The sequence below is a fragment of the Pseudomonas sp. SLBN-26 genome, from assembly GCF_006715895.1.
In the GTDB taxonomy this organism is placed as follows: Bacteria; Pseudomonadota; Gammaproteobacteria; order Pseudomonadales; family Pseudomonadaceae; genus Metapseudomonas; species Metapseudomonas otitidis.
Window position 1 is genome coordinate 4,670,383 of record NZ_VFOB01000001.1, and the last position, 55,453, is coordinate 4,725,835.

General features: G+C 68.5%; 51 protein-coding genes and 2 tRNA genes (1 of these 53 cut by a window edge). 15 read left to right on the top strand and 38 right to left on the bottom strand.

Annotated features, from left to right (window positions below; genetic code table 11):
• Nucleotides 1–187 carry the final stretch of a cyclase family protein gene (locus FBY21_RS21635; protein WP_142013574.1) on the top strand. It extends 620 nt beyond the left edge of the window, so 187 of the gene's 807 nt are visible here — the last part of the coding sequence; its start codon lies beyond the left edge, outside the window; its stop codon occupies nt 185–187.
• 25 nt (nt 188–212) lie between these two features.
• Here FBY21_RS21635 and FBY21_RS21640 read toward each other — a convergent pair whose 3' ends face one another.
• The gene (locus FBY21_RS21640; RefSeq protein ID WP_044405501.1) at nt 213–1,112 is read right to left on the bottom strand and encodes a LysR family transcriptional regulator; all 900 of its coding nucleotides are present in this window, start codon (nt 1,110–1,112) and stop codon (nt 213–215) included.
• 111 nt (nt 1,113–1,223) lie between these two features.
• Between FBY21_RS21640 and FBY21_RS21645 the strand changes: the two genes are divergently transcribed.
• The 5 genes from FBY21_RS21645 (at nt 1,224) to sstT (ending at nt 7,451) form a co-directional block, all read left to right on the top strand.
• The gene (locus FBY21_RS21645) at nt 1,224–2,462 is read left to right on the top strand and encodes a 3-hydroxyacyl-CoA dehydrogenase (RefSeq protein WP_142013577.1); all 1,239 of its coding nucleotides are present in this window, start codon (nt 1,224–1,226) and stop codon (nt 2,460–2,462) included.
• 1 nt (nt 2,463) lies between these two features.
• The gene (locus FBY21_RS21650) at nt 2,464–4,254 is read left to right on the top strand and encodes an acyl-CoA dehydrogenase C-terminal domain-containing protein (protein WP_142013579.1); all 1,791 of its coding nucleotides are present in this window, start codon (nt 2,464–2,466) and stop codon (nt 4,252–4,254) included.
• A 32-nt stretch (nt 4,255–4,286) separates the two neighbouring features.
• Nucleotides 4,287–5,450, top strand: coding sequence for an iron-containing alcohol dehydrogenase (locus tag FBY21_RS21655; RefSeq protein ID WP_142013581.1), 1,164 nt, complete (start codon nt 4,287–4,289; stop codon nt 5,448–5,450).
• Between the two features lie 11 nt (nt 5,451–5,461).
• Nucleotides 5,462–5,899: an acyl-CoA thioesterase gene (locus tag FBY21_RS21660; RefSeq protein WP_142013584.1), complete on the top strand. Its 438-nt coding sequence runs from the start codon at nt 5,462–5,464 to the stop codon at nt 5,897–5,899.
• A 304-nt stretch (nt 5,900–6,203) separates the two neighbouring features.
• Complete coding sequence (sstT, locus tag FBY21_RS21665) at nt 6,204–7,451, top strand: serine/threonine transporter SstT (RefSeq protein WP_142013586.1); 1,248 nt, start codon at nt 6,204–6,206, stop codon at nt 7,449–7,451.
• Between the two features lie 20 nt (nt 7,452–7,471).
• Here the strand turns inward: sstT and FBY21_RS21670 are convergent, their stop codons facing one another.
• The gene (locus tag FBY21_RS21670; RefSeq protein WP_142013588.1) at nt 7,472–8,341 is read right to left on the bottom strand and encodes a substrate-binding periplasmic protein; all 870 of its coding nucleotides are present in this window, start codon (nt 8,339–8,341) and stop codon (nt 7,472–7,474) included.
• Nucleotides 8,342–8,622: 281 nt separating this feature from the next.
• Between FBY21_RS21670 and FBY21_RS21675 the strand changes: the two genes are divergently transcribed.
• The gene (locus tag FBY21_RS21675) at nt 8,623–9,162 is read left to right on the top strand and encodes a DUF2087 domain-containing protein (protein WP_044405327.1); all 540 of its coding nucleotides are present in this window, start codon (nt 8,623–8,625) and stop codon (nt 9,160–9,162) included.
• Here the strand turns inward: FBY21_RS21675 and FBY21_RS21680 are convergent.
• The 6 genes from FBY21_RS21680 to yrfG all read right to left on the bottom strand — a co-directional run bounded on the left by FBY21_RS21680 (nt 9,159) and on the right by yrfG (nt 15,348).
• Nucleotides 9,159–9,803, bottom strand: a complete 645-nt coding sequence (locus tag FBY21_RS21680; RefSeq protein WP_243899162.1) for a nucleotidyltransferase family protein — start codon at nt 9,801–9,803, stop codon at nt 9,159–9,161. The genes FBY21_RS21675 and FBY21_RS21680 overlap by 4 nt on opposite strands.
• Nucleotides 9,800–10,255, bottom strand: coding sequence for a glycine zipper domain-containing protein (locus tag FBY21_RS21685; protein WP_044405328.1), 456 nt, complete (start codon nt 10,253–10,255; stop codon nt 9,800–9,802). The genes FBY21_RS21680 and FBY21_RS21685 overlap by 4 nt, the downstream gene beginning before the upstream one ends.
• A gap of 235 nt (nt 10,256–10,490) precedes the next feature.
• Nucleotides 10,491–12,812, bottom strand: coding sequence for an FdhF/YdeP family oxidoreductase (locus FBY21_RS21690; RefSeq protein WP_074972276.1), 2,322 nt, complete (start codon nt 12,810–12,812; stop codon nt 10,491–10,493).
• Entirely contained in the window at nt 12,809–13,657 is an 849-nt protein-coding gene (fdhD, locus tag FBY21_RS21695) for a formate dehydrogenase accessory sulfurtransferase FdhD (protein WP_142013590.1), read from the bottom strand. Before fdhD ends, FBY21_RS21690 begins: the two co-directional genes overlap by 4 nt.
• 129 nt (nt 13,658–13,786) lie before the next feature.
• Nucleotides 13,787–14,674, bottom strand: coding sequence for a LysR family transcriptional regulator (locus tag FBY21_RS21700; protein ID WP_074972273.1), 888 nt, complete (start codon nt 14,672–14,674; stop codon nt 13,787–13,789).
• 11 nt (nt 14,675–14,685) lie between these two features.
• A complete protein-coding gene (gene yrfG / locus FBY21_RS21705) occupies nt 14,686–15,348 on the bottom strand; it encodes a GMP/IMP nucleotidase (RefSeq protein WP_142013592.1) in 663 nt (220 codons plus the stop codon).
• Nucleotides 15,349–15,478: 130 nt separating this feature from the next.
• On the opposite strand from yrfG, the gene nudE reads away from it, so the two are divergent.
• Together nudE and cysQ are read left to right on the top strand one after the other, a co-directional pair.
• A complete protein-coding gene (gene nudE, locus FBY21_RS21710) occupies nt 15,479–16,045 on the top strand; it encodes an ADP compounds hydrolase NudE (protein WP_044405337.1) in 567 nt (188 codons plus the stop codon).
• Nucleotides 16,042–16,863, top strand: coding sequence for a 3'(2'),5'-bisphosphate nucleotidase CysQ (gene cysQ / locus FBY21_RS21715; protein ID WP_142013594.1), 822 nt, complete (start codon nt 16,042–16,044; stop codon nt 16,861–16,863). The genes nudE and cysQ overlap by 4 nt, the downstream gene beginning before the upstream one ends.
• A 73-nt stretch (nt 16,864–16,936) precedes the next feature.
• On the opposite strand, the gene FBY21_RS21720 is transcribed toward cysQ, so the two are convergent.
• From FBY21_RS21720 to arcD, 5 genes are all read right to left on the bottom strand, one after another.
• Complete coding sequence (locus tag FBY21_RS21720) at nt 16,937–18,841, bottom strand: beta-ketoacyl synthase (RefSeq protein WP_142013596.1); 1,905 nt, start codon at nt 18,839–18,841, stop codon at nt 16,937–16,939.
• A 253-nt stretch (nt 18,842–19,094) separates the two neighbouring features.
• On the bottom strand, nt 19,095–20,021 hold the full coding sequence (gene arcC, locus FBY21_RS21725; RefSeq protein WP_142013598.1) for a carbamate kinase: 927 nt from the start codon (nt 20,019–20,021) through the stop codon (nt 19,095–19,097).
• Nucleotides 20,022–20,125: 104 nt separating this feature from the next.
• Nucleotides 20,126–21,136, bottom strand: a complete 1,011-nt coding sequence (locus FBY21_RS21730; protein WP_074972264.1) for an ornithine carbamoyltransferase — start codon at nt 21,134–21,136, stop codon at nt 20,126–20,128.
• A 101-nt stretch (nt 21,137–21,237) separates the two neighbouring features.
• Nucleotides 21,238–22,488 carry an arginine deiminase gene (arcA, locus tag FBY21_RS21735; protein ID WP_044405347.1) on the bottom strand — a complete coding sequence of 417 codons (1,251 nt, stop codon included), beginning with the start codon at nt 22,486–22,488 and terminating at the stop codon, nt 21,238–21,240.
• 18 nt (nt 22,489–22,506) lie between these two features.
• A complete protein-coding gene (arcD, locus tag FBY21_RS21740; protein ID WP_107330345.1) occupies nt 22,507–23,934 on the bottom strand; it encodes an arginine-ornithine antiporter in 1,428 nt (475 codons plus the stop codon).
• A gap of 376 nt (nt 23,935–24,310) precedes the next feature.
• Between arcD and FBY21_RS21745 the strand changes: the two genes are divergently transcribed.
• The gene (locus FBY21_RS21745; protein WP_160158617.1) at nt 24,311–24,676 is read left to right on the top strand and encodes a DUF5064 family protein; all 366 of its coding nucleotides are present in this window, start codon (nt 24,311–24,313) and stop codon (nt 24,674–24,676) included.
• Nucleotides 24,677–24,946: 270 nt separating this feature from the next.
• Here FBY21_RS21745 and dctD read toward each other — a convergent pair whose 3' ends face one another.
• From dctD to FBY21_RS21810, 13 genes are all read right to left on the bottom strand, one after another.
• A complete protein-coding gene (dctD, locus tag FBY21_RS21750; RefSeq protein ID WP_044405351.1) occupies nt 24,947–26,323 on the bottom strand; it encodes a two-component system response regulator DctD in 1,377 nt (458 codons plus the stop codon).
• Entirely contained in the window at nt 26,320–28,134 is a 1,815-nt protein-coding gene (locus tag FBY21_RS21755) for an ATP-binding protein (protein ID WP_142013603.1), read from the bottom strand. The genes dctD and FBY21_RS21755 overlap by 4 nt, the downstream gene beginning before the upstream one ends.
• Before the next feature lie 47 nt (nt 28,135–28,181).
• Nucleotides 28,182–29,048, bottom strand: coding sequence for a dTDP-4-dehydrorhamnose reductase (gene rfbD / locus FBY21_RS21760; RefSeq protein ID WP_142013605.1), 867 nt, complete (start codon nt 29,046–29,048; stop codon nt 28,182–28,184).
• Nucleotides 29,045–29,590: a dTDP-4-dehydrorhamnose 3,5-epimerase gene (rfbC, locus tag FBY21_RS21765; protein ID WP_142013608.1), complete on the bottom strand. Its 546-nt coding sequence runs from the start codon at nt 29,588–29,590 to the stop codon at nt 29,045–29,047. The genes rfbD and rfbC overlap by 4 nt, the downstream gene beginning before the upstream one ends.
• Nucleotides 29,587–30,459, bottom strand: a complete 873-nt coding sequence (rfbA, locus tag FBY21_RS21770) for a glucose-1-phosphate thymidylyltransferase RfbA (RefSeq protein ID WP_142013610.1) — start codon at nt 30,457–30,459, stop codon at nt 29,587–29,589. The genes rfbC and rfbA overlap by 4 nt, the downstream gene beginning before the upstream one ends.
• Nucleotides 30,456–31,520, bottom strand: a complete 1,065-nt coding sequence (gene rfbB, locus FBY21_RS21775; RefSeq protein WP_142013613.1) for a dTDP-glucose 4,6-dehydratase — start codon at nt 31,518–31,520, stop codon at nt 30,456–30,458. The genes rfbA and rfbB overlap by 4 nt, the downstream gene beginning before the upstream one ends.
• A 157-nt stretch (nt 31,521–31,677) precedes the next feature.
• Nucleotides 31,678–31,753 (bottom strand) — tRNA-Thr (locus tag FBY21_RS21780).
• 234 nt (nt 31,754–31,987) lie between these two features.
• Nucleotides 31,988–33,247 carry a methyltransferase gene (locus FBY21_RS21785; RefSeq protein WP_142013615.1) on the bottom strand — a complete coding sequence of 420 codons (1,260 nt, stop codon included), beginning with the start codon at nt 33,245–33,247 and terminating at the stop codon, nt 31,988–31,990.
• Nucleotides 33,248–33,317: 70 nt separating this feature from the next.
• Nucleotides 33,318–34,007 carry an ABC transporter permease gene (locus tag FBY21_RS21790; protein ID WP_074973882.1) on the bottom strand — a complete coding sequence of 230 codons (690 nt, stop codon included), beginning with the start codon at nt 34,005–34,007 and terminating at the stop codon, nt 33,318–33,320.
• Nucleotides 34,004–34,699, bottom strand: a complete 696-nt coding sequence (locus tag FBY21_RS21795) for an ABC transporter permease (RefSeq protein ID WP_142013618.1) — start codon at nt 34,697–34,699, stop codon at nt 34,004–34,006. The genes FBY21_RS21790 and FBY21_RS21795 overlap by 4 nt, the downstream gene beginning before the upstream one ends.
• A gap of 56 nt (nt 34,700–34,755) precedes the next feature.
• Entirely contained in the window at nt 34,756–35,508 is a 753-nt protein-coding gene (locus FBY21_RS21800) for an ABC transporter substrate-binding protein (RefSeq protein WP_044405369.1), read from the bottom strand.
• Nucleotides 35,509–35,526: 18 nt separating this feature from the next.
• Nucleotides 35,527–36,300 (bottom strand): ABC transporter ATP-binding protein, encoded by a 774-nt coding sequence (locus FBY21_RS21805; protein WP_044405371.1) that lies wholly within the window; start codon nt 36,298–36,300, stop codon nt 35,527–35,529.
• Between the two features lie 238 nt (nt 36,301–36,538).
• Nucleotides 36,539–36,946, bottom strand: coding sequence for a response regulator (locus tag FBY21_RS21810; protein ID WP_236213520.1), 408 nt, complete (start codon nt 36,944–36,946; stop codon nt 36,539–36,541).
• 341 nt (nt 36,947–37,287) lie between these two features.
• On the opposite strand from FBY21_RS21810, the gene FBY21_RS21815 reads away from it, so the two are divergent.
• Genes FBY21_RS21815 through FBY21_RS21830 form a run of 4 tightly spaced genes read left to right on the top strand, consistent with a single transcriptional unit; the run spans nt 37,288 to nt 43,353 of the window.
• A complete protein-coding gene (locus FBY21_RS21815) occupies nt 37,288–40,779 on the top strand; it encodes a response regulator (RefSeq protein WP_142013627.1) in 3,492 nt (1,163 codons plus the stop codon).
• Nucleotides 40,780–41,598 (top strand): CheR family methyltransferase, encoded by an 819-nt coding sequence (locus FBY21_RS21820; protein ID WP_044405374.1) that lies wholly within the window; start codon nt 40,780–40,782, stop codon nt 41,596–41,598.
• On the top strand, nt 41,595–42,179 hold the full coding sequence (locus tag FBY21_RS21825; protein WP_074973876.1) for a chemotaxis protein CheB: 585 nt from the start codon (nt 41,595–41,597) through the stop codon (nt 42,177–42,179). Before FBY21_RS21820 ends, FBY21_RS21825 begins: the two co-directional genes overlap by 4 nt.
• Nucleotides 42,169–43,353 carry a hybrid sensor histidine kinase/response regulator gene (locus FBY21_RS21830; RefSeq protein WP_142013629.1) on the top strand — a complete coding sequence of 395 codons (1,185 nt, stop codon included), beginning with the start codon at nt 42,169–42,171 and terminating at the stop codon, nt 43,351–43,353. Before FBY21_RS21825 ends, FBY21_RS21830 begins: the two co-directional genes overlap by 11 nt.
• Before the next feature lie 6 nt (nt 43,354–43,359).
• Here FBY21_RS21830 and FBY21_RS21835 read toward each other — a convergent pair whose 3' ends face one another.
• From FBY21_RS21835 to FBY21_RS21885, 11 genes are all read right to left on the bottom strand, one after another.
• The gene (locus tag FBY21_RS21835; RefSeq protein ID WP_142013631.1) at nt 43,360–44,739 is read right to left on the bottom strand and encodes an ATP-binding protein; all 1,380 of its coding nucleotides are present in this window, start codon (nt 44,737–44,739) and stop codon (nt 43,360–43,362) included.
• A complete protein-coding gene (locus tag FBY21_RS21840) occupies nt 44,736–45,398 on the bottom strand; it encodes a response regulator (protein WP_044405381.1) in 663 nt (220 codons plus the stop codon). The genes FBY21_RS21835 and FBY21_RS21840 overlap by 4 nt, the downstream gene beginning before the upstream one ends.
• A gap of 2 nt (nt 45,399–45,400) precedes the next feature.
• A complete protein-coding gene (locus tag FBY21_RS21845; protein WP_044405383.1) occupies nt 45,401–46,042 on the bottom strand; it encodes a tetratricopeptide repeat protein in 642 nt (213 codons plus the stop codon).
• On the bottom strand, nt 46,039–46,845 hold the full coding sequence (locus FBY21_RS21850) for an SDR family oxidoreductase (protein WP_044405385.1): 807 nt from the start codon (nt 46,843–46,845) through the stop codon (nt 46,039–46,041). The genes FBY21_RS21845 and FBY21_RS21850 overlap by 4 nt, the downstream gene beginning before the upstream one ends.
• Nucleotides 46,832–47,518 carry a TenA family transcriptional regulator gene (locus FBY21_RS21855; RefSeq protein WP_142013634.1) on the bottom strand — a complete coding sequence of 229 codons (687 nt, stop codon included), beginning with the start codon at nt 47,516–47,518 and terminating at the stop codon, nt 46,832–46,834. Before FBY21_RS21855 ends, FBY21_RS21850 begins: the two co-directional genes overlap by 14 nt.
• 11 nt (nt 47,519–47,529) lie before the next feature.
• Nucleotides 47,530–48,996, bottom strand: coding sequence for an AMP-binding protein (locus FBY21_RS21860; RefSeq protein WP_142013636.1), 1,467 nt, complete (start codon nt 48,994–48,996; stop codon nt 47,530–47,532).
• Nucleotides 48,986–49,660 carry a thermostable hemolysin gene (locus tag FBY21_RS21865; protein WP_107330320.1) on the bottom strand — a complete coding sequence of 225 codons (675 nt, stop codon included), beginning with the start codon at nt 49,658–49,660 and terminating at the stop codon, nt 48,986–48,988. The genes FBY21_RS21860 and FBY21_RS21865 overlap by 11 nt, the downstream gene beginning before the upstream one ends.
• Before the next feature lie 204 nt (nt 49,661–49,864).
• Nucleotides 49,865–49,940: transfer RNA gene (locus tag FBY21_RS21870), tRNA-Phe, on the bottom strand.
• A 77-nt stretch (nt 49,941–50,017) separates the two neighbouring features.
• Entirely contained in the window at nt 50,018–50,290 is a 273-nt protein-coding gene (locus tag FBY21_RS21875) for an oxidative damage protection protein (protein ID WP_044405395.1), read from the bottom strand.
• Nucleotides 50,287–51,354 (bottom strand): A/G-specific adenine glycosylase, encoded by a 1,068-nt coding sequence (mutY, locus tag FBY21_RS21880; protein WP_142013638.1) that lies wholly within the window; start codon nt 51,352–51,354, stop codon nt 50,287–50,289. Before mutY ends, FBY21_RS21875 begins: the two co-directional genes overlap by 4 nt.
• Nucleotides 51,351–53,561, bottom strand: coding sequence for an AsmA family protein (locus tag FBY21_RS21885; protein ID WP_142013640.1), 2,211 nt, complete (start codon nt 53,559–53,561; stop codon nt 51,351–51,353). The genes mutY and FBY21_RS21885 overlap by 4 nt, the downstream gene beginning before the upstream one ends.
• Before the next feature lie 195 nt (nt 53,562–53,756).
• On the opposite strand from FBY21_RS21885, the gene FBY21_RS21890 reads away from it, so the two are divergent.
• Nucleotides 53,757–54,971 carry a sterol desaturase family protein gene (locus FBY21_RS21890; protein WP_142013642.1) on the top strand — a complete coding sequence of 405 codons (1,215 nt, stop codon included), beginning with the start codon at nt 53,757–53,759 and terminating at the stop codon, nt 54,969–54,971.
• Here the strand turns inward: FBY21_RS21890 and FBY21_RS21895 are convergent.
• Nucleotides 54,968–55,369: an acetyl-CoA sensor PanZ family protein gene (locus FBY21_RS21895; RefSeq protein WP_074973856.1), complete on the bottom strand. Its 402-nt coding sequence runs from the start codon at nt 55,367–55,369 to the stop codon at nt 54,968–54,970. The genes FBY21_RS21890 and FBY21_RS21895 overlap by 4 nt on opposite strands.
• Between the last annotated feature and the right edge of the window lie 84 nt (nt 55,370–55,453).

The window sequence follows — 55,453 nt, forward strand, 5'->3', positions numbered from 1 at the left end:
GGGCATCGCCACCAGCAAGGACGACTACTCCCTGGAGTCCTACATCCTCGGCAAGGACCACTACCAGATCGAGCTGCTCGCCAACCTCGACCAGGTGCCCGAGGCCGGCGCCCTGGCCGTGGTCAGCTTCCCGAAGATAGCCCGTGGCACCGGCTTCCCCGCCCGGGTCTTCGCCATCCTGCCCTGACCCGTCCACCACCCGGCCCGGCCGCTCAGGCCTGGCCGACCCCCATCAACTGCTCCACCAGCCAGCCCAGCGCCGCGTCGGAGTCGCGCTGGGCCAGGCTCACCAGGTCCAGGTGGAACGGCCCCAGGGCGAAGGGCAGGGGGTGCACCGCGAGCGGCAGCAACCGCGCGAAGTGCGCCGCCAGCCGCGCCGGCAGCACCACCGTGAGGTCGGTGCCGGCCACGATGTGGGCCGCCTGCAGGTAGTTCGGCGTGGTGTAGACGATGTCCCGCGCCAGGCCCTGTTCCCCCAGCCACTGGTCCACCATGCCTTTGGTCTGGCCCCCATGCACCCACAGGTGGCGTAGCCTCAGGAAGGTCGCCAGGTCCGGCGCCTGTTGCAGCTGCGGGTGATCGCGGCGGGCCACGAGGCGCAGGCTCTCGCTCATCCAGCGCCGCGCCCGGAAGCGTGCCGGAATGCGCTCGAAGCGCCCCAGCACCAGGTCCAGCTCGCCCTGGTCCAGTGCCTCGGCCGGCAGGCTCGGGGTCAGGTGGCGGATGGCGATGCGCAGTCCTGGCGCCTCCAGGGCCAGTTGTTGCAGCAGCCGGGGCATGGCGATCAGCTCCACGTAGTCGGTCACCGCGATGGTGAAGCGCTGCTGGCTGCGCGCCGGGTCGAAGCCCTCGCCGGTCACCAGGCTCTGCTCGATCTGGCGCAGCGCCGCGCGGATCGGCATCTCCAGCGCCAGGGCCCGTGCCGTGGGCTGCATGCCACGGCCCACGCGGGTCAGCAGCGGGTCGCCGAGCAGTTCCCGCAGGCGGTTCAGGGCATTGCTCACCGCCGGCTGGCTCAGCGCCAGGCGTTCCGCCGCGCGTGACACGCTGCGTTCGCGCAGCAGGGCATCGAGCACCCGCAGCAGGTTCAGGTCGAAGTTGGAAATATTCACGACGGGAATGCGGCCTATCACAAGACTAAATTTCAAAAATAGTACCGGCTTCCTTACTGTGTTCCACGGCTTTCACGCTCCCCACCCCCAGAACAACAAGAGGACGAGGCAATGACCCGCACCCCCTACGACATCCAGCACGCCGCCGTGATCGGCGCCGGCACCATGGGCCGCGGCATCGTCATGAGCCTGGCCAGCACCGGCATTCCCGTGCGCTGGCTGGACAGCAACCCGCAGATGCTCGAACAGGGACTGGGCGTGGTGGCCGACACCTACGCCCACAACGTGCGCCAGGGCCGCATCGACGAAGCCGAGGCCGCCGCCCGCCGCGCGCGCATCCAGCCGGTGCAGGGCTACGCCGACCTGGCCGAGGTGGACCTGGTGATCGAAGCGGTCTACGAGAACCTCGACCTCAAGCAGCAGATCTTCCGCGAGCTGGACGCTCGGCTGAAGCCCTCGGCCATCCTCGCCAGCAACACCTCGGCACTGGACATCGACGCCATCGCCGCCGTCACCGCCCGCCCCGAGCAGGTCCTCGGCCTGCACTTCTTCAGCCCGGCCCACATCATGAAGCTGCTGGAGATCGTGCGCGGCGCCAGGACCGCCCAGCCGGTGCTGGACGCGGCCCTGGACCTGGGCAAGCGCATGGGCAAGGTCAGCGTCGTCGCCGGTAACTGCGACGGCTTCATCGGCAACCGCATGCTCCACACCTACGTCCGCGAGGCGCGGATGATGCTGCTGGAAGGTGCCTACCCGCATCAGGTGGACGCCGCCCTGCAGGCCTTCGGCTTCGCCATGGGCCCGTTCCGCATGTACGACGTGGTCGGCATCGACCTCGAATGGCGCGCCCGCGAGCTGTCCGGCAAGGGCCAGGACGACCCGGCGGTGCAGGTGGACAACCGCCTCTGCGCCCTTGGCCGCTTCGGCCAGAAGTCACGCATGGGCTACTACCGCTACGCCGAAGGCAGCCGCCAGGCCGAGCACGACCCGGAAGTGGACGCCCTGGTGCTGGCCGTCTCCGAGCAGCTCGGCTTCCAGCGCCGGGCCATCGGCCAGGAGGAAATCCTCGAGCGCTGCCTGCTGGCCTTGGTCAACGAAGGCGCGAAGATCCTCGAAGAGGGCATCGCTGCCTCCAGTGCCGACATCGACACCGTCTACCTCAACGGCTACGGCTTCCCCGCCGACAAGGGCGGCCCCATGAGCTGGGCCGACGGCCAAGGCCTGGAGGCCCTGCGCGAGCGCCTGGAATACCTCGCCGGACGCCACGGCCTGCACTGGCAACCCGCCGCCCTGATCCAGCGCCTGGCCGCCGAAGGCCGGGGCTTCGCCGACTACCGCCTGGAGGCCTGAGATGAGCTACACCGCCCCCCTGCGCGACATGCGCTTCGTGCTCCATGAACTGTTCGACGCCGCCGGCCACTGCGAACGGCTGGGCAATGGCCTGGACCGCGAGCTGATCGACGGCGTGCTGGAAGAAGGCGCGCGCTACACCGGCGAAGTCATCGCCCCGCTCAACCGTGCCAGCGACGAAGAGGGCGTGACCCTCGAAGGCGGCGCCGTCACCACCCCCACGGGCTTCCGCGAGGCCTACCAGCAGTACTGCGACAACGGCTGGGCCAGCATGACCGGCCCGGTGGAGCACGGCGGCCAGGGCTTCCCGCAGCTGGTGGCCGCCAGCTTCCACGAGATGCTGATGGCCGCCAGCCTGTCCTTCCGCGTCTATTCCGGCCTTACCGAAGGCGCCGTGCTGGCGCTGCACACACACGGCAGCGAGGCCCTCAAGCGCGACTACCTGGGCAAGATGGTCAGCGGCGTGTGGACCGGCACCATGTGCCTCACCGAGCCCCAGGCCGGCACCGACCTGGCCCTGCTGCGCACCCGCGCCGAGCCCCGGGCCGACGGCAGCTACGCGGTCAGCGGCAGCAAGATCTTCATCAGCGGCGGCGAGCAGGACTTCTCCGAGAACATCGTCCACCTGGTGCTGGCGCGCCTGCCCGATGCCCCCGCCGGGGTGAAGGGCATCTCGCTGCTGCTGGTGCCCAAGTTCATCGCCAACCCCGACGGTACGCCGGGGGCGCGCAACGCCCTGTCCTGCGGGGCCATCGAGCACAAGATGGGCATCAAGGGCGCCGCCACCTGCGTGATGAACTTCGACGGCGCCACCGGCTGGCTGGTGGGCGAGGCCAACCAGGGCCTGGCCTGCATGTTCACCATGATGAACGACGCCCGTTTCCAGGTCGGCCTGCAGGGCCTGGGCATCGCCGAACGTGCCTTCCAGGGCGCGCTGGCCTATGCCCGCGAGCGCCTGCAATCCCGCGCGCTGACCGGCCCGGCCGAGCCGGGCAAGGCGGCTGACCCGATCATCGTGCACCCCGACGTGCGGCGCATGCTTCTGACCCAGAAGACCCTCACCGAAGGCAGCCGCATGCTGGCCGCCTACTGCGCGCGCCAGCTGGACCTGGAACACGCCGTCCCGGACGCCGACGTGCGCCGCGCCGCCAGCCGTCGGGCCGCGCTGCTGATCCCCATCGTCAAGGCCTTCCTCACCGACATGGGCCAGGAGGTCGCCAGCCTCGGCGTGCAGGTCTACGGCGGCCACGGCTACATCCGCGAGTGGGGCATGGAGCAGCTGATGCGCGACAGCCGCATCACCCAGATCTACGAAGGCACCAACGGCATCCAGGCCCTCGACCTGATCCGCCGCAAGCTGATGGGCGACGGCGGCGCCGAACTGTTCGCACTGGTGGACGAACTCACCGCCCAGGCCGACGCCCTGCTGGGCGATGCCGAGCTGGCCGAAGCGGCGGGCGCCGTGCTGGCGCGCCTGCACGAATGGCGCGACCTCACCGCCACGGTGCTCGACCGCGCCCGGCACGACCCCCAGGAGATCGGCGCCTGCTCGGTGGACTACCTTCAGTACGCTGCCTACGTGCTGCTCGCCGCGCTCTGGCTGCAGGCCGCCGGCCGTGCCCGCCAGGCCCTGGCCGACGGCATCGGCGAAGCCGACTTCTACCAGGCCAAGCTGCACAGCGCGCGCTTCTACCTGCGCCGCGTGCTGCCACGGGCCAGCGGCCACCGCGAGGCGCTGCTCGGCGGCGCCGACTGCCTGATGGCGTTGCCGGAGGCGCACTTCGCCTTCTGAGCCCGGGCCACACAACAACAAGAGGACGCCCCATGCAGCCCTTCAGCTTTGCCACCACCGCGCAGATCCTCTGCGAATCCGGCTCCGCCACCCGCCTCGCCGAGCTGTGCCGCGAACGCGAGGCCCGGCGCGTACTGGTCGTCACCGACCCGGGCATCACTCGCCTGGGCATGCTCGACCCGATCCTCCCGGGCTTCGCCGCCGCCGGCCTGGCGGTGGAGGTGTTCGACCAGGTGCAGGCGGACCCGCCGGAGGCGGTGGTGCTGCAGGCGGTGGACCAGGCGCAGGCCTTGCGCGCCGAGCTGGTGATCGGCTTCGGTGGCGGCAGCTCCATGGACGTGGCCAAGCTGGTGGCGCTGCTGGCCCACCCGGCGTGCGGGCAGGCGCTCCAGGACATCTATGGCGTCGGCAACGCCCGGGGCCGGCGCCTGCCGCTGATCCAGGTGCCGACCACCGCCGGCACCGGCTCGGAAGTCACCCCCATCGCCATCGTCACCACCGGCGAGACCACCAAGCTGGGCGTGGTGTCGCCGCTGCTGCTGCCCGACCTGGCGCTGCTGGACGCCGACCTCGCCCTCGGCCTGCCCGCTGCCGTCACCGCCGCCACCGGCATCGACGCTATGGTCCACGCCATCGAGGCCTACACCAGCCGCCACAAGAAGAACCCGCTGTCCGACCTGCTCGCCCGCGAGGCCCTGCGCCTGCTCTGCGCCCACCTCGACGAGGCGGTGCACAACGGCCGCAACCGCGAAGCGCGCCAGGCCATGCTGCTGGGCGCCTGCCTGGCCGGGCAGGCCTTCGCCAATGCCCCGGTGGCGGCGGTGCACGCCCTGGCCTATCCCCTGGGCGGGCACTACCACATCCCCCACGGGCTCTCGAATGCGCTGGTGCTGCCCCACGTACTGGGCTTCAACGCCGAGGTGGCCGCGCCGCTCTATGCCGAACTGGCGCCGCTGGTGCTGGGCCGCAAGCTGCAGCCGGGCAACGTGCTGCACCTCACCGAGCAACTCATCGTCGAGCTGGCCGACTGCAGCGAGCGCAGCGGCCTGCCCACGCGCCTGCGCGATGCCGGCGTGGCCGAGGCGATGCTGCCGCAGCTGGCGAAGGACGCCATGTTGCAACAGCGCCTGCTGGTGAATAATCCGCGCGATGTCAGCGAGCGCGATGCGCTGGCGATCTACCAAGCCGCCTATTGAGACGACGCGTCATGAACCAGCCCCAGCACCTGCGCAGCGACTACCGCCACTTCCAGCCGATCACCACCCGCTGGCACGACAACGACGTGTATGGCCACGTGAACAACGTCGTCTACTACGGCTTCTTCGACACGGCGGTGAACACCTACCTGATCGAAGTGGGCGGGCTGGACATCCACGACGGCGACGTCGTCGGCTTCGTGGTCAGCTCTGCCTGCGACTACTTCGCCTCCATCGCCTTCCCCGAGCGCATCGAGGTGGGCCTGCGGGTCGGCAAGCTGGGCAACAGCTCGGTGCAGTACGAACTGGCCATCTTCAAGGTCGGCGAAGACGACGCCTGCGCCGCCGGCCGCTTCGTCCACGTCTTCGTCGACCGCGCCAGCAACCGCCCGGTGCCGATCCCCGAGCGCCTGCGCGCGGCCCTGGCGGAGCTGGTGGTGGCGGGCTGATCGTGGTGCCGGCAGGCCCCTTCCCGGGCTGAAGCCCGGGCTACGGCTCTTGCCTTTGCCGGCGGGTTTTTCACCAGATCGACCCTAAACAGCCGGAATGGCGACATCCTGCGGGGTGCGCCGACCGGTCGCTCTACCCTAAAGCGCCGCAAGCACGCAGAATGCGCAGCCAAATCCGCTGCGCTTCCAGACTGCAGGGCGACAAGACCCTGCGGCCCGTGGGATTTTTTCCCGTGAAGGCCGGGGGAGCGCAGGGGGGTCCATTGGTACGGTCGCTGCGGCGGCCCCTGTCTGTGAACCTGCCATGTCCCAAGCCAACCGCTCCATCCTCCAGCGCCTGAAGGGCACCAGCCTGGTCACGCGCATCCTCGTCGGGCTGGTGGCCGGCGTTCTCCTGGCGGTGCTCAAGCCCGAGGCGGCTGCGGCCGTCGGCCTGCTCGGCACCCTGTTCGTCACCGCCCTGAAGGCCGTTGCGCCGGTGCTGGTGTTCGTCCTGGTGATCGCCGCCATCGGCAACCACAAGCCCGGTGAGCGCACCCATATCCGCCCGATCCTGTTCCTCTACCTGATCGGCACCTTCTCCGCCGCCGTGGTGGCGGTGCTGGCCTCCAGCCTGTTCCCCTCGACCCTGCACCTGAGCGCCGCCGCCAATGAGCTGGCTCCGCCCGGGAACATCTCCGAGGTGCTGCTGAGCCTGCTCTCCAGCGCGGTGGCCAACCCGGTCAAGGCACTGATGGAGGCCAACTTCATCGGCATCCTGGTCTGGGCCGTCGGCCTGGGCATCGCCATCCGCCAGGGCAGCGAGACCACCCGCGCGGTGTTCAGCGACCTGTCCCATGGCGTGTCGCTGATCGTTCGCGTGGTGATCGCCTTCGCTCCGCTGGGCATCTTCGGCCTGGTGGCCTCGACCCTGGCGACCAACGGCCTGAAGGTGCTGGCGGACTACGCCCACCTGCTGGCAGTGCTGATCGGCTGCATGCTGTTCGTGGCCTTCGTGGTGAACCCGCTGATCGTCTACTGGAAGATCCGCCGCAACCCCTTCCCGCTGGTGCTGACCTGCCTGCGCGAGAGCGGCATCACCGCCTTCTTCACCCGCAGCTCGGCGGCCAACATCCCGGTGAACCTGCAGCTGTCGGAGAAGCTCGGCCTGCACGAAGACACCTATTCGGTATCGATCCCCCTGGGCGCGACCATCAACATGGCCGGCGCGGCCATCACCATCACCGTGCTGACCCTGGCGGCGGTGAAGACCCTGGGCATCGCCGTGGACATCCCCACCGCCATCCTGCTCAGCGTGGTGGCCTCCGTCTGCGCCTGCGGCGCCTCGGGCGTGGCCGGTGGTTCGCTGCTGCTGATCCCGCTGGCGTGCAGCCTGTTCGGCATCCCCAGCGAAGTGGCGATGCAGGTGGTGGCCGTGGGCTTCATCATCGGCATCCTGCAGGACGCCGCCGAGACTGCGCTGAACTCCTCCACCGACGTGCTGTTCACCGCCGCGGCCTGCATGGCCAAGGGTGACGTGCGCGATCCGGCCCAGGTCGGCAACGCCGGCTGATCCCCTCCGGCACGCTCGCCTCAGGGCGTGCCGTCTTTCCCGTCCGCCGTCGGCGGGTCCAGCCAGAGGCTGGCATCCGTCGCCGGCAGGCCGCTGTCCAGTTCGATGATCCGCCGCTCGCCGAGCCGTGCCAGGTCACCCAGGTGTCCGTAATGGCGCAGGAACAGCGCACGGAAGCTGCCGTCCTCACGCACCTGTTCGAAGCCCTCGGCAAAGCGCCGGGCCAGCTCGGCATCGTTCCGGTTGAAGGCAAAGTACACCGGCATGGCGTAGCGCAGGGCCAGGTGCGGCTCGACCATCAGGTCCGGGTGCCCCTGCACCTCCATCCAGGCCTCGCTCAGGGCGCGGTGGAAGTAGTCGAAGCGGCGCTGTTCCAGCATAGGCAGCAGGTTGCCGGGGTTGGCCATGCCCAGCACCGGCAGGTGGTTGCGCTCGAAGATCGGGAAGTCGCTCCACTGGCTGCCGAAGCCGCCGATGCGCTGGCGCAGGCCTTCCACGTCCTGGACCTGGGCGAAGTCGGCCTGGCGGTCGCGGCGGATGATCAGCACCCGGTAGCCGAGCATGCCGGCGTGCATGTCCATCGGCAGCATGTCCAGGGTGGCCAGGCGCTCGGCGTTGGGCGGTACGTAGGCGAGGTCCACCTGGCCTTCGCGCAGCAGCGCCAGGCAGCGGTCCTGGGACGGATCGGGGCGCTCGTCCCCGGGGGCGATGCGGGCGGCACCGTAGCGGTCGGCGGTGCGCGCGAGGATCAGGTTGGCCAGCTCGATGCGGTAGGCGTAGTTCGCCCCGTGGTATTGGCAGACGCGCAGCAGGCGTTCCGCTCGGGCGGGCAGGGCAGGCAGCAGCAACAGGCAGCACAGCAGGATCAGGGTGTGGCGGACAGGACCCATGACGGTTCCACGGCAGTCGGCGAACAGGCACCAGCACAATAAGGGTGCAAGATTACAGGCTTCCCGGCGTTTCACCCAAACGGGGTTGAGCCACTCGTCACCCAGCGCTATGCTCGCCCGCGGTCGGCAGTTCACCCAGGCGTCACCGGTGCCCATTCGGGCAGCTAAACCTGCCACGAGCCTCAGGCTCATTCTCGACCGACACTCGTCCTGTGCCGCGTCGGAAGCCGGTGACCCCCGACATCCTCCTGCGAGGACTTGGCACACACGAGGAACGCATTGTGTCCAAGACGCTCATTCCCTTCTCCACCCCCGACCTGTCCGCCCTGGCCCGATCGCTGGTCCGCCAGCTTGGCGAGCGCGAGGGGCCGCCCAGCCATGTGGACATGCTCAACCTGCTGGCCCGTGCCCGTGGCTTTCGCAGTTACCAGGCCCTGCGCGCGAGCCAGGCCGCCGAGCGCCAACTGGCCGAACCCGCCCGCGCCGAGGCGGTGGACTACGTGCTGGTGCGCCGGTTGCTGCGCTATTTCGACGAGCAGGGCCGCCTGCGTAGCTGGCCGGGCAAGCACAGCCACCGGCGACCCTGCCTGTGGGCGGTCTGGATGGCCTTGCCGCCGCGCACGCGGATGAGCGAGCGCGAGGTGGACGCTCATATCCGCACTGCCGCGAGCCTGGGCGATCACGTGCTGCTGAGGCGCGAACTGGTGGATGCGGGCTGGCTGGTGCGGACCCCCGACGGGCGCGAGTACCGCCGTGTCGAGCAGCGGCCGGACGCCGTGGCGATGGCCCTGCGGGCGCAGCTGGGCCGGCGTACCGGCTAGGGCGACGGGTTGCCGTTCCTGGGGTCGGCGTGCCATGCGCCGGCCCTTGGCAGGTCTTCTACCTGCAACCGTGGCCACTGGCGCAGCCAGCCTTTTGCCTGCACGCGCTCGGCGAAGGTGTGCGGGTGGCGATGCCGCAGGTTGGGAGTCAACCGCAATGCAAGCAGGCCGGTCTGGACGAAGGGCGTGGCGATCTCGATGCCGCCGCCGGAGCGCAGGCGCACGCCGATGGCGGTTTCCACTTCGGGCCAGCGGGCCATGGCGTCGCAGCTGTCGCGGTAGGGGGCGTCGCCGTTGCGCAGGTGCATGCGTGCCTGGTTCTTCACCGACCAGCGCAGGTGCCCGGCCTGCTGGCGCAGGTGCGCCTCGATGCGAGCGTCGGCTTCGGCGTCGGGCTGGTCGGGGTCGAAGTGGATCAGGTCGATGTCGTTGAGTGGGGTGGGATGGCGGTAGCCGTGCAACTGGTCCCAGGCGAGGTTGCGGACGAAGCCGGCAGCCAGCCAGGCGTCCTTCAGGCCGAGGCTGGCCAGGCAGCGCAGGGCCAGCAGGCGCTGGGCGTCGGCCCGTATCCAGCGCTGCAGGTGCAGGTAGGGGCCGGCCCGGGTCAGGGCCGGCGGTTGCGGTCGATCATCCGCGGTCAATGGTGGTGCCTGTGCTTGCGCGGGCCCCAGCCACGGCCGGGGTGGTGGCGCTCGCCGCGATGGCGGCCGTCGCGCCAGCCTTCGTCCTGGCGGCTTTCATTGCCCATGTAGTTGCCCAGCGCGCCGCCGGCACCACCGCCTGCCGCGGCCCCCACCACCGAGCCGGTGTCGCCGCCGACCTGGCGGCCGAGCACGTTGCCGCCGGCAGCGCCCAGGGCGCCCCCGATGGCGGCTTCGGTACGGTTGCGGCGGTCAGCCCCCACCACGCTGCCGGCCGCGCCGCCGACGCCGGCGCCAATGGCCGAGCCGGTGTTGCCACCGATGGACTGGCCGACGACCGAGCCCAGTGCCCCGCCCAGTGCACCCCCGACGCCCGCCTCCAGGGTGCCGCCGGCGAAGGCGCCGCCACTGGCGAGGCAGAGGGAGAGGAGAAGGACCGAGGATTGCTTCATGGAGGTGACGCCTCTGTAGGGAACGTGGGGCGATATGTGCCACGGCGAAGCGGCATGCGGAAGCCCTTGCCGACGAGTTGCGCGGCTTTTTTCACATTCCCTAAGTATTTGTTTTTGTGGGAGAACTTGCGGTGTCTGGGGCTGTCTGAGGCTTATTCCGACATGCCGTTTCCGGTGCCGTCCATGCTGGCACCGCGACAGCGCCGCCGGGGTTTCCGGCGACGCCGTCGGCGCCTCACAGGATGCGGTTGCCTTCCCGGCTCGGTTGCAGGCGGATGGCCACGAACTTGGAGGTGGGGGTGTGGCTGCCCACGCCGTGGCTGTCCAGCGGCACCAGCGGGTTGGTCTCCGGGTAGTAGGCGGCGGCCTGCCCGGCGGGAATGTCGAAGGCCAGCAGGGTGAAGCCTTCCACCTTGCGCTCCACGCCGTCGTCCCACAGCGACACCATGTCCACTTTCTGCCCCGGCTGGTAACCCAGGCGGTCGATGTCGGCTGCGTTGGCGAACACCACGTGGCGCTGGCCGCGCACGCCCCGGTAGCGGTCGTCGAGGCCGTAGATGGTGGTGTTGTACTGGTCGTGGGAACGCAGGGTCTGGAGGATCAGGTCCGGCTGCTGGCCGGTGGCGCGCACGCGCTCGTGCAGCAGGGTGGCCGGCAGGGCATGGGCCTTGAAGTTGGCCTTGCCGGTGGCGGTCTTCCAGGTGCGGTCCGCCGCGGAGTTGCCGAGGTGGAAGCCGCCCGGGTTCTTCACCCGCTGGTTGAAGTCGTGGAAGCCGGGGATGGTTTCGGCGATCAGGTCGCGGATGCGGTCGTAGTTGGCCACTAGCGCGTCCCACTCCACCGGGTGGTCGCCCAGGGTGGCCTTGGCGATGCCGGCGACGATGGACGGCTCCGAGCGCATCTGCTTCGACAGCGGAGCCAGCTGGCCGTAGGAGGCGTGGATCATGCTGAAGGAGTCCTCCACCGTCACCGCCTGCGGGCCGTGGGCCTGCTCGTCGATGTCGGTGCGGCCCAGGCACGGCAGGATCAGCGCGTCGCGGCCGGTGGTGAGGTGGCTGCGGTTGAGCTTGGTGCTGATCTGCACGGTGAGGTCGCAGTTCATCAGCGCCTGGTGGGTGCGCGGGCTGTCGGGGGTGGCCTGGGCGAAGTTGCCGCCGAGGCCGATGAAGACCTTGGCGCGGCCTTCGAGCATGGCGTTGATGGCTTCTACCGTGTTGTGGCCGTTCTCCCGCGGGACCTTGAAGCGGAAGCGCTGCTCGATGGCGTCCAGCAGGGCCACCGGCGGACGGTCGTTGATGCCCATGGTGCGGTCGCCCTGCACGTTGCTGTGGCCGCGCACCGGGCACAGGCCGGCGCCGGGGCGGCCGATGTTGCCGCGCAGCAGTTGCAGGTTGACCAGTTCCTGCAGGGTCGGCACCGAGTGGTGGTGCTGGGTGAGGCCCATGGCCCAGCAGACGATGACGCGGTCGGCGCGGCGGTACATCAGCGCCGCCTGCTCGATCTCGGCCTTGGCGAGGCCGGACTGCGCCTCGATGTGGGCCCAGTCGGTGGCGTCCAGCTCGGCCAGGTAGGCGTCGAGGCCGTCGGTGTGCTCGGCGATGAAGGCGTGGTCGAACACCGCCGGCTCGCCCTTGGCCTGGGCTTCGCGCTCCCACTGCAGGAGGAACTTGGCGATGCCGCGGATGGCGGCCATGTCGCCGCCCAGGGCCGGGCGGAAGAAGGCGGTGTTCAGCGGGGCGGAGCCGTTGGTGAGCATCTCCAGGGCGTGCTGGGGATGCTGGAAGCGTTCCAGGCCGCGTTCCTTGAGCGGGTTGAAGCAGACCACCTGGGCACCACGCTTCACCGCTTCGCGCAGCGGTTCGAGCATGCGCGGGTGGTTGGTGCCGGGGTTCTGGCCGAACACGAAGATGGCGTCGGCATGCTCGAAGTCACCGAAGGTCACGGTGCCCTTGCCGATGCCGACGCTCTGGCCGAGGGCGACGCCGCTGGCCTCGTGGCACATGTTCGAGCAGTCGGGGAAATTGTTGGTGCCGTAGGCGCGGACGAACAGCTGGTAGAGGAACGCCGCTTCGTTGCTGGCCCGGCCGGAGGTGTAGAACTCGGCCTGGTTCGGGTCGGGCAGGCGCTTGAGGTGGCTGGCGACGAGGGCGAAGGCGGCGTCCCAGTCGATGGGCACGTAGTGGTCGCTGTCGCGGTCGTAGCGCATCGGCTCGGTGAGGCGGCCCTGGTATTCGAGCCAGTAGTCGCTCTGCTCGCGCAGCTGGCTGACGCTGTAGCGGGCGAAGAAGGCGCGGTCCACGCGGCGCTTGGTGGCTTCCCAGTTCACGGCCTTGGCGCCGTTCTCGCAGAACTTCACGCGGCCGTCTTCGGGTGAGTCGCCCCAGGCGCAGCCGGGGCAGTCGAAGCCGCCGTTCTGGTTGGTCTTGAGCAGGGCGCGCAGGTTCTTGAACGGCTGTTTGCTGTCCAGCCAGAAGCGCGTGACGCTCTTCAGCGCGCCCCAGCCGGCGGCGGCGCCACGGTAGGGTTTGTAGCGGGGTTGCACGGGTTGCAGGCTCATTGCGGGGTGTCGTTCTCGTGGCGCGGCGCCGGGCTGTAGACCCGGGGTGCGCTGTGGTGGGGCAGGTGGATGAGGTTGAGGCGGTGGCGGCGGGCCCATTGCACGGTCAGTGCGGTGGGCGCGGACAGGCTGACCAGGGTGGACAGCCCGGCACGCACGGCCTTGTGGATCAGTTCCAGGCTGCAGCGGCTGGTGACCACGGCGAAGCCGGCACGTGGGTCCTGCCCGCTTTGCAGCAGGGCGCCGATCAGCTTGTCGAGGGCGTTGTGGCGGCCGATGTCTTCACGGCAGAGGGCCAGGGTGCCGTTGCTGTCGACGAACAGGGCGGCGTGCAGGGCGCCGCTGCGCCGTGCCAGGTCCTGCTGGTCGGCGATGCGCTGGCGCAGGTCGGCGAGGTGTTCCAGGGGCGGTAGCGGGCTGCGGGCGAGCACGTCGAGGTTGGGCAGCGCCTGCTCCAGGGCCTCGACGCCGCACAGGCCGCAGCCGGTGTTGCCGGCCAGTTGGCGGCGCTGGTCCTTGAGGGCCCAGAAGGCGCGGCTGGCGATCTCCACCTCGGCGCGCAGGGCTTCGCCGGCACCGCTGACCTGGATGTCGTAGAGGTCGTCGAGGCTGCCGATGATGCCGGCGCTGAGGCTGAAGCCGACGATGAAGTCCTCGATGTTGCGCGGCGAGACCATCATCACGGCGTGGCTGATGCCGTTGTAGGCGATGGCCAGGGCACTTTCCTCGGCCAGGGCGGCCTCGCCGGGCTGCGCGCTGCCACCCAGTTCGACGTACTGGTAATCGGTGGGCGGTGGCGGTGGCTCGACGGCGCTGAACGGACGGCGGGAGGCGCGACGGGGCATGGCGGGGTCTCCCCTGCGGCGGATTGACTCAGGCAGCCTAGGCCGGTCGGGGGGCGCCGTCTAATCGCTTTGCCCGATGCCGTGATCGATATCGTCTATCGGTCAGGTTTGCGCACCTCTGGCTCGGGCTCAGGCGCTTGCCAGAAGGTCCCGGGCTTCGCTGAAACAGGTGTCGGCGAGGGTGGAACGGGGCAGTCCACGGCGCTGGATGAGCCCGAACGGGGCAAGGGTATTGGCTTGCTCGATGGGTGTCAGCGCCAGGTGCTCGGCGAGGGCGTCGAGGCCGCTGGCCAACGGCATGATGGCGCAGCACAGGCCGGCGCTGACGGCCTGCAGCAGCTGGTGCACGGCGTCCGTCTCCAGGCGCGGGCGGGGCGTCAGGCCCCGGCTGCGGAAGCCGTGGTCGATGGATTGGCGGAAATGCATGCTGCCGGAGAGCAGGCCCAGGGGCAGGGTGGCCAGCTGTTCCCAGGTCAGGGCGGCGTCGCTGAAGGGGAAGTGGCGACGGTCGTGCAGCAGGCCCATGCGGGTGTCGGCGATCTCCAGGTACTCGAAGTGCTCGCGGTCGAGGCGGTCCAGGTAGCACAGGCCGAGGTCGAGCTGGTTGCTCGCCAGGCGTTCGAGGATCTGCTCGGAGCTGAGGGCGAAGAGCTGGAAGCGCAGGTTGGGGTGACGTTCGGCGAAGGCGCGGATCAGCCCCATGGGGTCGTAGCCGGCCAGGGGCACCAGCCCCAGGCGCAGGGTGCCGACCAGTTGCCCGCGGCAGGCGGCGGCCTCGGCCTGCAGGCCGTCGTGGGCGGCGAGCAGGGTGCGGGCCCAGGCGAGCACGCGCTGGCCGGCCTCGGTGAAGCCTTCGAAGCGCTGGCCACGCTGGACCAGCTCCAGGCCCAGCTCCTCCTCCAGCTTGCGCAGGCGCATGGACAGGGTCGGCTGGGTGATGTGGCAGCGCGCGGCGGCCTGGCCGAAGTGGCGCGTCTCATCCAGCGCGACGAGGAACTTGAGCTGCTTGATGTCCATGCCAGCGGTCCTCAGAGGCCGGTGCAGAGCTGGCGGTAGTCGTCCACCGCGTCGAATTCCTCGGTGTCCTTGTCGGCGCCCTGGCTGTCGGGGCGGCGCACGGCCAGCAGGTGGGCGACGCCATGGGCGCCGGCGGCGCGCAGGATCGGCAGGCTGTCGTCGATGAACAGCGCGCGGGCCGGGTCGAACGGGCAGTCGGCCTGCAGGGCCTGCCAGAACTGTGGGTCTTCCTTGGGGTAGCCGTAGTCGTGGGAGCTGATCATGCGGTCGAACCAGGGCGCCAGCTCGACCCGCTCCATCTTCAGCGAGAGGGAGTCGCGGTGGGCGTTGGTGATCAGCATCACGCGCTTGCCGGTGCGGCGCAGGGTGGCGAGGAACAGGTCGGCGTCCGGGCGCAGGGCGATCAGGTGCGCCACTTCGCGCTTGAGGTCGCGGATCGACAGGCCCAGCTCGCGGCTCCAGAAGTCGGTGCAGTACCAGTTCAGCTGCCCGGCGTGCTGGCGGAACAGCGGCACCAGCTCGGCGTCCGCCAGTGCGCGGCTGATGCCGTGGTGCTCGGCGTAGCGCTGGGGCAGGTAGTCGAGCCAGAAGTGGTTGTCGAAGTGCAGGTCGAGCAGCGTGCCGTCCATGTCCAGCAGCACGGTGTCGATGGCGGGCCAGTTGAGGGTGGGCATGGGTGTCCGGGCTGGGTCGAGGGTGGTGGCCGTGGGTGCGCCCTGCACGGTCGTCAGGGTGCAATCTCCGACACGGACAATCGGAAAAGCCGGGGTATGATAACCCGCCGGTCCCAACCAGGAGTTCGTCATGCGTCAGAAGCCCACCGTGCTGGCCCGCGAGATCGTTGCCAGCAGCCGCCTGTTCAGCGTCGAGGAGCTCCAGTTGCGCTTCGCCAACGGCGTGGAACGCACCTATGAACGCCTGGTGGGCAAGGGCTCCGGCTATGGCGCGGTGATGGTGGTGGCGCTGCCCGATCCGGAGCACGTGCTGTTGGTGGAGGAGTACTGCGCCGGCACCGACGACTACCAGCTGTCCCTGCCCAAGGGCCTGGTGGAGCCCGGCGAGGACGTGCTGGAAGCCGCCAACCGCGAGCTGAAGGAAGAGGCGGGCTTCGGCGCCCGCCGCCTGGAACTGCTCACCGAGCTGTCGCTGTCCCCCGGTTACATGAGCCAGAAGATCCAGGTGGTGCTGGCCCGCGACCTCTACGAGGAGCGCCTGCCGGGCGACGAGCCCGAGCCGCTGCGGGTGGAGCAGGCCAGCCTGCACGACCTCATCACCCTCAACGAACACCCGCAATTCAGCGAGGGGCGCGCCCTGGCGGCGCTGTACCTTGCCCGAGACCTGTTGACCCGCCGTGGAGAATTCCCTGCATGAGCCACCCTTTGCTGCCCGCTGTCCTCGATCTGGTGGACCGCGCCGGTCACGCCATCCTGCCGTTCTGGCGTGCCGAACTGGCCGTTGAGGAAAAGGCCGATGCCTCCCCCGTCACCGCCGCCGACCTGGCCGCCCACCGCGTGCTGGTGGAGGGTCTGACGGCGCTGGCGCCGGATATCCCGGTGCTCTCTGAAGAAGCAGCCGACATCCCCCTGGAAACCCGCGCGGGGTGGCAGCGCTGGTGGCTGGTGGACCCGCTGGACGGCACCAAGGAGTTCATCGCCGGGTCCGATGAATTCACCGTCAACGTCGCGCTGATCGAAGAGGGTCGCGTGGTGTTCGGCGTGGTCGGCATCCCGGCCAGCGGCCGTCGCTACTACGGTGGCGCCGGCTTGGGGGCCTGGCAGCAGGATGTCGGCGGTGTGGCCCATGCCATCCGCGTGCGCCCGCAGCCGGCCGAGGCTTTCACCCTGGTGGCCAGCAAGCGCCACTCAAGCCCGGCCCAGGAGCGCCTGCTGGCGGGGCTCGGCGAGCGTTTCGGCGAACTCTCGCTGGCCAACATCGGCAGCTCCCTGAAATTCTGCCTGCTGGCCGAGGGGGCGGCGGATTGCTACCCGCGCCTGGCGCCGACGTCCCAGTGGGACACGGCAGCGGCCCAGGGCGTGCTGGAGGGGGCCGGTGGCGAGGTGCTGGACCTGGCGGGTGCGCCGCTGGGCTACGGGGCGCGGGAATCCTTCCTCAATCCCTCCTTCCTGGCCCTGCCGGCGCAGGCCGCATGGCGCGGCGAACTGCTGGCGCTGGCCCGCGAGCTGGCGTGAGCCGGCTCCCTGAACCGGGTGGGCCGGGTGGTGTTCCGCCAAAGCCCACCAGGCTCAGTTCAGTCAGTCAGGATCAATCGAGCATGTCGCTGAAGCGTTCGTCGCGGGCGTAGAGCAGCGGGCGGGCGAAGCCGGGGACCTTCACGCCGTCTGTGGAGACTTCCAGCTCGCGGTCGTCGATCAGGTCGTTGCCGAAGTTGTAGATGATGTCCAGCTCGCCCATCAGGGCGCGGGCGTCGTAGTCGCGGGCGGCGGCGCGGGTGGCCTCGCGCTTGTCCAGGTAGGCGGCGAAGGCGTCGGCGCCGTGGCGCTTGTGCAGCATGCGCTCGGCCAGGCGCGGGCTGATCACCACGCCGGTGGCGTTGTTGCCGCCGAAGCCCTTGGAGTTGATGAAGCAGATGTCCAGGTTAGCCCGGTCGCGCTGGTCGGCCAGGGGGATGGCCAGGCGCTGCTGGTGGACGTCGTCGGCGACCCGGTCGATGGTCTTGATGCCCGGCAGGATGCCGTAGCGGAAGGTGCCGAGGGCGGAGATCAGCTGGTCGCCGCTGGCGGCGGCGAGGGAGTGGCCGACGAAGGCCTTCACGGCGGTCAGCGGCCAGTTGTCGATGCCGAAGGCGCCGGCCACGCGGTCCAGCAGCTCGGATTCGGTGACACGGTTGGCCGGGGTGCTGGAGCCGTGGGCGTGGACGAAGCTGCGCTGGCGCACGGCGTCGCTGCCGAACAGCTGGGTGGCGCTGGCCACGGCCTTGGCCAGGGTCAGGTAGTTGCCCGGGCCGGGGGCGGAAATGGACTTCTTGAAGCCGTCGGCGTTGATGAACACGTCGGTAACGGCGCCGTGGATGTCGGCGCCCAGCTGCAGGGCCAGCTCGTCATCCATCAGCACCACGTACTGGCTGGACTCGGCCAGGGTGAAGCCGCAGTTCTCGCCGAACGGACGGCTGGCGCGGCGGAAGTCCACGTCGTCGCGGCCGCCGACCTGGCGCAGGCCGTCTTCGGTGGCCAGGGCGCCCATGGCGCCGTAGCCGTCGATGCATTCCTGGTTGATCGGTGCTTCGGCGTTGCCCACCAGGGCGACGCGGGCGCGGCCGCTGGTGATCTGCTCGATGGCCTTCTGCAGGTTGTAGAGGAAGGTGGCGCAGGCGCCGGTGACGCTGCCGGTGGTGCCGACGCTGCCCAGCACGTAGGCGTTGATGAAGTCGGCGGGCATGGTGTTCAGGCCCAGGGGCAACTGCTTGGCGGTGACGCGGCCGCCCTTGAGGCGCGACTGCATGAGGCCGCCGAAGCCGTTCTCGTCGAGCTGGCTCATGATGCTGCCGGAGAACACGGCGATCTCGTCAGGCTGCACCTGGTCGACGATCTGCTGCCAGGGCAGGCCGATGGAGCGGATGGCGTCGGTGGCGGCCACCACCGACAGCTGCAGGCCGCGGGGGTGGAAGCGGGAGTTGTACAGCTCGCCGGGCTCGAAGCCGCTGGGCAGCTGGCCGGCGGATTTCACCGGCAGCGCGCGGAAGCTCTCGACCTTGAAGTCGCTGGTGCCGCCGAGGGTGACGCGCACCTCGCCGCTGTCCAGGATTTCCACGCTCCAGCTGGCCGGCAGGGGCTCGGGCAGCTGCTTGCGCGAGGTGATGAAGGTGATGCGGGCGCCGTCCTCGGGGGTCACGCCGATGCTTTTCTGCCAGGGCGCGGCGTCCACGTCGAGGAAGCTCTTCTCGATGCGGCGCACCAGGGTGGAGGCCAGCACGCGCTCGCCGTAGCGGGCTTCGATGGCGGGCAGGTCCAGGGGCTTGCCGTCGGCGTCCAGGTACTGGCCGTCGACCACGGTCACCAGCTTGGTCATCACGGCGAGGCCGGCCAGGGTTTCCTGGCGGGTGGCGGCATCGAGGCTCTCGATCACGGTGCGGCGGAATCCGTGGTGGAAGGAACTGCGTCCTGCCGCGTTGTAGCCGCCAAAACCAACGATGACCGGAAGTCGGGACATGACTGGAACACTCCTCAAATGACCATGGCGTGGCAGGGCCCGGTGACGACGCGGTGAAGACGGGCCAAGGAGACCGCAGGAGCGGCTGGCCAGGGGTGCGAGGTCGGGGCCCGGTCACGGACCGGGTGGCAGCTCGTACGAACCGAATGCCATACCTGACGCGGCCTATGACCGTCGAGTCACTTGGAGAGCGGCCGGTGCTGCCGGCCAGGAAGGCGCCCGGCGGCCCGCGAGGGCGCGCCGGGCCTGGGCTTCAGCGGAAGCTGAGGCCGGGGGTGGCGGTGCTGACGCGGGTGCCGGCCTGGCCCCGAGCGATGGCTTCGATGTCCTTCAGGGCACCGATCACCGCAGGACGGCCGGTCTCGCGGGCGAACTCGCAGGCGGCCTGGACCTTGGGCCCCATGGAGCCGGCGGCGAAACCGAGGCGCTCCAGTTCGTCGGGGTGGGCCTGGGCAATGGCCTTCTGGGTGGGCTTGCCCCAGTCGACGTAGGCGGCGTCCACGTCGGTGGCGATCACCAGCAGGTCGCTCTCCAGCTGGCGGGCCAGCAGGGCGGAGCAGAGGTCCTTGTCGATGACTGCCTCGACGCCCTTGAGCTTGCCGTTCTCGTACATCGTGGGGATGCCGCCGCCGCCGGCGCAGATGACCACCGAGCCTTTCTCCAGCAGCCACTTGATCGGGCGGATCTCGAAGATCTGCTTGGGCCTGGGGCTGGCGACCACGCGGCGGAACTTGTCGCCGTCAGGAGCGATGGCCCAGCCTTTCTCGGCGGCCAGGCGCTCGGCGTCCTCGCGGGGGTAGACCGGGCCGATGGGTTTGCTGGGGTGCTGGAAGGCGGGGTCGGCCGGGTCCACTTCCACCTGGGTGAGCAGGGTGGCGAAGGGCACTTCGACCGGGAGCAGGTTGCCCAGCTCCTGTTCGATCATGTAGCCGATCATGCCTTCGGTCTCGGCCCCGAGCACGTCCAGCGGGTAGGGGTTGGCGGCGTCGTAGGCGGCGCCCTGGAGGGCCAGCAGGCCCACTTGCGGGCCGTTGCCGTGGGCGATCACCAACTCGTTGCCGGGGGCGACCTTGGCGATCTGCTCGCAGGCGACGCGGACGTTGTCCCGCTGGTTGTCGGCGGTCATGGCTTCGCCTCGGCGCAGCAGGGCGTTGCCGCCCAACGCGATGACGATTCGCATGGTGGTTCTCCTAGTGCAGTGAGAGGGGCGGTTGGCCGCCGCCTCTCGGGATCACTGAGGGTCCTGAGCACCATGGGGCTGGATAGCCCCGTGGCGAACTGGAATCAGATGTCGGCGAGGGTCGAGACCAGAATCGCCTTGATGGTGTGCATGCGGTTTTCCGCCTGCTCGAAGGCGATGTTGTAGGGGGACTCGAAGACGTCCTCGGTGACTTCGATGCCGTTCTTCAGGTTCGGGTACTGCTCGGCGATCTGCTTGCCGACCTTGGTCTCGCTGTTGTGGAAGGCCGGCAGGCAGTGCATGAACTTGGCCCGGGGGTTACCGGTGGCCTTCATGATGTCCATGTTCACCTGGTAGGGCAGCAGCTCCTTGATGCGCTCGCCCCAGGCTTCCACCGGCTCGCCCATGGAGACCCACACGTCGGTGTGGACGAAGTCCACGCCCTTCACCGCTTCCTTCGGGTCTTCGGTGAGGGTGATGCGGGCGCCGCTTTCCTCGGCGAACTTCTTGCACGCGGCGACGTGTTCATCGCTGGGCCAGAGGGCCTTCGGTGCGGCGATGCGTACGTCCATGCCGAGCTTGGCGCCGATCAGCAGCAGGGAGTTGCCCATGTTGTTGCGGGCGTCGCCCAGGTAGGCGTAGCTGATGTCGTGCAGAGGCTTGTCGCTGTGCTCGCGCATGGTCAGCACGTCGGCGAGCATCTGGGTCGGGTGGTACTCGTCGGTGAGGCCGTTGAACACCGGCACGCCGGCGTAGGTGGCCAGTTCTTCGACGATGTCCTGGTGGAAGCCGCGGTACTCGATGGCGTCGTACATGCGGCCGAGCACCCGGGCGGTGTCCTTCATGCTCTCCTTGTGGCCGATCTGCGAGGAGTTGGGGTCGATGTAGGTGACGTTGGCGCCCTGGTCATAGGCGGCGACCTCGAAGGCGCAGCGGGTGCGGGTGGAGGTCTTCTCGAAGATCAGCGCGATGTTCTTGCGCTTGAGGTGCTGCTGCTCGGTGCCGGTGTACTTGGCGCGCTTGAGGTCGCGGGAGAGGTCCAGCAAGTAGCGCAGCTCGCGGGTGCTGTGGTGCATCAGGCTCAGCAGGTTGCGGTTGTGCATGTTGAAGGCCATGGTCGTTCTCCTTGTGGGCAGGTCGGAAGAAGGGCCCCGCCTGTACTGCTCGTGGCGTCGGCGGGGCGGAGGCGGCCGTGGGTGACGGCCGCCGCCTGGTCTCAGTAGTCGATCGGGTCGCGCAGGATCGGGCAGGTCATGCAGTGGCCACCGCCGCGGCCGCGGCCGAGTTCGCTGGCACTGATGGTGACCACCTCGACACCCGCCTTGCGCAGCTGGGTGTTGGTGTAGGTGTTGCGGTCGTAGCCGATGACCACGCCGGGCTCCAGGCAGACCACGTTGTTGCCGTCGTCCCATTGCTCGCGCTCGGCCTCGAAGCTGTCACCGCCGGTTTGCACCACGCGCAGTTGCTTGAGGCCGAGGGACTCGGCGACCACGTCGACGAAGTGCTTCTCTTCGCGGCGGATGTCGATGCCGTAGGGGCGGCTCTCGTCCGGACGCAGGATGAAGGGCACGATCTCGCGCACCACTTCCGGGAAGATGGTCACCAGGTCGCGGTCGCAGAAGGTGAACACGGTGTCCAGGTGCATGGCAGCGCGGGACTTGGGCAGGCCGGCGACGATGATCTTCTGCGCCGCGCCCTTGCTGAACAGCGACTGTGCCAGTTGGCCGATGGCCTGGCGCGAGGTGCGCTCGCCCATGCCGATGAGCACCACGCCGTTGCCGATGGGCATCACGTCGCCGCCTTCGAGGGTGGCCATGCCGTGGTCCTTGTCCGGGTCGCCGTACCAGACTTCGAAGTCGGCGCCGGTGAACTGCGGGTGGAACTTGTAGATGGCGGTGGTCAGCAGTGTTTCCTGGCGTCGCGCCGGCCAGTACATGGGGTTGAGCGTGACGCCGCCGTAGATCCAGCAGGTGGTGTCGCGGGTGAACTGGGTGTTGGGCAGCGGCGGCAGGATGAAGCTGGAGTGGCCCAGGTAGTCGCGGTACATCTTGATCGCGCTGACCCCTTCGCTGTCCGGCAGGTCGGAGCCGGCGACGCCGCCGATCAGGTATTCGGCGAGCTTGCGCGGCTCCTGCTCTTCGAGCCAGGCGCGCACTTCGTTGACCAGGCCGACGCCGACCTGGTCGGGGGTGATCTTGCGGTCGAGGATCCACTTCAGGGCCTCGGGGTTCTGCACGATGTCGGTGAGCAGGTTGTGCATCTCCAGCACCTCGATGCCGCGCTCGCGCATCTTGGTGACGAAGTCGAAGTGGTCGCGTTTGGCCTGGTTGACCCAGATGACATCGTCGAACAGCAGTTCGTCGCAGTTGTTCGGGGTCAGCCGCATGTGGGCAAGGCCCGGGGAGCAAACCATCACTTTATGCAGTTTGCCGGCTTCGGAGTGGACGCCGAGTTTGACGTTGGACATGGCAGGTCTCCTTGCGGATCAGAGGGTCAGGAAGCCGTCGTAGAGGCCATAGGCCGCTACCAGCGCGCCGATGACGACGGCGGCGAAGATCAGCTTCTCGACAGGGGTGAATACCGGTTGGCCGAGTTCATGCTTGGCCTTGGCGAAGAGGATGGCGCCGGGGGCGTAGAGCAGCGCCGAGAGCAGCAGGTACTTCACGCCGCCGGCGTACAGCAGCCAGGTGGCGTAGACCAGGGCGAGGCCGGCGATGGCCAGGTCCTTGCCGCGCTCGCTGGCGTCCTGCTCGTAGGTCTCGCCCCGCAGCGGCAGCAGCACGGCGTAGGCGGCGGACCAGAAGTACGGCACCAGGATCATCGAGGTGGCCAGGTAGATCAGTGACAGGTAGGTGCTGTTGTTGAACAGCGTGACGATGAGGAACAGCTGCACCATGGCGTTGGTCAGCCAGAGCGCGTTGGCGGGAACGTGGTTGGCGTTCTCGCGACGCAGGAACTCCGGCATGGTGTGGTCCTTCGCGGCGGCGAAGAGGATCTCCGCACACAGCAGCACCCAGGACAGCAACGCCCCCACCAGCGAGACCACCAGGCCGACGCTGATCAGCACCGCGCCCCAGTGCCCCACCACGTGCTCCAGCACGGCCGCCATGGAGGGGTTCTTCAGCTGGGCCAGTTCCGGCTGGGTCATGATGCCGAGGGACAGCACGTTCACCAGCACCAGCAACAGCAGCACGATGACGAAGCCGAGGATGGTGGCCTTGCCGACGTCGCTGCGCTTCTCGGCGCGGGCGGAGAAGATGCTCGCGCCTTCGATGCCGATGAACACCCAGACGGTGACCAGCATCATGTTGCGCACCTGGTTCATCACGCTGCCCAACTCGGGGTTCTTGGTGCCCCAGATGTCAGCGGTGAAGATGTCCAGCTTGAAGGCGAACAGGCAGATGAGGATGAACAGGAACAGCGGCACCACCTTGGCGATGGTGGTCACGAGGTTGATGAAGGCCGCTTCCCGGATGCCGCGCAGCACCAGGAAATGCACCGCCCAGAGCACCACCGAGGCGCCGACGATGGCTGCGGGCGTGTTGCCCTCGCCGAAGATCGGGAAGAAGTAGCCGAGGGTGCCGAACAGCAGGACGAAGTAGCCGACGTTGCCCAGCCAGGCGCTGATCCAGTAGCCCCAGGCCGAGGAGAAGCCCATGTAGTCGCCGAAGCCGGCCTTGGCGTAGGCGTAGACGCCGCCGTCGAGGTCGGGCTTGCGGTTGGCCAGGGTCTGGAAGACGAACGCCAGGGTCAGCATGCCGACGGCGGTGATCGCCCAGCCGATGAGGATCGCGCCGGCATCTGCACTGGCTGCCATGTTCTGGGGCAGGGAGAAGATCCCGCCGCCGATCATGGAACCGACCACCAGGGCGACGAGCGCGCCAAGTCGGAGTTTGTGCGTGGAGTCTGACATCTTGCACCTCCATTCGAGTAGGAACTGTGCTTAGTTGGCTCTTCCTTTCATGGAAGAGTGATGACGTGGGTCAATAGCCAGCTAACGATGTGCGAGGAACAATTTCCGACAGAAAACCTGAACAGCTCGACAGCTTTCCATGAAGGACTGCGAGCCGCGATTGGCGGGGCTTTTGGCCTTCCCTGGAGCAGCGTCCGGTTCAAGCTAGACGGTTTTCATTTCAATTCAAGTTGAGGGGATTGGTGATGGCGCGGGTGAGCGGTTTCGCCTTGCTGCCGAAGGGAATGACGCTACGAGGCGGTAATTGCGTTCCGCTATAAGCAGGCCCAGGGACAGGGCATCCCCCCCGACTTCTCGACATCGGTGGAGGTGAATGATGTTCCGCCCCGGACACCTGGATATCCGCAGCGAGGCGCTGGGCGCGTTCCCGGCCTATCGCTTCGACCTGGACTACGCACTGCGTCAGGACGACGACGGCCCCTATGTGCACTTCGACCTGGTCGGCGAGGTCAGTGGCCAGCCCTTCCAGGATCGCTTCCGCCTGCACCGCGACGTTGCCTACAACTTCCTCCACCGCACCTGCCGCTGCCTGCGACGGCACGGCCTGGCACCGGGCGCGCTCGAACCCCTGGCCCATCACCGGGACTACGTGCGGGTGTTCGATGACCTGCGCGCGCAGCTCCACGCGGCACCGGGGACGCCGGTGGACCTGGAGCGATTCCTGCGGGAGCGGGAGGAGTGACGAAGAGCCCGGCGGATGGCCGGGCTCTTCACCGGTGACGGCAGGCGTGTGGCCCGGCGCCTGGCTGCAGGGCAGCCGATCGAGGGAGTGACCCGCTGGCGGCTTGTGGCCGTTGCGGGCGGGCGCCGGCCGGTGGCGGGTGCCCAGGCCCGGCGCGTGCCGGGCACGTGCGACTGAGCAAGGGCTGTGCCAGGCCCATTCCATGGCTGAAACCCTTGCCCGGCGTGCCCTGTGGCTGCAGAGCGCGTGTGGCGCTGGGCGGTTTTCCGCCTAGCCTTCGCCGTCGTCGTTCGGATTTCCGCCGATGAAGGCCAGGTTGTGCTTGCGCAGCTTGTCCGAGAGGGTCTTGCGCGGCAGACCGAGGGCTTCCGCCAGGCTGCGCATGGAGCTGTGGGGGTTGGCCAGCTCGGCCTGGATCAGGGCCTTCTCGAAGGCTTCCACCTGTTCGCTGAGGCCGCCTCCGCTGAGGGGCACCTCCGGCGCGCTGTTGTCCAGCGCCAGGTCCAGGCCCAGGGCGAAGCGTTCCGCGGCGTTCTGCAGTTCGCGCACGTTGCCCGGCCAGTTGTGGGCCAGCAGGGTGGCGCGCTGGCCGGCGTCCAGCGGGCGCGGCTGGCCGCCGTGTCGGGCCGAGGCGGCTTCGGCGAAGTGGCGGAACAGCAGGAGGATGTCTTCGCCCCGCTCGCGCAGCGGCGGGATGCGCAGGCTGGCGACGTTGAGGCGGTAGTAGAGGTCGGCGCGGAAGCGGCCCTGGTCGGCGGCCTGGCGCAGGTCTTCCTTGGTGGCGGCGATGATGCGGATGTCCAGCGGGATCAGCTGGTTGGCCCCGAGGCGCTCCACCACCCGCTCCTGCAGCAGGCGCAGCAGCTTGACCTGGACATCGGGGCTCATGCTCTCGATCTCGTCGAGGAACAGCGTGCCACCGTTGGCGTACTCGAACTTGCCGATGCGGCGCTTGGTGGCGCCGGTGAAGGCGCCCTGCTCGTGGCCGAACAGCTCGCTTTCCACCACCGATTCGGCCAGGGCGCCGGCGTTGATGGCGACGAAGGGGCCGTCGCGCCGGCTCGACAGGTCGTGCAGGGCGCGGGCGACCACCTCCTTGCCGGCCCCGGTCTCGCCGAGGATCAGCACGTCGGCCTGGGTGGCGGCGAGGGCGCCGACCTGGTCGCGCAGGCGCTGGCTGGCGGCGGACTGGCCGATGATGCGGGCGCTGAGCTGCTGCCGGTCGGAGAGGGCCAGGCGCAGGCTGCGGTTCTCCAGCACCAGGCGGCGCAGGTCGAGGGCGCGGCGCACGCTGTCCAGCAGGTCGTCGCTGGCGAAGGGCTTCTCCAGGAAGTCGTAGGCACCGGCGCGCATGGCCTGCACGGCCAGGGGCACGTCGCCGTGGCCGGTGATCAGCAGCACCGGCAACTGCGGGTCGCGGGCGTGCAGCTGGCGCAGCAACTCCAGGCCGTCGATGCCGGGCATGCGGATGTCGCTGACCACCACGCCGGGCCAGTCGGGATCGAGGGCGTCGGCGACGCCCTTGGCATCCCCCAGGCTGGCGACCTTGAGGCCGGCCAGGTCGAGGGTCTGGCTGAGGGCCTGGCGCAGGTGCGGGTCGTCGTCGATCAGCAGGACCTGGACGGTGGGGTCGAGGGGTACGGTCATGAGGCGATGTCCTCGGGCGACAGGGGGTTGGCGCCGGGTACGGCGGTGCGCAGGCGCAGGATCAGCAGGGCACCCCCTTCGGGGTGGTTGTCGAACAGCAGTTCGCCACCCAGGGCGCGCATGAGGCTGTCGCAGATGGCCAGGCCGAGCCCCAGGCCCTGGGCGCTGGTCTTGGTGGTGAAGAAGGGTTCACGGGCCCGTTGCAGGGCCTCGGCGCTGAAGCCGGGGCCGTTGTCCCGCAGGTGCAGTTCGACGATGCCGGGTTCGGGGGCGGCGGTGCTGATCCAGATGCGCCGTGGCTGGGGCTTTTCGCCCAGGGCGTCTAGGGCGTTGGCCAGGAGGTTGCCCAGCACCTGGCGCAGGCGGGTTTCGCCGGCCTGTACCCAGAGCTGGGCCTCGGGCAGGTCGCGGACCAGTTCCACGTCCATGGCGCGGCGGCGCTTGGCCAGCAGGGCGAGGGCGTCGTCCACCGCCGGCTGCAGGGCGACGCTCTCGGGGGCGTGGCGGTCGCGCCGGGCAAAGGCGCGCAGGTGGGCGATGATCGAGGCCATGCGCCCGGTCAGTTCGCTGATCAGGTTGAGGTTGGCGCGGGCGTCGTCGTGGCGCTGGTGGTCGAGCAGCACCACGGCGTTGTCGGCGTAGCTGCGGATGGCCGCCAGGGGCTGGTTGAGCTCGTGGCTGATGCTGGCGGACATGGTGCCGAGGGCGGAGAGCTTGCCGGACTGCACCAGTTCGTCCTGGGCGCGCACCAGTTCCTGCTGGGCCTGCTCGCGTTCGAGCACTTCGTCCTTGAGGCGGTTGTTCAGGGCCTCCAGGTCGCGGGTGCGCTCCTGCACGCGGGCTTCCAGCTCCTGGCGGGCGCGGGCGTCGAGGGCGATGCGGTCGAGGTAGTGCCGGCGGCGCTGCATCATCAGGCCGATGAGCAGCAGCAGGGCGAGCAGGGTGGCGGCGACGATGGCGTCGGTGGTGCGCACCTGGCGGTCGATCAGCAGGCGCGGGGCGAGGATGCTGACGGTCCAGCCGGTTTCCTGCAGTTCGCGGCTCTGGGTGATCCAGTCCTGGCTGCGCAGGCGCAGGGGCTCTGGCACCTGGGTCGGGTAGGGCTGGTTGGCGGCGATGGCGGCGCGCTCGGCGGCGTCCAGCTCGCGGGTGGCGTGGAAGCGCCACTGGGGGCGGGAGGTGATGATGGCGACGCCGTTGCCGTCGGTGACCATCAGTTGCTCGGGTGTGTTGCCCCAGAGGGTTTCGGCGTCGTCCAGGTCGACCTTGACCACCAGGATGCCGATCACCCGGCCCTGCTCCTGCACCGGGCTGGCGTAGAAGTAGCCGCGCTTGCCGGAGGTGGTGCCCAGGCCGAAGAAGCGCCCCTGGCGGCCCTGCAGGGCTTCGCGGAAGTAGGGGCGGAAGGAGAAGTCGCGGCCGACGAAGCTGTCGGCCTTGTCCCAGTTGGAGGAGCTGAGGGTGCGGCCTTCTGGGTTCATCAGGTAGATGACGTCGGCCCCGGTTTCCTCGCGCACCTCACTCAGCAGGCGATTGGCGGCGTCCAGGCGGGCCTTGTCCTGGGGGGCGGCCAATTGTTCGCGCAGGGCCGGGAGGTCGGCGAGGATCGGCGGCAGCACCTCGAAGCGGCGCAGGGTGCCCAGCAGGTTGGCGACATAGAGGTCGAGGGTCTGCCGGTTCTGCTCGGCCAGGGTGCGGTTGTAGTAGCGGTCGGCCAGGTGGTGCGCGGGCCAGAGCAGGGGCGCGAGCACCAGCGCCAGCAGCACGAGGCTGCGCCAGCGGGGTCGGTAGGGGAGGGTGTTCGCGGTCATGGTGTCAGGATGCGCCCGGGGTGGGGCGCATTATGACACCGGCGGGCTCAGCGAGGGTGGCGCAGGCACGCCTCCAGCCCCTGGCGCCAGTCGGGCAGGGCGACGTCCCAGTCGCGCCGCAGCTTGCTGCCGTCCAGCCGCGAGTTGAGCGGCCGTTGGGCGGGCGTCGGGTAGGCGCTGCTGGGGATGGGCTCCAGGCGGGCGCAGGGCTTGCCTTGGGCCTTGAGCGTCTCGGCGATGGCGCTGGCGAAGCCGAACCAGGAGGTCTCGCCGCCGGCCGTGAAGTGGTAGGTGCCCCAGGCCTGGCGGCCTTGTTGCCAGCGCTGGATCAGGGCGGCGGTGGCGATGGCGATGTCGCCGGCCCAGGTGGGTGCGCCGACCTGGTCGTCCACCACGTTCAGCTGTTCGCGCTCCTGCAGCAGGCGCTGCATGGTGAGCAGGAAGTTGCGCCCGTGCAGGGAGTAGACCCAGCTGGTGCGCAGGATCAGGTGTGCACCGCCCACCGCGCGGATCGCCTCTTCCCCGGCCAGCTTGCTACGGCCGTAGACGCCCAGCGGGTTGGGTTGGTCGTCCTCGGTATAGGGCGCAGTCTTGCGGCCATCAAAGACGTAGTCGGTGGAGTAGTGGATCAGCGGCGCGCCCAGGGCAGCGGCCTCTTCGGCCAGCACGCCGGGGGCAGTGGCATTGAGGGCGAAGGCGGCCTCGGGCTCGCTCTCGGCCTGGTCCACGGCGGTGTGGGCGGCGGCGTTGATGATCAGGTCCGGGCGCTCGGCGCGGACCCGCTGGCGGATGGCCTCGCTGTCGGCAAGATCGAGACGGTCGCGGCCCAGGATCAGCAGTTCGCCCTGGCCGGCGAGGGCCAGCGCCAGTTCACGGGAGACCTGGCCGCTGTGGCCGGTGACGAGGATCTTCACGGGAACACCTCGGCGTCTTCCAGGCGCACGCCGGCCTGGTCCTTGGCGGAGAGCTGGGGGGCTTCGCCCAGTTGCCAGTCGATGGCGAGCGTCGGGTCGTCCCAGCGGATGCAGCGTTCATGGGCCGGGGCGTAGTAGTCGGTGGTCTTGTAGAGGAACTCGGCGAACTCGCTGAGCACCACGAAGCCGTGGGCGAAACCTTCCGGAACCCAGAGCTGGCGCTTGTTCTCGGCGGACAGGTGAACGCCGACCCAGCGACCGAAGGTGGGCGAGCTGCGGCGGATGTCGACGGCGACGTCGAGCACCTCACCAGCGGTGACGCGCACCAACTTGCCCTGGGGTTGCTGCAGCTGATAGTGCAGGCCGCGCAGCACGCCCCTTTGCGAGCGGGAGTGGTTGTCCTGGACGAAGTCCCGCTTGAGGCCGGTGGCCTCTTCGAAGGTGCGGGCGTTGAAACTCTCCATGAAGAAGCCGCGCTCGTCGCCGAAGACGCGGGGTTCGAGGATCAGTACGTCCGGCAGGTCGGTCTTGATGACGTTCATGCCTGTTCTCCCGCCAGCTTGAAGAGGTACTGGCCGTAGCCGGTCTTGCCGAAGGCCTTGGCCCGCTCCAGCAGCAGCGTCTTGTCGATCCAGCCGTTCTGGTAGGCGATCTCTTCCAGGCAGGCCACCTTGAGTCCCTGGCGGTGCTCGATGGTCTGTACGTACTGGGCGGCTTCCAGCAGGCTGTCGTGGGTGCCGGTGTCCAGCCAGGCGAAGCCGCGGCCGAGTTTTTCCACCCGCAGATCACCGCGTGCGAGGTAGGCATTGTTGACGTCGGTGATCTCCAGCTCACCACGCGGCGAGGGCTTCACGGCCTTGGCGATCCGGATCACGTCGTTGTCGTAGAAGTACAGCCCGGTAACGGCATAGCTGGACTTGGGCTTGGCGGGCTTCTCCTCGATGGAAAGGGCCTGGCCTTGCGCATCGAACTCGATGACGCCGAAGCGCTCCGGGTCATTGACCCAATAGCCGAAAACGGTCGCGCCCTTGTCACCACTGGCCGCGCGCTTGAGCTTCTCGGTGAAGTGCTGGCCGTGGAAGATGTTGTCGCCGAGGATCAGGCACACCGAGTCGTCACCGATGAAGTCTTCGCCGATCAGGAAGGCCTGGGCCAGGCCATCCGGCGAGGGCTGTTCGGCGTAGTCGAGGCTGACGCCGAAGGCGCTGCCATCGCCCAGCAGGTTGCGGTACTGCGGCAGGTCCTGGGGGGTGGAAATGATCAGGATCTCGCGGATGCCGGCGAGCATCAGCACCGAGAGGGGGTAGTAGATCATCGGCTTGTCGTAGATCGGCAGCAGCTGCTTGGACACGCCGAGGGTGATGGGGTGCAGGCGGGTGCCGGAGCCCCCCGCGAGGATGATGCCTTTCATGCGTGGGCTCCCAGCCGTTCGCGTTGATAGCTGCCGTCCTGTACGTGGCGGCACCATTCCAGATTGTCGAGGTACCACTGCACGGTCTTGCGCAGGCCGCTGTGGAAGGTCTCCTGGGGTTTCCAGCCCAGTTCCCGCTCGATCTTGCCGGCGTCGATGGCGTAGCGCAGGTCGTGGCCCGGGCGGTCCTTGACGTGGGTGATCAGGTCCTCGAAACGGGCGATGCCGGCGGGCTTGGCCGGGGCCAGCTCTTCCAGCAGGGTGCAGATGCCGCGCACCACCTCGATGTTCTTCTGCTCGTTGTGACCGCCGATGTTGTAGGTCTCGCCCACCTGGCCACGGGTCACCACCTCCACCAGGGCGCGGGCGTGATCCTCGACGAACAGCCAGTCGCGCACTTGCAGACCATCGCCGTAGACCGGCAGCGGCTTGCCTTCGAGGGCGTTGAGGATCATCAGCGGAATCAGCTTCTCGGGGAAGTGATAGGGGCCGTAGTTGTTCGAGCAGTTGGTGAGCAGCACCGGCAGGCCATAGGTGCGGTGCCAGGCACGGACCAGGTGGTCGGACGCGGCCTTGCTCGCGGAGTAGGGCGAGCTGGGGGCGTAGGGCGTGGTCTCGGTGAACAGGTCGTCCACACCATGCAGGTCGCCATACACCTCGTCGGTGGAAATGTGGTGGAAGCGGAAGGCTGCCTTGCGCTCGGCGTCCAGGGACGACCAGTAGGCGCGGGTGCTTTCCAGCAGGGCATAGGTGCCGACGATGTTGGTCTGGATGAAGGCCGCCGGGCCATCGATGGAGCGGTCCACATGGGACTCGGCGGCCAGGTGCATGATGGCGTCCGGTTGGAACTGGGCCAGTGCACGGCTTACTGCTTCGCTGTCGGCGATATCGGCCTTGAGGAAGCGGTAACGGGGATGGCCTTCGATGCTGGCCAGCGATTCCAGGTTGCCGGCGTAGGTCAGCTTGTCGAGGTTGAGGACCTCATGGTCCGTCTCGTTCAGCAGGTGTCGGACGAGGGCCGAACCGATGAAACCGGCTCCGCCGGTGATAAGGATGCGCATGTTGTGGACCTGTTGTGACGTGGGGTATGAGCCGCGAACGGCCTATGGTCGTGGATTGTGCAGGGCCTTCCAAGTCCTTTGGTGGGCGAAGCCGGATGTCCGGGGAAGTGCGCTGGCCGGATAGCAAAAAGCCCCGCAATAGCGGGGCTTTAAAAGATGGTGCCGGCACCAGGAATCGAACCCGGGACCTACTGATTACAAGTCAGTTGCTCTACCTGCTGAGCTATACCGGCGAGGGGCGCCATTATAGCGATTGGCTGGGCCGAGTAAACCTCCCTCGGAGGGAGGGCGTGATGTCGGCCGATGCTTATGCACAAAAGGCATGAAGCTGGGACGATCGTGCAGCAAGCCTGTGACGCTGTTCATGGAAATGCCGCAAGTGGCTGTTTCACAGGCGCTTTGCCGACCTGGCCAGAAAATGACCGACTCGACCAACGTGGCGGCTTGAAGGCGTTCCGGGGTGTTGCTCAGAAAGCATCAACAGAGTTATCCACAGGTTCTGTGGGCAACTTTTCGCGTTCGGCCAAGAGCATCAGATTGCGCGGCGTCAGGTGGTGGGCGCAGAAGGGACCGGCCTTGACCCGGTAGCCCTGCTCCTCCAGGTACAGCGCCCGATCCAGCAGCAGCCAGCATTCCAGGGGACGCCGGTAGAGGGCCCGCAGCAGCTCCAGGTTGCGTACCTGGGCCAGGCGTTGCCAGCCGAGGGCTTCCAGCGCTGCCCAATCCGGTTCGGTGGTGATGGTGAGCACGCGAAGGGCTGCCAGGTCATGGCAGTACCGGTCGAACGGCTTGTCCAGCCAGGCGACCGGCAAGGAGGGCGTGGTCAGGTAGGTGTCGCTGCCGCGCAGTTGCCGCTGCAGGTGGTCGAAGGCCAGGCGGCGGGCCATGGAGCGGTCGCGCTGGCGACGGACGCGCGCGCCTGCGGTGACGGTCTCGCTCTGCACCAAGCGCAGGTCACGGCGGCCCAGGTGGAGTGTGCTGGCCTGCGCGGCGGCGGAGAGTGGGGTGTAGGCCTCGTTGGCGATGCGGTTGTAGCAGCAGGGGGCAATGGCGAGCTGTTGGCAGCCGGCCTGGCTGGCCAGCTGCATGAGGCGCACGTGCAGGTCGCCGCAGGCATGCAGGGCGACGGTGGTGTGTTCCGGGGCCAGGCAATGGCCCGTGTCGGGTGCCAGCACGTCCTGCTGGCGGTGGAGGGCCTTGATCGGTACGCGATCACTCAGGCGTTGCCCGTCCTCCACCAGCTGTGGGTCCAGTTCCAGGGCTGTGAGCTCGCCGTGGCGCCAGGCCAGAGCGCGGCCGAGGTGGCCCTTGCCGGCGCACCAGTCCAGCCAGTGCCGGGGTTGGCTCTGGAAGGCGAGGTGATCGGCGAAGGCGCGGATCTGCTGCCACTTGCGCCCGGGTACATCCAGCTCCAGTTTGGCCGGCCATTCGCCGTTGCCCAGGCTGTCCAGCGGCGGCAGTGTGGTCAGGGCGCGGGCTGTGGCGGCCAGTTCGGCGAAGGGCGCCGGTGCGTCGGGCAGGACCAGCTCACCATGGGTGGCTTCGGCCTGCTCCAGTGTCCGGCTGCGCAGCCAGGCCGCGAGTTCGGGAAGCTCGGATTCCCAGAGCAGGACAGGCTCGGTGAAGGGCTCGGATTGCCAGAAGCGCTGCCCGTCGACGAGGAAACGGTCGAGCGCCTGGAAGCGTTCCAGCAGTTCGGCGCCCTGGAGCGGAGCGGGATGAGGCATCTGGGAGGACGTGGGGTGATGTCGGGGAGCCGGAGTATACGCCGCTCCCGGGTGGGAGCGGCGCTCAGGGTCAGCGGCCCTGGCAGGCGTCGACCCGCAGCCATTTCTCCAACAGGCGGAAGGCGCGGACCAGTACGAAAGCGATCACCAGGTAGAAGACCCCGGCGGCGAAGAAGATCTCCACCGGCAGGTAGGTGCGGGCGATGATGGTGCGTGCCATGCCGGTCAGCTCCAGCAGGGTCACCGTGCTCGCCAGGGCACTGGCCTTGAGCATCAGGATCACTTCGTTGCTGTAGGCCGGCAGGCCGATGCGCGCCGCGCGCGGCAGGATGATGTGCACCAGCGTCTTGGCCTGGGACATGCCCAGTGCCCGTGCCGCCTCGATCTCGCCCGGCGGGATGGCCTGGATGGCCCCGCGGATGATCTCGGCGATGTAGGCGGCGGTGTGCAGGGTCATGGTGATGACCGCACACCAGAACGGGCTGCGCAGGTACGGCCACAGGTCGCTGTGGCGCACCGCCTCGAACTGGGCCAGGCCGTAGTAGATCAGGAACAGCTGGACCAGCAGCGGCGTGCCGCGGAAGAAGAAGATGTAGCCGTAGGGCAGGGCACGCACGTACCAGTGGCGGGAGGCGCGGGCGATGCCCATGGGCAGCGCCAGGATAAGCCCGGCGACCACGGCGATGGCCACCAGCTCCAGGGTCAGCAGCGCCCCGTCGAACAGGCGCGGCAGGTACTTGATGATCACGTCCCAGTTCATGCCGCGCTCCTCTTGAAGCCGCGTCCGGCGCGTTTTTCCAGCCAGTGCATGCCGATCATGGCGAGGACGGTCAGGCCCAGGTAGATGAAGGCCGCCACCAGGTAGAAGGTGAAGGGCTCCTTGCTGGCGGTCACGGCGATCTGCGAGCGGCGCATGATTTCCTCGAGGCCGATCACCGAGACCAGCGCGGTGTCCTTCATCAGGATCATGAACAGGTTGCCCAGGCCCGGCAGGGCGATGCGCCACATCTGCGGCAGGATCAGGCGCCAGAGGATGCGCCCGTTGGACAGGCCCAGTGCCAGGCCGGCCTCACGGTGCCCCTTGGGGATCGCCAGGATGGCGCCGCGGAACACCTCGGTGGCGTAGGCGCCGAAGCACAGGCCGAGGGCGATGGTACCGGCGGCGAAGGCCGACAGCTCCAGACCGGGCACGCCGATCGTCTCGCCGATAGCGCGCATGAGGTTCACGGTGCCGAAGTAGATCAGCAGCACCCAGAGCAGCTCGGGCACCCCGCGCACCAGGGTGGAGTAGGTCCCGCCAAGCCACTGCAGCGGCTTCTTGGGGGAAGTCTTGGCCAGCGCACCGAGCAGACCCAGCACCAGACCGAGCGACAGCGCGCAGAGCGCCAGCTTGATGGTCATGAGGGTGCCGGCCGCCAGGGCGGGGCCGAATCCGTAGAGGTCGAGGTTCATCTGCAAGGCTACTGCTGGGGACCGGCGCCGCGTGGGCGGCGCCGGTCAGGCGGGCATCAATAGATGCTGAAAGGGAAGTACTTGTCGTTGATCTTCTTGTAGGTGCCGTCCGCGACGATTTCCTTCAGGGCCGCGTTCAGCTTCTCGCGCAGGGGGTCGCCCTTGCGCACGGCGATGGCGATCTTGTCGTTGTCGAACACCGGCTCGCCCTTGAATTCGAAGCCCTTGCCGGCATCACTCTTGAGCCATTCCCAGTTCACGAACTTGTCGGCCAGCACGCCGTCGACGCGCCCGGAGGCCAGGTCGAGGTAGGCGTTTTCCTGGGTGTCGTAGAGCTTGATGTCGACGATGTCCGCCATGTTGTCTTCCAGCCAGGTGCCGGCGATGGTGGCGCGCTGGGCACCGATGACCTTGCCTTTCAGGCTGGCCTTGTCGGTCTTGAAGTCAGCGTCCTTGGCGGCGATGAACTGGAGCTTGTTGGTGTAGTAGGCGTCGGTGAAGTCGACGGCTTGCTTGCGTTCCTCGGTGATGGACATCGAGGCGGCGAGGAAGTCGAACTTCTTGGCGTTCAGGGCCGGGATGATGCCGTCCCAGTCGGAGGTGACCACGTCGCACTCCACCTTCATCTTGGCGCACAGGGCCTGGGCGACCTCGACGTCGAAGCCACCGACCTTGCCGCTGGCATCGATCAGGTTGAAGGGCGGGTAGGCGCCTTCGGTGCCGATCTTCAGCTTGTCGGCGGCCACGGCGTGGGTGCCGAAGGCCAGGGTGGCGGCAGCGGCCAGCAGGATCTTCTTGTAGTTCTTCATGCGTACTTGCTCCGTGTTTTAGCGATTGCTGGACATGAATTGTTTGCAACGCGCCGAGGTCGGGTTTTCGAACACCTGCTGCGGCGGACCCTGTTCCTCCACCAGGCCCTGGTGGAGGAAGACCACCTCGGTGGACACCTGGCGGGCGAAGTTCATCTCGTGGGTCACCAGCAGCATGGTCCGGCCCTCTTCGGCGAGTGCGCGGATCACGTTAAGCACTTCTTGTACCATCTCGGGGTCGAGGGCCGAGGTGGGCTCGTCGAACAGGATCACTTTAGGCTGCATCGCCAGCGTCCGCGCGATGGCCGCGCGCTGCTGCTGGCCGCCGGAGAGCTGGGCGGGGTAGGCGTGGCGCTTGTCGGCGATGCCGACCTTGGCCAACAACGCCTCGGCCACCTCGGTGGCTTCGGCCTTGCTCTGGCCGAGCACGCGGCGCGGCGCCTCGATGATGTTGTCGAGGACCGTCATGTGCGGCCAGAGGTTGAAGTTCTGGAAGACGAAGCCGATCTCGCTGCGCAGGCGATTGATCTGGCGGTTGTCGGCGGCCACCAGTTCGCCGGAGCGGGCGGCCTTCAGCTTGAGTTCCTCGCCGGCCACGATGATCTGGCCCTTGTGCGGGTTCTCCAGCAGGTTGATGCAGCGCAGGAAGGTGGACTTGCCGGAACCGGAGGAACCGAGGATGGAAATGACGTCACCGTCGCGGGCGGTCAGGGAAATGCCCTTCAGCACCTCCAGTTCGCCGTAGCGTTTATGCAGGTCGCGGATTTCTAGCGCGGGCGTGGCCTCGGCCATGGGGGTTCCTCTTATTGTTCGGATGCGCTCCGGCTGCGATCGGCCTTCCTGGCGAGGGGGCAACCTAGCATAGGCCCCAGGGGGCGCCAAGGGCGCTTCCGGGGCGTGACCGGGCGGTTTCGCTGGCTTGTCGCATCATTGCAGGCGATTGTCGCGCGGACGCAAGAAGGCCTGGAAAAGCGGGTGCGGCGCACCCTACGCGCAAACGCCTGGCAATTCCAGTGCCAGGCCGTCGCGGTCAGCGGGCGAGGAGGGCGCTGACCTTGCCGCGCAGTTCCTCGATGCCGAAGGGCTTGGCGATCACGTCCTGGAGGGCGGCGCGGGCGGGGTCGGGGCGGATCGATTCGGCGTAGCCGGTGGCGAACAGCACGCGCAATGACGGGTGCAGGGTGCAGGCCCGCGTCGCCAGTTCCTGGCCGTTCATCCCGGGCAGGCCGACATCGGTGAGCAGCAGGTCCACCGACTCGTGCTCCAGCAGCGCCAGGGCCTGGGTTGCGTCGCCGGCTTCCAGCGCCTCGTAGCCGAGTTCTTCCAGCACTTCCACGGTGAGCATGCGGACCACCTCGGCATCCTCCACCACCAGCACGCGCCCCAGGGGCGGGGTGCCCTGCCCGAGGGCATCGGCGTGACGTTCTTCTATGGGCAAGGAAACCTCCGACGGGTTCATGGCGGGCGCTTGCCGGCGCCGGGCTGGGCGATATAGCACGGTTGGCGCCGAGGCGCCCCCGTGTCCGCGCCGCATCGGTGCGCGGGGCACCCGGACAGTGCGTGACCGGGTACGGCAGTTTAGAAGAACACGGGCAGAAAAAATTCCCACAATTTATGTGAACCTTTCCCACGCTTAAGGTGCTCCAAGCGAAGCGATAATGCGGAACCCCATCGTCGCCCAGGATTCGATTGGTTAATGCAAACACTCGCATTACCATGCCGGACCCGCAGTTTTACCCTTCATATCGGTGATTTTCGGCGCTAAGCCAGGGAAGCCAGATGACCAATGATCTGACAGACGAGACGCGTTTCCGTCGCATCCTCGCGCGCAACGTTGCGTTGCCGCTGGGGGTGGGCGTCGCCGGGGCCGCCCTGTTCGTGGCCCTGATCTCCTACCTGCTCTATGTCCTCAGCTGGGTCGAGCACACCGACCAGGTGATCAGCAATGCCAACGATGGCCTGCGCCTGTCGGTCGACCAGGAATCCGGCATGCGCGGCTACCTGATCAGCGGCAATGCAGCCTTCCTGCAGCCTTACGAACAGGCGCGGCCGCGGATCAAGGCCGCCATGGAGGGCCTGCGCGAACTGGTGGCGGACAACCCTGCCCAGGTCGAGCGGGTGCGCGCCATCGAAGCCCTGCAGGGTGAGTGGGACCGCTTCGCCACCCAGATGATCAGCCGCAAGCAGAACGGCGAGAACGTCTCCGACACCGTCAGCGAAGGCCGTGGCAAGCAACTGGTGGACGCCATCCGCGAGCAATACCGCACCTTCATCAACATGGAGCGGCAGCTGCGCCACGAGCGCAACGAAAAGGCCAACTCCACCGCCATCTTCACCATCAGCCTCTACCTGCTGTTCAGCCTGACCTTCGCGGGGGCGCTGGCGTACTTCGGGCGCCGTGAGCTGGTGGCGCTGTCCAGCACCTACGGCGAGTCCCTTGCCCAGCAGCGTGCCCACAGCGAGCACCTCACCCAGCAGCGCTGGCTGGGGGACGGCCAGGCGGCCCTGTCGGAGCGCCTGCTCGGCCAGCAATCGCTGCCGGTGATCGGGCGTAACGCCCTGGAATTCCTTGCCGCCTACCTGGGCATGGCCGTGGGCGCCCTGTACCTGCGGGAAGAGGGCGGCACCCTGCGGCGCGTCGCCAGCTACGGCCTGGAGCGCGACGACCAGGCGCCCGACCAGATCCTGCCGGGCGAAAGCCTTGTGGGGCAGGCGGCCCAGGAGAACCGCGTGATGGCTCTGGACGACCTGCCCGCCGGCTACCTCAAGGTCGCCACCAGCCTCGGCCAGACCGACGCCGAAGGCGTGCTGCTGGTGCCCACCCACAGCGACGGCGTGGTCAACGGCGTGCTGGAGCTGGGCTTCCTGCGGCGCCTCTCCGCCCGCGACCAGGCGCTGATGCCGCTGATCGCCGGCAACCTCGGCACCGCCATGGACGCATCCCGCTACCGCCAGCGCCTGCAGGAAGTGCTGGGCGAGACCCAGCAGCTCAACGAAGAGCTGCAGGTGCAGCAGGAAGAGCTGAAGACCGCCAACGAGGAACTGGAAGAACAGTCCCGCGTGCTGCGCGAGTCCCAGGCCAGCCTGGAGGCCCAGCAGGCCGAACTGGAGCAGACCAACGAGCGCCTGGCCGAACAGGCCCAGGAGATGGCCGCCCAGCGCGATGACCTGGACGACAAGAACACCGCCCTGCAGCAGGCCCGCCTGGAGCTGGAGGCCCGTGCCGAGGAGCTGCAGCGCGCCAGCCGCTACAAGTCCGAGTTCCTCGCCAACATGTCCCACGAGCTGCGCACTCCGCTGAACAGCTCGCTGATCCTCGCCCGCCTGCTGGCCGACAACCCCGAGGGCAACCTCAACGACGAGCAGGTCAAGTTCGCCGAGTCCATCTATTCCGCCGGCAACGACCTGCTCAACCTGATCAACGACATCCTCGACATCTCCAAGGTCGAGGCCGGCAAGCTCGACCTGCGCGCCGAGAACGCCCCGGTGCGGCGCCTGGTGGAGGGCCTGCGCGAGCTGTTCACCCCGCTGGCCGAGCAGAAGGCCCTGGCCTTCAGCGTCGAGGTGGCTGACGACGTGCCCGACCAGCTCTGCACCGACCGGCAACGGGTGGAGCAGATCATCAAGAACCTGCTGTCCAACGCCATCAAGTTCACCGACCAGGGCGCCGTGTCCCTGCGGGTCGAGCGGGTTCCGGAGGGCATCGCCTTCGCCGTGCGCGACAGCGGCATCGGCATCCGCGCCGACCAGCTGGACCTGATCTTCGAGGCCTTCCGCCAGGCCGACGGCACCACCAACCGCCGCTACGGCGGCACCGGCCTCGGCCTGTCCATCTCCCGCGACCTGGCGCAGCTGCTTGGCGGCAGCATCCAGGCCAGCAGCGAGCCGGGCCGGGGCAGCCTGTTCACCCTGGTGCTGCCGGAACACTGGGCGCCGGCCGAGGAGCCGCCGGCGCCCTTGCCCGCGCCCAAGCCCAGTGCGCCGACTCCGCCGCCCGCCCGCCCGGCCGTGGCGGCGACCCTGGCACCGGCCACCCACGCGCCGATCCCCACCTTCCCCGACGACCGTGACCAGGCCCCGTCGGATGAGCGCTGTGTACTGGTGATCGAGGACGAGCCCAAGTTCGCCCAGATCCTCTACGACCTGGCCCACGAGCTGGGTTACCGCTGCCTGGTGGCCCATGGCGCCGATGAAGGCTTCCACCTCGCCGAGCGCCATGCACCGGACGCCATCCTGCTGGACATGCGCCTGCCCGACGAGCCGGGCCTCTCGGTGCTGCAGCGCCTCAAGGACACGCCCCGCACCCGCCACATTCCCGTGCACGTCATCTCGGTGGAGGACCTCAGCGAGGCCGCGTTGCACCTGGGCGCGGTGGGCTACGCGGTCAAGCCCACCACCCGCGAGCAGCTCAAGGACGTGTTCGCCCGCCTCGAAGCCAAGCTCACCCAGAAGGTCAAGCGCGTGCTGCTGGTGGAGGACGACGCCCTGCAGCGCGACAGCATCGCCCGGCTGATCGGCGACGACGACATCCAGATCACCGCCGTCGAGTTCGGCGAGCAGGCCCTGGAGCTGCTGCGCAGCACCCTGTTCGACTGCATGATCATCGACCTCAAGCTGCCCGACATGCAGGGCAACGAGCTGCTGCGGCGCATGGGCAGCGAGGACATCTGCTCCTTCCCGCCGGTGATCGTCTACACCGGGCGCAACCTCTCCCGGGACGAAGAGGCCGAGCTGCTCAAGTATTCCCGCTCCATCATCATCAAGGGTGCGCGCTCGCCGGAGCGCCTGCTGGACGAGGTCACCCTGTTCCTGCACAAGGTCGAGTCGGAACTCTCCAGCGAACGGCAGAAGATGCTCAAGACCGCCCGCAGCCGCGACCGTGTGTTCGAAGAGCGGCGGATCCTGCTGGTGGACGACGACGTGCGCAACATCTTCGCCCTCACCAGCGCCCTGGAACAGAAGGGCGCGCGGGTGGAAATCGCTCGCAACGGACGTGAGGCGCTGGACAAGCTCGAAGCCGTGGACGATATCGATCTGGTGCTGATGGACGTGATGATGCCGGAGATGGATGGCTACGAAGCCACCCGGCGCATCCGCCAGCAGCCGCGCTGGGCCAAGCTGCCGATCATCGCCGTCACCGCCAAGGCGATGAAGGACGACCAGGACCTGTGCATCCGCGCCGGCGCCAACGACTACCTGGCCAAACCCATCGACCTGGATCGCCTGTTCTCGCTGATCCGTGTCTGGCTACCGCGTCTGGAGCGCATCTAGATGGCCGACCGCACCCAGGAAATCGAGCTGCGCCTGCTCATCGAGGCGATCTACCTCAAGTACAGCTACGACTTCCGCGACTACTCGGGCGCTTCCCTCAAGCGCCGGGTGCTCTACGCCCTGCGGCAGTTCGACTGCGCCACCATCTCGGCCCTGCAGGAGCGCATCATCCACGACCCGCAGGCCTTCCACGAGCTGCTGCAGTACCTGACGATCCCGGTCAGCGAGATGTTCCGCGACCCCTCCTACTACCTCGCCCTGCGCCAGGAGGTGGTGCCCATCCTGCGCACCTACCCCTCGCTCAAGGTGTGGATCGCCGGCTGCAGCACCGGCGAGGAAGTGCATTCCATGGCCATCCTGCTGCACGAGGAAGGGCTGCTGGAGCGCACCCTGATCTACGCCACCGACATCAACCCGCGCTCCCTGGAGAAGGCCCGGCGCGGCATCTACGCCCTCGACGACATGCGCAAGTACAGCGAGAACTACCGCCTGGCCGGCGGCCAGGGCTCGCTGTCGGACTACTACACCGCCGCCTACGACGGCGCCCTGTTCGACAAGCTGCTGCGCGAGAACGTGACCTTCGCCGACCACAGCCTGGCCACCGACAGCGTGTTCTCCGAGACCCAGCTGATCTCCTGCCGCAACGTGCTCATCTACTTCAACAAGCAGCTGCAGGACCGCGCACTCGGCCTGTTCCACGAATCGCTCTGCCACCGCGGCTTCCTCGGCCTGGGCAGCAAGGAGAGCCTCGACTTCTCCGCCTATGCCGGCCACTTCGAAGCCCTCAACCGCCCGGAACGGGTGTTCCGCAAGCTATGAACGGGCCCGAGCGCACGGCCGTTGTGGTGGGCGCCTCCGCCGGAGGGGTGGAGGCCCTGCTGCAGGTGTTCGCCGGGCTGCCGGCGGGCTACCCGCTCACCCTGGCCTGCGTGCTGCACCTGCCCGAAGGGCGCGAGAGCCTGCTGGCCGACCTGTTCGCCCGGCGCCTGGCGGTGCGCGTGCGCGAGGCCCGGGACAAGGAGAGCCTGGCCCCCGGCACCCTCTACGTCGCCCCGCCGGGCTATCACCTGTCCATCGAGCGCGACGCCAGCTTCTCCCTCAGCCGCGAGGAGCCGCTGCACTTCTCCCGGCCTTCCATCGACATCCTCTTCGAGTCCGCCGCCGACTGTTACGGTGAGCGCCTGGTGGGGGTGCTGCTGACCGGCGCCAACGAAGACGGTGCCCGCGGGCTGGCCTATATCCAGCAACAGGGCGGCCTCAGCGTCGTGCAGGACCCGCACGACGCCCAGGTGCCGACCATGCCCGAGGCCGCGCTGGCCACCCACCGTCCCGACCACATCCTCCCGTTGCGGGGCATCCGCGACCTCCTGGCACGACTGGACCCATCCCATGCCGAGTAATCCACCAAGCAAGCTGCTGATCGTCGACGACCTGCCGGAGAACCTGCTGGCCCTGGAAGCCCTGATCAAGGAGGAAGGCCGCGAGGTGCACCAGGCCGCCTCCGCCGACGAGGCCCTGGCCCTGCTGCTGGAGCACGAGTTCGCCCTGGCCATCCTCGACGTGCAGATGCCGGGCATGAACGGCTTCGAGCTGGCCGAACTGATGCGCGGCACGGAGAAGACCAAGCACATCCCCATCGTCTTCGTCAGCGCCGCCGGCCGCGAGCTGAACTACGCCTTCAAGGGCTACGAGAGCGGCGCGGTGGACTTCCTCTACAAACCGCTGGACACCCACGCCGTGCGCAGCAAGGTGGCGGTGTTCGTCGAGCTGCACCGCCAGCGCAAGCTGATGGCCCAGCAGCTGGAAGCCCTGGAGGCGGCGCGCCGCGAGCAGGACACCCTGCTGGCCGAACTGCGCGCCACCCAGGCCGAGCTGCAGCGCGCGGTGCAGATGCGCGACGACTTCATGTCCATCGTCTCCCACGAGCTGCGCACCCCGCTCAACGGCCTGATGCTTGACACCCAGCTGCGCCAGAACCATCTGGCCAAGGGCAACGTCGCGGTGTTCACCGAGGCCCGCCTGCGCACCCTGTTCGACCGGGACGAACGGCAGATTCGCAGCCTGGTCCGGCTGATCGAGGACATGCTCGATGTCTCCCGCATCCGCACCGGCAAGCTCTCCATCCGCCCCGAGCCCTGCGAGCTGGGGCAACTGGTGCGCCATGTGGCGGAGAACTTCGCCGCGCAGATGGAGGCTGCCGACTGCGCGCTGGACCTGCAGGTGGAGGACGGCGTGACCGGCGTGTGGGATGCCTTCCGCATCGAGCAGGTGGTCAGCAACCTGTTCAGCAACGCCCTGCGCTATGGCACCGGCAACCCGGTGCAGGTGGTGGTGCGGCGTGACGGCGAATGGGCGCGGGTGGAGGTGCGCGACCAGGGCATCGGCATCTGCGCCGAGGACCAGAAGCGCATCTTCCAGCAGTTCGAACGGGCCGGCGGCGCCGATAAGGTGGCGGGGCTGGGGCTGGGGTTGTTCATTTCCGAGCAGATCATGCTCGCCCACGGCGGCCGCATCGAGCTGTGCAGCACGCTGGGGGTGGGTTCCACCTTCAGCCTGCTGCTGCCGACTGCCTGAGGCGGTTCAGGCCGCCAGCGGCCGCGCCAGGGGCAGGTGCAGGGTCGCTACCAGGCCGCCTTCCGGCTTGTTGTGCAGGCTGGCGCTGCCGCCCAGGCGCTCCATGATCATCGCCACGATGGACAGGCCAAGGCCGGCGCCGTGGCTGTTGCCCTCGCTGTAGAAGCGCTGGAACACCCGCTCCAGCTTGTCCGGCTCGATGCCTGGGCCCTGGTCGTCCACGGCCAGCAGCAGTTCATCCCCTTCCCGCCGCAGTGACACCCGGATCAGCCCGCCGGGGGGCGAGTGGTTGACCGCGTTGGCCACCAGGTTCTGCACGGCGATGCCGATCACCCCGGCATCGCTGTCCAGGTGGTAGTCGCCGGGCTCGATCTCCATGGCCGGCTCCATGCCCTTGCCGATGATCCACGGGGTGAGTTCGGCCAGGGTGTCGGTGACCACCTTGGCCAGGTCGATGGGGGTGCAGGGGCGCTGGGCCAGCAGTGGCTCGACCCGTGCCATGGTCAGCAGCTGGTTGACCACCCGGCTGAGCCGGTCCACCCCGCCGATGAGGAAGTCCAGCGCCTTGCGCCGGTCCTGTTCGTTCTCCGCCTGCAGGGCGTTCTGCGCGTGCAGCCGGAGGATGGCCAGCGGCGTGCGCATTTCGTGGGCGGCGTCGGCGATGAAGCGGTGTTCACGGCGCAGCAGCGCGTCGATCTGCCCGAGCAGGCGGTTCAGGGCTGCCTGCATGGGTTCCAGCTCCCGGGGCAGCGGCACCAGTTGCAGCGGTTCGAGGGATTCGGCGTGCCGTGCGCGGATCACCCGGGCCATGTTCTGCAGCGGCTTCAGGCCCCAGCCGATGGCCAGCCAGACCAGCAACGCCAGGGCCAGGCTGCCCACCAGGAAGGGCGCCAGGGTGTGGCGGACGATGCGCGAGACCAGGTCGCCGCGCACGTCATTGCGCTCGCCCACCCAGATCAGCACGTGCTGTTCCGGTACCGGCAGGAGGAAGCCGCGCCACTGGCGGCCGTCCAGGGTCAGGTTGCTGAAGCCCGGCTCGCGCAGCGGCTGGTCGAACTGCGGGGCGCTGGGGGTGCGCACCAGCACGTCGCCGTTCTCCCGCCACACCAGGAAGGCCAGCTTGCTCTCGTAGGGGTGGCCGACACGGTGCTTGCCGGCCTTGGCCAGGGCGTCGTTGTAGGCGGCGTAGAGGGCCTGCCGCTCGGGGTCGGCCAGCGGCATGCTCATCACCCCCTGCAGCAGGCGGGCGTTCTGCGCCAGGTGGGCGTCGTAGATCTCGGCGATCTCGTGGCTGCTGTCGTGGTGGTTGTACAGGGCGAGCAGGCCGGTGCCGAGCAGCAGCAGCGCCATGACCCGCCACAGCGTGCGCTGGCGCAGTGAACTCATGCCTGCCCTTCCACCAGGTAGCCGATGCCACGCACGGTGCGGATCAGCTCGCTGAAGAGCTTCTTGCGCAGGTGGTAGATGTGCACTTCCAGGGTGTTGCTCTCGGCCTCTTCCTCCCAGCCATAGAGCAGCTGGGTCAGGCGCTCGCGGGTGAAGACCTTGCCCGGCTGGGCCAGCAGTTCGTGCAGCAGCAGGTATTCCTTGGGCGTCAGCACCACGGTCTGGCCGTTGTAGGTGACCTGCTGGCTGGAGGGGTCGAGGGTGATCCCGGCGTGCTCGATCAGCACCGTGGCGCGGCCCGTACTGCGGCGCAGCAGGGCGCGCAGCCGGGCCTTCAGCTCGTTGAGGTCGAAGGGCTTGACCAGGTAGTCGTCGGCGCCCGCGTCGAGGCCTGCGATGCGGTCCTCGGTGGCGTCGCGGGCAGTGAGGATGAGCACCGGCAGGGTGGCGCCGCCGCCGCGCAGGCGCTTGAGCAGCTCGATGCCGTCCAGGCGCGGCAGGCCGAGGTCGAGCACCACCAGGTCGAATTCCTCGGTCTGCAGGGCGTGCAGCGCGCTGGCGCCGTCCTGCAGCCAATCGATGGTGTAGCCCTCCTGGCGCAATCCGGTGCGCACCCCTTCGCCGAGGGCGGGGTCATCCTCTACCAGCAGCAGACGCATGCTCAGTCCTGTTTGTCCTTGATGTCCTTGAGTAAAGCATCGATCTCGGCGCGGCGGCCCTTGTCGGCCAGCTCGCGGCCGGGGCGCGGCGCGGCCTGCAGTGCTTTCTGCAGGGCAGCGCGGGCCTCGCTGTAGCGGCCCTGGCGTGCCAGGTGGTCGCCCCAGAAGTAGAGACTGTCGATGCCCTCGGGGTTGATTTGCAAGGCCTTGTTGAGCAGCGCCTCGGCCTTGTCGGCATCGCCGAAGCCGATGGGCCAGCCGGGCACGCGGTCATACAGGGCGGCGAGGCTGGTGTAGGCCGAGCCCTGCAGGGCATTGGGGTCTACGGCCAGGGCCTGTTCCAGGCTGGCGCGGGCGTCCTTCACCTTGCCGAGGGCGCCGAGCCCGCCCTGGGCGCCGGCCCAGCTGCTGGTGACGATGCCGTTCCAGATCCACGCTTCGGCGGCCTTGGGTTGCTCGCGGGTGAAGGCCTGGGTCTCCACCGCCAGCTTCTCGAAGGCGTTGGCGCGCTCTTTTTCGGGCAGGTTGTACTGGATCTCCGCCCAGCGCTGCTGGATGGTGGCCAGGCGCTGGGTGCTGGCGGGGTCGAGGGCCCAGGCCAGCGGGGTGGCCAGGAGCAGGCCGATCAGCATCAGGCGTTTCATTTCGCGTGTTCCTTGTGGTTGGCGTCGCTGTAGCGGCGGATCAGGGGAAGCTGCTTGCGCAGGGCGCGGTCGACCAGGCCGGGCAGCATGCCGTTGAGGCGCACGAAGAGCTTCTCCGGCCAGCCCAGGTAGAGCTCGCTGCGGTTGTTCTGGATGGCCTGCAGCACCGCCGAGGCGACGTCGCGCGGGTCGTCCATGCCCACCTTCAGGGCATCGTTGAGGGCCACGGCGGCATCGCTGTTCATGCTGGTGCGGGTGGCGCGGGGCGCGACGTAGAGCACGTCCACGGGGGTGTCCGCCAGTTCCCGGCGCAGCGCTTCGGAGAAGCCGCGCAGGGCGAACTTGGTGGCGCAGTAGGTGGCGTAGCCGGGGTAGCCGATGGAGCCGTAGGTGGAGCCGACGTTCACCACCAGCGCCTGGCTCTGCTCGCGCAGCAGCGGCAGCATCTGCCGGGTGAGGTGCAGGGTGGCCTTGAGGTTGAGGTCGATCAGGTCGTCCAGGGCGGCTTCGTCGAGCTGGTCGAGCAGGGCGAAGCGGTTGATCCCGGCGGCGTTGATCAGCAGGTTGGCGCCGCCCATGGCGCGCGCCTTCTCGACGATCCGCTGGCGGGCCTCGGGCTCACGCAGGTCGGCACCCAGCCAGCGCAGCTTGTTGGGGTAGCGCTTGAGCAGGTCGGCCAGCGCGTCGGACTGACGACTGACCGCGATCACCAGGGCACCGGCGGCGCACAGTTGCTCGGCCAGCTGCAGACCGATGCCACCGCTGGCACCGGTCAGCACCACGCGGCACTCAGGCAAGCGCATGTCGCACCTCGTTCGGGCTCACCTGGGCACGCGGCAGGCCGAGGAACATGTCGGTGTAGAGGCGGTAGACCACCTTGGCGGCATGGATCACGGCTTCCTGGTCTTCCGCGCGGTCCAGGCGGTTCATCAGGCTGCGGTAGGTGGCCATGTGGTCGATGTCCAGGGCGCCGTGGGAGCTGAGGTAGCTGAAGGCGGTGGGCGGCAGGCTCAGGCTCTCGCGGATGGTGCCGGCTGCCTGGGTGGCCAGGGCGATGCTGGTGCCTTCGAGGACGTTGACCATGCCGAACAGGCCCACCGGGTTGTCACGGGCAATCAGGTCGTAGAGGAAGGCCACCATCAGCTCGATGGACAGGGCCGGGCGGCTGTTGCGCACCTGTTCGGCGTCGCCCCCGCAGGCGGCGATGTCGTTGAGGATCCACTGCTCGTGGCCGTACTCCTCCTCGATGTATTCGCACACGGCACCGCGCAGCCATTCCAGGCGGCCCGGCAGCTTGGCGCCGCAGGCCATCATCAGCGGTACGGTGTGGCGCACGTGGTGGTAGGCCTGGGTGAGGAAGGCGACGTAGCCCTCCAGGCTGACGACGCCGGAGAGGGCGTCACGGATGACCGGGGCATTGAACAGGGCCTGGCGTTCCTGGGCGGTGGCGTCTTGCAGGGTGTCGAAGAAAGACATGGTGTCGAACCTCATTCGTTGACGAGTTCAAAAAGGGAATCGCGGTAGTGGGTGAGGATCTCGGCGCGGCGTGGGCGGCCGTTGGCGGTGAGCATCCCGTTGGCGGTGCTGAAGGGTTCCGGCAGGCGCTGCCAGCTGTGGATCCGGGCGTAGTCGGGGAGGGCGGCGTTGCTGCGCTGCACGGCCTGCTCCAGGGTGTCGTCGCTGGCCTTCGGGTCCAGCGGCCAGAGCAGCGCCAGGTTGTGGTCCAGGCCCTCGCCGTAGACGAACGCCTGGAGGATCACACCGCCCTGGGTCAGCTCGGCCTCGATCCACTCGGGGTTCACGTTGCGGCCGAAGCTGGTAATGAACTGGTTCTTCTTGCGCCCGGCCAGGTACAGGTAGCCGTCTTCGTCGAAGCGACCGAGGTCGCCGGTGGGCCACCACTGGCCCTGGAACGGCGGCTCGCCCAGGTAGCCGAGCAGGGTGCTGCCGCTGACCAATACTTCGCCGTCCTCGGCCAGCATCACCTGCACATGGGGCAGCGGGCGGCCGACGCTGCCGGCACGGTGGGCTTCGGGGCGGTTCAGGCACACCACCGAGGCGCATTCGGAGAGGCCGTAGCCCTCGAACACCGGCAGCCCCACGGCCTCGGCACGCTCCAGCAGGCTCGGGGCGACCCGGGCACCGCCGACGGCGACGAAGCGCAGCGGGCCGACCTTCATCAGGCCGCGTTCGACGGCAGTGACCAGGCCCAGCAGCAGTTGCGGCACCAGGATCATGCTTTCCGCACCGCTGAGGGCGATGCAGCCCAGCAGGCGCGTCCAGTCGACGCCACTGGCGCCGTTGATGCCCATCTGTGGTTGCGGCAGCACGGTGAGGCTGGCCCCGGCGATCAGCGCCGCGTACAGCCCGAGGTTTTCCAGCAGCACCGCCAGGGGCAGCACCGCCAGGTACTTGCCCGGCTCGGTGGAGCGGCTGGCCTGCTCCAGCTGATGGGCCACCCGCAGCATGGCTTCGGCCGAGAGGCACACGCCCTTGGGCGAGCCGGTGCTGCCGGAGGTGTAGGTGATCTTCGCGGTGCCGGCCGGCAACTGGCTGGCGCCCGCAACCGGGCGGTGCCAGAACGGCTGGCCCCAGGTGAAGCCGGCGCTGCGCAGCTCGTCGCTCAGTGCGTCACCGGCCAGCACCAGGCTGGCCTGGCTCTGGGCGAGGCAGTGGGCACGCTGGGCGGCGCTGAAGAAGGGCGGCAGGATCACGCAGGGACGCTCGGCGAACAGCGCCGCCAAGTCCCAGAACAGCGCTTCGGGGCCGTTATCCAGGGCGAAGGCGAAGACGCCAGCGGGCTGCTCGCGCAGCAGGGCGACGCGGCTGTCCACTTCGTCCAGCAGCTGGGCGTAGCTGTAGCTGCGCTCGGTGCCGCGGACCGCCACCTGGTGCGCCCGCTCGTGGGCGTGCTGGCTCAGGAGGTCGTGGAACTGTCGGACTTCAGGCTGCATGGCCGGCCTCCGCGAGGAGCAGGGGAAACCCCAGGCGCTGGAACACCCCCTGGCGCTCCAGTTCGTCGTGGCCGTAGCGGATGTCGCCGGCATAGACGCGGGGCTGCAGGGCGTAGTAGCTGCCCCAGGCAGCTCCTTCATCGCCCAGCCGTTCGGGGTCGGCTTCGGCCAGTTGCACCGGCTCCAGGCCGAGGCGGCGGAAGCTGTTGATCAGCCCGGCGGCCCCGGTGAAGGAGACCCAGCGCAGGTCGCGTGCGGCCAGCAGCCAGGTGACGGCGATGATGATCAGGCGGGCGTTGCCGGCGTTGAGCGAGCTGAGGTTGCCCACCTCCACCAGTTCGACGCGGTCGATCGGGCGGCCGACGGCCTGGGCCACGGATTGCTCCAGGGGCGCATCCAGGTAGCGCTCGAGAAACAGCGGCCCGCTGGCGGCGATGCGCATGCCGGCCACGGCGGTCAGTTGGCCGGCGCCGTCACGCAGGGCCAGCAGCTCGGGCAGGAAGTGCTGCACGTCGGCATCGTGGGCCTGCTCGAAGCGGTCGTGGACGAAGGCTTCCAGTTCGGCACGGGCCGGGTCGTCGGCCTGGTGCAGGGTCAGGCTGTAGCGGCGCTCGCCCAGCCCGAAGTGAAGGGGGAACAGGGCATTCCATTCCAGCTCAGTCATGTGGCGCACCCATCGGTTCGTTGGATGGTGCGCAGTATCGGGAGGGATTCTGAAGGCAGTCTTAAGGTGGCTTAAGGCTGGAAAAAAGTTTTTCGAGGGCGGGAAGCGGGTTGCCGGGCTAAAACGCAGGCAACAAAAAACCGGCGCTAGGGCCGGTTTTCTGTGTGTTCCTGATGATGCCTGGCACCACCTGGAACTGAATGGTGGTGCCCAGGGACGGAATCGAACCGCCGACACGGGGATTTTCAATCCCCTGCTCTACCAACTGAGCTACCTGGGCAACGGGGCGCTATTAAACGGATTTCGAAGGGGGGAGTCAAGCGTGTCCTGAAAAAATTTTTCAGCCTTTACGGGCGCTTACGCGCTCGGGGGGACATAGCCCTCGGCCTGGGCGTATTCCTCGCCGGAGAGGAACTTGTCCATTTCGGCCTGGAGGAACTTGCGATCCTCGGCATTCATCATGTTCAGGCGACGCTCGTTGATCAGCATGGTCTGGTGCTTCTGCCACTCTTCCCAGGCTTTCTTCGAGACGTTGTTGAAGATGTCTTCGCCCTTGGCGCCGGGGTAGGGCGGTTTGTCGAGGCCGGGCAGTTCCTCGTGGTACTTGCGGCACTGGACGGTACGGGTCATGGCGAATCTCCTGCATTCAATACGTCGGCGGCGCGCTTGAGCAGCTTCTTGACCGGAGCGGCCAGGCCCAGGCGCGGCGGGGTGGCGAGGTTATACCAGAGCCAGTCGGCATCGGCCATTTCGCGGTGGCTGCCCTCGACGGGCACCAGCCAGGGTTCGATGGCGAGCTGGAAGTGGCTGAAGGTGTGGGTCAGGCCGGGCAGTTCGCGGGCCTGGCCGAGCTGCAGGGCGTGCTGCGTGGCCAGGGGGGCGAGGGCGTCGAGGTCGTCCAGCTCGGGCAGGCTCCACAGGCCGCCCCAGAGGCCACTGGAGGGGCGCCGGTAGAGCAGGATGGCGCCATCCTGGTTGGCCAGGATCGGCATCAGGGTGCGCTTCTGCGGCAGGGCCTTGCGCGGCTTGGGCACCGGGTAGCGGATCTCCAGCCCCAGCAGGTGGGCCTGGCAGCCTTCGCGCAGGGGGCAGAGCAGGCAGCTGGGCTTGCTGCGGGTGCAGAGGGTGGCGCCCAGGTCCATCATCGCCTGGGTGTAGTGGTTGACCCGTTCGTGGGGCGTGAAGCGCTCGGCGACGGCCCACAGCTGCCTGGCCACCTTGGGTTCGCCGGGGTAGCCCTCCTGGGCGACGTAGCGGGCCAGGACGCGCTTGACGTTGCCGTCGAGGATCGGTGCGCGCAGGCCCATGGACAGGCTGGCGATGGCGCCGGCGGTGGAGCGGCCGATGCCGGGCAGCTCGGCGAGCTGCTCGACGTCGCGGGGGAATTCGCCGCCGTGGCGCTCCATGACGATCTTCGCGGTCTTCTGCAGGTTGCGCGCGCGGGTGTAGTAGCCGAGCCCGGTCCACAGGTGCAGCACTTCGTCCTCGGGCGCCTCGGCCAGGTCGCGTACGGTGGGCAGGGCGGCCATGAAGCGGTCGAAGTAGCCGAGCACGGTGCTGACCTGAGTCTGCTGCAGCATGATTTCCGAGACCCATACCCGGTACGGGGTGATGCCCTTTTGCCAGGGCAGGTCGTGGCGGCCGTGGAGGTCGTACCAGGCGAGTACGGCGCTGGAGAACTGCTCGGGTGTCATCGCTTGAACAGCCCCTTCAGTGCGTCCTTGAGTTCCGGGCTGACCTTGTCACCGAGCTTTTCTTCGAGCTTCTCGCTGAGCTTGTCGCCGGCCAGCTTGGCGGCGATCTTGCCCATGCCGTCCTTGTCCAGGCGGCAGGCCTTGGCGCCGATCTCCAGCGGGCCGCGGCAGTGCAGCGGCCATTCCAGGCCGACGTAGCGCTGGTTGACCTGGCAGGCCGGGTCGGCCATGGCGCCCTTGTCGCCTTCGATGACGATGCCGGCGCGGTAGTCCATGCCCAGCACGCGCAGGTCGACGTCGCCATTGCCGTTGAGGGTCAGGCCGGGGATGCGCGCCTTGAGGTCGGGGTTGCTGGCCACGCCGTTGGTGAAGGTGAGGCTGCCGCGCAGTTCCTGGAAGGGGGTTTCCTTGCCTTCGTAGCTGGTGGTGAGGGTCTTGCGGTTGAGCAGGGCGATGCCCTGGCAGAGCTGTTGCTCCAGGTTGGCGTCGAGCAGGGCGCCGTCGTTGAGGACGAAGCTGGCGGTGCCGTTTAGGGCGTCGATCCAGGCCTTCTCGCTGTTGCCACGGGTGCGCAGGTCGGCGTTGAGGTCCAGGGCGCCGCGAACCGGCGGCTTCTGGTCGAGGGCCTTGAGGATCTTCTCCACCGGCACGTGGCTGATGCGTTTGCGGGCGCTGAGCTGGGGGACGTCGCTGCGCACGTCGAGCTGGGCGCTGGCGTCGAATTCACCGCCGTAGAGGCCGCCGCGGAGCTGCTCCAGGGTGATCTGGCCGGCCTTGCCACGGGCCTTGAGGCGGGCGTCGGTGATCGGCAGCTTGTCCAGCGTCAGCTGGCCGAAGGCCAGGTCGGCTTCCAGGTCGAGCTTGCGCAGGCTGTCGAGGGGCAGCAGCGGGGCTTCGCTCCAGGCTTGCTGGGTGGGCTTCTCGGGCAGCGGGGTGGTGCCCTGGCCGGCGCTGGCGACGGTGCCCTGGATTTCGGCCTGGCGGGCGCTGGCGTCGTCCTTCTTCTTCGGCGGCAGGTAGCGGTCGAGGTCGAGCTTGTCGGCCTTGAGCTGGGCGCGCAGGGCCTGGCGCTCGATGTCGGCCACGGCCAGGCGGCCGTTGAAGCTGCTGTCGTCGAGCTTGAGGGTCAGCTGTTCCAGGGCGAGGTCGCTGGGGCTGCCCTTGAGCTGGGTGGCCAGTTCGAAGCGCTTGAGGGTGTTGGCGTCCTGCATGGCCGGCAGTTCGACGCCGAGGCCGGTGAGGAATTCGCGCAGGTCGAGCTGGGCGATGGACAGGCCGCCTTCCAGGCGCGGGGTCTTGTCCAGGTCGTGGACCTTCAGTTCACCCAGTGCGCGCAGCTGGTTGGCGGAGAGCTTGAGGCTGTTCCATTCGGCGATGTTGGCGCCGAGGTCGGCCAGCAGCTGGCCCTGGGCGCTGAAGGTGAGGGTCTTGCCCTTGAACGGTTCGCCCGAGGCTTCGCCGCCGAGCTTGGCGTCTTCCAGCTGGTAGCGCTTGAGGGCGCGGTCGAAGCGCAGGCTGGCGGTGAGTTCGGTCTTGGCGCGCAGCACCGGCTTGTTGGTGCCGAAGAAGGCGCTGAGCTTGAAGGGGATGGCGGCGCCTTCGCGGATGGCGCCGGTGGTCAGTTCGATGCCTTCGGCGCTGTACTGCTGGCCGGTCTTGGCGTCGGTGTAGTCCACGCGGGCGTTGTTGACGGTGAGGCTGTCGATGTCCAGCTTCAGCGGCCGTTCGGTGCCGGCGGGCTTGGGCTGTTCCGCCGGCGCGGGGGTGCCTTCGGCGGCGGGGGCCGGCGTGCTGGCGGCCTGGGCCGGGCGGCCGATGTCTTCCCAGTTGCCACGGCCCTTCTCGTCACGGGCCAGGGTCAGGTCGAGGCCTTCGACGCGGATGTCGCTCATCTGCACTTCCTTGCGCAGCAACGGCATGACGCGCACGGAGAGGCCGAGCAGGGCCAGGTTGGCGAAGGGCTTGTCGGGGCTGGCGGCGCTGGCCAGGGTGGTGTCGTGCAGTTCCAGGCCGAGCCAGGGGAACAGGCTCCAGCCGATGTCGCCCTTCAGGTCCAGCTCGAGGTTGGCCTTGTCGCGGGCGATCTGGCGGATTTCATCCTTGTAGTCGTTGGGATCGAACAGGTGGGTCAGGGCGAAGCCCAGGGCCACGATGATCAGCAACAGCCCGAGGAGCAGCAGGCCCAGGAGTTTGCCGATGGATTTCATGGACGAGTCCTTGTGAAGAGTGCCGGAGGAAGGGCGCGAGTATAGCGCCAGCGGTTGTGCTGTTTGATGGCCAAACGCGGCGGCGGTTCACCGGGCTGGCGCCTGCGGCCCGTCTGACTGGCGCGTGCCGTCGCGTGATGGGGGCGGCGGCTGGTCTAGGCTGCGCTGCACAACGACAAGAACGGGAGATGCGCCATGAACGTGGCGGTGCTGGCCTTTCCGCTGTACATCCTGCTGATCCTGCTGGAGCTGGCCTACGAGCGGCACAGCGGGCGTTCCACCTACCGCCTGGCCGATGCGGCCACCAGCGTCAACACCGCCGTGCTGCGGGTGGTGCTGGAGGGGCCGCTACGCCTGTTGCTGGTGCTGCCCTACGCCTGGCTCTACGAGCACGCGCGCCTGCTGGAGCTGGACCCGACCTCGCCCTGGGTGTGGCTCGGGGGCTTCGTGGCGGTGGACTTCTGCTTCTACTGGGCGCATCGCACCCTGCACCGCTACAACCTGCTTTGGGGCGCGCACCAGCCGCACCATTCCAGCGAGGACTTCAACCTGTCGACGGCGCTGCGCAAGGGCGCATTCCAGACCGCCTTCGACTGGCCCTTCTACCTGCCCCTGGCGCTGCTGGGGCTGCCGTTGCCGCTGTTCCTGGTGCTGCTCGGGGTGCAGCTGGCCTACCAGTTCTGGATCCACAGCCAGCACATCGGTCGCCTCGGCTGGCTGGAGAAGGTGCTGGTGACGCCGTCCCTGCACCGGGTGCACCACGGGCAGAACCCGCGCTACATCGATCGCAATCACGGTGGGGTGTTCATCTTCTGGGACCGCCTGTTCGGCACCTGGCAGGAGGAGGACGAGCCGGTGGTGTATGGGGTGACCACGCCGGTGCGCACCTTCGACCCGCTGCGCCTGCAGTTCAGCTGGTGGCGCCTGCTGTGGGCCGATGCGCGGGCGACCCGCTCCTGGTGGGACAAGCTGCGGCTGTGGTGGATGCCCACCGGCTGGCGCCCGGCGGACGTGCGCCAGCATCCCTGGCCGTCGATGGACGGGCCCCGCCATGAGCCGCACCACGGGGCGAGCCTGACGGGTTATGCGCTGGCGCAGTTCCTGGCGATCAACCTGCTGGCGCTGGCGTTTCTGCTCAGCGTGCGTCAGGCCCTGGCTTGGGAACCCTGGCTGCTGGTGCTTGCGATCCTCTGGGGCTGCGTGAGCCTGGGGCTGCTGTTCGACGGGCAGCGCCTGGCACCCCGGCTGGAGGGCGCGCGGCAGCTGGGGCTGGCCGTGCTGGCGATGGGCTGGGCGCTTTGGGCGGGCGGCCCGGCCTGGGTCGGCTGGGCGCTGGCGGGGTTCCACCTGGCCAGCCTGCTCTGGCTCGGCTGGCTGCTGCGGGAGCGCCCGTCGGTGGTGCCGGCCTAGCAGGCCGGGTCGAGGGGCAGGTGCAGCCGGGCGGCCAGGGCCTGGGCTTCCAGATGGTCTTGGGGGCCCTGCAGGCGCAGTTCGCAGCCGGCCTCGCGGGCCAGGCGGGTGGCCTCGTCCAGCAGGCGGCGGGCTACGCCCCGGCGGCGGGTGACGCTGCGCACGCACAGGTGGGAGAGCCGCCAGGCGTCGCGTTCGCAGCGCAGCAGGGCGGCGCCCAGCAGGCGGTCGTTGAAGCGGCCGGTCAGCAGCCGGCCCTCCGCCAGGCCTTGTGCCACCAGGTCCCCGGCGTCGGCATAGGGCGGCAGCAGCCAGGCCGGGGCGTCTGCGTAGATGCGGCCCAGGTCGGTGCGGTCCTGCTCGCTGAGCTGGGTGGGGCGTTCGACGATGACAGGCATGGGTGTCCTTGTTGAGGCCAGGGGGTGGGGTCCGGATAATACGCGCCGCAGGCCGAATCATCGTGGGATTGTTTCGCCTGCTAG

Coding starts and splice junctions, on each gene's coding strand:
- FBY21_RS21840 (WP_044405381.1), bottom strand. CDS start 45,398: ATGCGTCTGCTGCTGGTAGAGGATGACCCCGCCCTCGGCGAAGGGGTG.
- FBY21_RS21795 (WP_142013618.1), bottom strand. CDS start 34,699: ATGAACCTCGACCTCTACGGATTCGGCCCCGCCCTGGCGGCCGGCACC.
- arcA (WP_044405347.1), bottom strand. CDS start 22,488: ATGTCCAACGTCAAACTCGGCGTCCACTCCGAAGCCGGCAAACTGCAT.
- FBY21_RS21815 (WP_142013627.1), top strand. CDS start 37,288: ATGACCAATGATCTGACAGACGAGACGCGTTTCCGTCGCATCCTCGCG.
- FBY21_RS21690 (WP_074972276.1), bottom strand. CDS start 12,812: ATGAGCCTGCAACCCGTGCAACCCCGCTACAAACCCTACCGTGGCGCC.
- FBY21_RS21645 (WP_142013577.1), top strand. CDS start 1,224: ATGACCCGCACCCCCTACGACATCCAGCACGCCGCCGTGATCGGCGCC.
- arcC (WP_142013598.1), bottom strand. CDS start 20,021: ATGCGAATCGTCATCGCGTTGGGCGGCAACGCCCTGCTGCGCCGAGGC.
- FBY21_RS21730 (WP_074972264.1), bottom strand. CDS start 21,136: ATGGCCTTCAACATGCACAACCGCAACCTGCTGAGCCTGATGCACCAC.
- FBY21_RS21860 (WP_142013636.1), bottom strand. CDS start 48,996: ATGCAGCCTGAAGTCCGACAGTTCCACGACCTCCTGAGCCAGCACGCC.
- FBY21_RS21830 (WP_142013629.1), top strand. CDS start 42,169: ATGCCGAGTAATCCACCAAGCAAGCTGCTGATCGTCGACGACCTGCCG.
- rfbB (WP_142013613.1), bottom strand. CDS start 31,520: ATGCGCATCCTTATCACCGGCGGAGCCGGTTTCATCGGTTCGGCCCTC.
- FBY21_RS21670 (WP_142013588.1), bottom strand. CDS start 8,341: ATGGGTCCTGTCCGCCACACCCTGATCCTGCTGTGCTGCCTGTTGCTG.
- FBY21_RS21800 (WP_044405369.1), bottom strand. CDS start 35,508: ATGAAGAACTACAAGAAGATCCTGCTGGCCGCTGCCGCCACCCTGGCC.
- sstT (WP_142013586.1), top strand. CDS start 6,204: ATGTCCCAAGCCAACCGCTCCATCCTCCAGCGCCTGAAGGGCACCAGC.
- FBY21_RS21885 (WP_142013640.1), bottom strand. CDS start 53,561: ATGAAATCCATCGGCAAACTCCTGGGCCTGCTGCTCCTCGGGCTGTTG.
- nudE (WP_044405337.1), top strand. CDS start 15,479: ATGCGTCAGAAGCCCACCGTGCTGGCCCGCGAGATCGTTGCCAGCAGC.
- cysQ (WP_142013594.1), top strand. CDS start 16,042: ATGAGCCACCCTTTGCTGCCCGCTGTCCTCGATCTGGTGGACCGCGCC.
- FBY21_RS21660 (WP_142013584.1), top strand. CDS start 5,462: ATGAACCAGCCCCAGCACCTGCGCAGCGACTACCGCCACTTCCAGCCG.
- FBY21_RS21755 (WP_142013603.1), bottom strand. CDS start 28,134: ATGACCGCGAACACCCTCCCCTACCGACCCCGCTGGCGCAGCCTCGTG.
- FBY21_RS21845 (WP_044405383.1), bottom strand. CDS start 46,042: ATGAAACGCCTGATGCTGATCGGCCTGCTCCTGGCCACCCCGCTGGCC.
- rfbA (WP_142013610.1), bottom strand. CDS start 30,459: ATGAAAGGCATCATCCTCGCGGGGGGCTCCGGCACCCGCCTGCACCCC.
- FBY21_RS21895 (WP_074973856.1), bottom strand. CDS start 55,369: ATGCCTGTCATCGTCGAACGCCCCACCCAGCTCAGCGAGCAGGACCGC.
- dctD (WP_044405351.1), bottom strand. CDS start 26,323: ATGACCGTACCCCTCGACCCCACCGTCCAGGTCCTGCTGATCGACGAC.
- yrfG (WP_142013592.1), bottom strand. CDS start 15,348: ATGCCCACCCTCAACTGGCCCGCCATCGACACCGTGCTGCTGGACATG.
- FBY21_RS21790 (WP_074973882.1), bottom strand. CDS start 34,007: ATGAACTGGGACGTGATCATCAAGTACCTGCCGCGCCTGTTCGACGGG.
- FBY21_RS21850 (WP_044405385.1), bottom strand. CDS start 46,845: ATGCGCTTGCCTGAGTGCCGCGTGGTGCTGACCGGTGCCAGCGGTGGC.
- FBY21_RS21805 (WP_044405371.1), bottom strand. CDS start 36,300: ATGGCCGAGGCCACGCCCGCGCTAGAAATCCGCGACCTGCATAAACGC.
- FBY21_RS21890 (WP_142013642.1), top strand. CDS start 53,757: ATGAACGTGGCGGTGCTGGCCTTTCCGCTGTACATCCTGCTGATCCTG.
- FBY21_RS21820 (WP_044405374.1), top strand. CDS start 40,780: ATGGCCGACCGCACCCAGGAAATCGAGCTGCGCCTGCTCATCGAGGCG.
- FBY21_RS21835 (WP_142013631.1), bottom strand. CDS start 44,739: ATGAGTTCACTGCGCCAGCGCACGCTGTGGCGGGTCATGGCGCTGCTG.
- FBY21_RS21865 (WP_107330320.1), bottom strand. CDS start 49,660: ATGACTGAGCTGGAATGGAATGCCCTGTTCCCCCTTCACTTCGGGCTG.
- FBY21_RS21650 (WP_142013579.1), top strand. CDS start 2,464: ATGAGCTACACCGCCCCCCTGCGCGACATGCGCTTCGTGCTCCATGAA.
- FBY21_RS21700 (WP_074972273.1), bottom strand. CDS start 14,674: ATGGACATCAAGCAGCTCAAGTTCCTCGTCGCGCTGGATGAGACGCGC.
- FBY21_RS21655 (WP_142013581.1), top strand. CDS start 4,287: ATGCAGCCCTTCAGCTTTGCCACCACCGCGCAGATCCTCTGCGAATCC.
- FBY21_RS21875 (WP_044405395.1), bottom strand. CDS start 50,290: ATGACCCGTACCGTCCAGTGCCGCAAGTACCACGAGGAACTGCCCGGC.
- FBY21_RS21720 (WP_142013596.1), bottom strand. CDS start 18,841: ATGTCCCGACTTCCGGTCATCGTTGGTTTTGGCGGCTACAACGCGGCA.
- arcD (WP_107330345.1), bottom strand. CDS start 23,934: ATGTCAGACTCCACGCACAAACTCCGACTTGGCGCGCTCGTCGCCCTG.
- fdhD (WP_142013590.1), bottom strand. CDS start 13,657: ATGCCCCGTCGCGCCTCCCGCCGTCCGTTCAGCGCCGTCGAGCCACCG.
- rfbC (WP_142013608.1), bottom strand. CDS start 29,590: ATGAACGTCATCAAGACCGACCTGCCGGACGTACTGATCCTCGAACCC.
- FBY21_RS21825 (WP_074973876.1), top strand. CDS start 41,595: ATGAACGGGCCCGAGCGCACGGCCGTTGTGGTGGGCGCCTCCGCCGGA.
- FBY21_RS21685 (WP_044405328.1), bottom strand. CDS start 10,255: ATGAAGCAATCCTCGGTCCTTCTCCTCTCCCTCTGCCTCGCCAGTGGC.
- FBY21_RS21785 (WP_142013615.1), bottom strand. CDS start 33,247: ATGCCTCATCCCGCTCCGCTCCAGGGCGCCGAACTGCTGGAACGCTTC.
- FBY21_RS21745 (WP_160158617.1), top strand. CDS start 24,311: ATGTTCCGCCCCGGACACCTGGATATCCGCAGCGAGGCGCTGGGCGCG.
- mutY (WP_142013638.1), bottom strand. CDS start 51,354: ATGACACCCGAGCAGTTCTCCAGCGCCGTACTCGCCTGGTACGACCTC.
- FBY21_RS21855 (WP_142013634.1), bottom strand. CDS start 47,518: ATGTCTTTCTTCGACACCCTGCAAGACGCCACCGCCCAGGAACGCCAG.